This is a genomic window from Comamonas sp. SCN 65-56 (genome assembly GCF_001724135.1).
GTDB lineage: Bacteria > Pseudomonadota > Gammaproteobacteria > Burkholderiales > Burkholderiaceae_C > Comamonas_C.
In genome coordinates this window covers 55,981-112,052 of record NZ_MEDS01000012.1, presented here as the reverse complement: position 1 = coordinate 112,052, position 56,072 = coordinate 55,981, and the positions used below count along the sequence as shown (strand labels likewise).

The window sequence follows — 56,072 nt, the reverse complement described above, 5'->3', positions numbered from 1 at the left end:
TCGTTCCTTGGTTCGAAGCCGCCCTGCTACCTCTGGCGAGCCATCCGGGGGCGGCATGAAAGACCGGTGACCGTCGCACGCATTATCCCTACTGCCCTCCTGCGTTTTCTTGATTTAGAACAAAACTTCACATTCGCTGTCTCGTAAGTGATAACCCTAGGTTTTCTCTCGTACGATCCTAGGTACATCAACGCTATCCAAGTTCGCGACCAGTTGACTTGTTTCTTCATGTTTCAATCATTTTTTACCTCTCGATGGCTGCCCCGTTGGCGCCCGCTGCCCCTTTGCGCCCTGCTCGCCTGCCTGCCACCGGCCCATGCGCAACCTGCCGCCCAGCTGCCGCCGATGGTGGTCAGCGGCTCGATGCAGGAGCAGTCGGCGGATGACTTGCCCCAGTCCATAGACACCATTGGCGCCGAGCAACTCGAAGAGCAGCAAAGCCAGACCTTGCGCGATGCGCTGCAGGATCTGCCCAATACCTCGGTGCGCACCGCGCCTGCGCGCCTGGCGGTCAGCGCCGCCTCAACGGCTTTCGCACGCGACGGCAACACCGGCATCAACATCCGCGGCATCGGCGGCAATCGCGTCCTGATGACGGTGGACGGCATCCGCATGCCGCGCAGCTATGTCTCGCGTTCGGCCATCTTCGACCGCGAGTACCTCTCGCTGGAACTGGTCAAACGCGTCGAGCTGCTGCGCGGGCCGGCCTCGGCGCTCTACAGCTCGGACGCCCTGGCCGGGGTGGTCAATTTCGTCACCTACAACCCCGAGGATTTTCTGCGCGCTGGCGACGCCGGTGAGCCGAAAACGCTGGGCGGGCGCGCCGCCGTGCAGTGGGCCGGCGAGAACGACGGCAAGACCCTGGCCGCCACCGTGGCGGGCCGGGCCGGCGATGTGGCGCAGTGGATGCTCACCGCCAGCGCCAGCCGCTCGCACGCCACCGAGACCATGGGCAGCAACAACGCCCCCAATGCCGACCGCACCACGGCCAACCCGGAACACGATCGCGACCAGGCGCTGCTGGCCAAGCTGGTGCTGCACCCCGGCAGCGGCCAGCGCCATACCCTGACGCTGGAGCATGTGCAGCGCCACGCGAACACCGAGCTACTCTCCAGCCGCACCGTGCGGCCGAGCAGGCCCGGCGACGTGCTGCGCGAGAGCTCGCGCTACGCCGCCGGACGCGACCGCCTGGCATGGGATGCGCATTACCGCGTCGACAGCGCCTGGGCCGACCAGCTGCGCACCGTGCTGGCGCTGCAGCGCGGTGATTCGCGGCGCGTGGGTGAGAACGATCTCAACAGCGGCGTGCACCGCGTGCGTGACAACCACTACGACGAGCGCATCTGGCAACTCGATCTGCAGGCAGAAAAAATCCTGCGCTCAGGCGCCTGGACGCACCGCATCGCCTACGGCGCTCAGGCGACACGCAGCAGCATCACCAATCTGTACGACGGCCTGAACCCGCTGCCGCCGGACGTGTTCCCGCTCAAGCGTTTTCCCGACACGCGCGAAACCGGTCTTGCGGCCTATGTGCAGGATGAATCCGTCTGGGGCGACTGGACCGTCACGCCGGGCCTGCGCATCGAGCGCACGGCGGTGGACGTGACCAGCCAGGCGGGCTTTTATCCACCCTCGCCGCAACCCGGGCAGTCGCTCACCGCATCGGCAGTGCTGCCCAAGCTCGGCGTTCTCTGGCGCGCGACGCCCGCGTGGAGCCTTTTCGGCCAGTATTCACAGGGCTTTCGCACGCCAGAACCCGGACAGCTCAATGACCGCTACGAAGCCATCGTGCCCGGCACGCATGTGCTCATCATCCCCAACCCGAATCTCAAACCCGAGCGCAGCCGCGGCCTCGAGCTCGGTGCGCGCGCCCGTTTCGAGCGGCTGCAGCTGGATTTCACCGCCTTCGTCAACCAGTATTCCAACCTGATCGTCGATGCCGAGCTGGTCAGGGACACGCCCACCGAGCGGCTGTTCCAGACCGTCAACGTCGGCCGTGCGCGCATCCACGGCTTCGAATTCAAGGGCCGCTACGACTGGGGCACGGTGGCCGGCGGGCGCCTTGCCGGCACCTTTGCCTGGGGCATGGCGCGCGGACGCAATCTGGACAGCGGCAAACCATTGAATTCGGTCGATCCGGCACAGCTTGCTCTGGGCCTGCGCTACGACACCGCGCCCTGGTCGCTCTGGGCCACGGCGCGCCACCGGCTGGCAAAGAAGCCGGGAGATATCGACAGTGGCAGCATCTTCAATTCGCGGCCCGAGGTGCAGTTTGCCCCGCCGGCCTACACCACGCTGGACCTGGGCGCGCAATGGCGGCCCGCCAGGGACACGCGCATCAACATCGCCATCCACAACCTCACCAACCGCAAGTACTGGCTCTGGCCTGACGTCTACGGGCAGACTGCCAACGCGCCGGTACTCGATGCCTACTCGCAGCCCGGGCGCAGCCTGCGGATCTCGCTGGTCAAGGATTTTTGATCAAAAATGGCTGTAGCGCATACCCAGCATGCGTAAGCAGCTATGGTTTTGATAAGTCACGCGCTGCCGACGCGCGCCAGCGTCTGCTCCACACCTCGGTTGGCCAGGGCGTCTGCGCGCTCGTTGCCGGGGTGGCCGGCATGGCCCTTGACCCAATGCCAGCGGATGCTGTGTCCGGCGCCGTGGGCCAGTGCATCCAGCTGCTGCCACAGTTCCACGTTCTTCACCGGCTGGCCGGCGGCCGTGCGCCATTGCTGCTTCTTCCAGCCGTGGATCCATTCGGTGATGCCCTGGCGCACATACTGGCTGTCCAGGTACAGATCGACCTCGCAGGGGCGCTTGAGGGCGCTCAAGCCCTCGATCACGGCGCGCAGTTCCATGCGGTTGTTGGTCGTCAGCAGTTCGCCACCGCACAGCTCTCTCTCGACATCGCCGCGGCGCAGCAGCGCGCCCCAGCCGCCCGGGCCGGGGTTGCCCTTGCAGGCGCCATCGGTAAATAACTCGACACGGTTCACACTCGCTTGCTCCATTGCTTTGTGCCCATGCGCACGGTTTCGGCCGGTTCGCGGCGCGCCACCGGCAGCGCCGCACCGCGCGCCGCGCGCCGATTGCGCCAGGCCGGCTCCAGCAGCCGCATGCCCAGCACCCGCTTGACGGCCACCAGCACATAGCCCGCGCCCAGCACCGGCCAGCCATGCGGCCCGACACGGTCCATCCAGCCCATGCGGTCCAGCCACAGGGCATTGCGGCTGGCCGGGCCGAAACAGCCCAGGCTCACGCTCTCCATCTCCAGATCCAGCAGGCGCAGCCAGTCACGCAAGCGCCAGGGCGAAAAAAATTCCTCCGCCTGCGGAATGAACAAGGGGCCGCGCGCGCCCAGGCGCGCATACCACTGCATGCGCCGCTGGCGCAGGCCCCACAGGCTCCACGGGTTCACGCCACAGATCACCAGGCGTCCTTCAGGCACCAGCACGCGTGCCGCCTCGCGCAGCGCCGCATGCGGGCTGACGCTGAGCTCCAGCGTATGCGGCATCAACACCAGGTCAAGGCTTGCGGGGCCGAAGGGCAATTGCACCGCGTCGGCCCACAGCGCCGCACGCGCGGCCTCTTCAGGCAGCTCTGGCAGCGGCGCATTGACCGCCAGCCAGCGCTGCTGCATGCGATTGGCGCGCAGACCCTGCAGCTGCGGCAAACCCAGCTGCAACGCGTGATAGCCGAAGATGTCGGCCACCAGCTCGTCGCAGCGCTCCTGCTCCCATTGCAGCAGATAGCGCCCCGGCGGCGATTGCAGCCAGCCGTCGAAACTTATAATTTTGGCGCTCATGAAATTACTGCCACTGCCCGCTTTCTCCGACAACTACCTCTGGCTGATGCACGACGGGCAGAGCGCCCTCGTGGTGGATCCTGGCGATGCGACGCCGGTACGTGAAGCGTTGCAGAGCGCGCAACTGACCCTGCGCGCGATTCTAGTGACGCACCACCACCCGGACCATGTCGGTGGCGTTGCCGAGCTGGTGCAAACCACGGACGCCACGGTCTGGGGCCCGGCACTGGAAAAAATGCCGGTGCCGGTCACGCCTTTGCGCGGCGGCGACCAGTTCCAGGCGCTGGGCCTGCGGTTCGAAGTGCTGGACGTGCCCGGACACACCGCCGGCCACATCGCGTTTTACTGCGCCGATATGAATGGTGCGCCGCTGCTTTTTTGCGGCGATACGCTGTTTTCCGGCGGCTGCGGGCGGCTTTTTGAAGGCACGCCGGCGCAGATGCATGCCTCACTGTCGCGCCTGGCAGCCTTGCCGGGCGCCACGCGCGTGTGCTGCGCCCATGAGTACACCCTCTCCAATCTCGCCTTTGCGCAGGCGGTGGAACCGGGCAACGCGGCCCTGGCGCACTACCTCGCCACCTGCCGGCAGTTGCGCGCAGCCGGGCAGCCGACGCTGCCCTCCACCATCGCCACGGAGCAGGCCATCAACCCTTTTCTGCGCACGGCCGAAGCCGCCGTGGCGCACGCGGCCCGGGCGCACGAAGCGAACACGGATGTCGGCGATCCCGTCAGCGTTCTGGCCAGCCTCAGACAATGGAAAAACACCTTTCGATGAAATGGCTGCACCTGCTGGCACTGGCCAGCCTGTTGTGGCTTGCAGGATGTGCCAACACGCCGGGCAACGGCCCTGCCGCCACCGATAGCCCCACCAACTCCCATGCGCCCGATGTCCCGACGCAGCCCCTGAGCACCATCGCGGCAGGCGGCGGCGCGCGCGCCAGCGGCGTGGCGGTGGTGAGCGTGCCAGTGGACCTCTGGGAGCGCATCCGCCGCGGTTTTGCCATGCCCGATCTCGACAGCCAGCTGGTACGCGGGCAAGAGCAGTGGTATGCCACGCGCCCGGACTACATGCAGCGCATGACCGAGCGATCGAGCAAATACCTGTTTCACATCGTCGAGGAACTGGAGTTGCGCGGCATGCCAACCGAGCTCGCCCTGCTGCCCTACATCGAGAGCGCATTCAACCCGCAAGCGGTCTCCAGCGCCAAGGCGGCCGGCATGTGGCAATTCATGCCGGCCACCGGCAGTTACTTCGACCTCAAGCAGAACGCCTTTCGCGACGATCGGCGCGACGTGCTGGCCTCGACCCGCGCGGCGCTCGATTACCTGCAAAAGCTCTACGGCATGTTCGGCGACTGGCATCTGGCGCTGGCGGCATACAACTGGGGCGAGGGCAATGTCGCGCGCGCCATCGCCCGCAACGAAAAAGCCGGGCTGGCTACCGGCTACGAAGACATCACCATGCCGAACGAAACCCGGCTTTACGTGCCCAAGCTGCAGGCGGTGAAAAACATCGTGGCGCACCCCGAACGCTTCCAGGCATCGCTGCCGGCCATCGGCAACCACCCCTACTTTGACACCGTGGACATCACGCGCGACATCGACGTCGCACTGGTGGCCAGAATGGCCGGCATCAGCGAGGCAGATTTTCGCGAGCTCAACCCCTCGCTGCATCGCCCGGTGATTCTGGCGGCCGGCATGCCGCAGGTTCTGCTGCCCTGGGAGAGCGCGCAGAGCTTTCGGCGCAACATGCTGACCTACAACGAGGGGCGCCTGGCCAGCTGGACGGTCTGGACCGTGCCCGCGAACATGACCGTCAGCGCCGCCGCCCAGCGCAGCGGCATGAGCGAGGCCGAACTGCGCACGCTCAACGGCATCCCGCCGCGCATGATGATCAAGGCCGGCTCGGCGCTCATGGTGCCGCGCGCCGCAGGCAGCGGCAAGGATGTACCCGGAAACATCGCCGACAACGGGCAGATCGCCTTCACCCCCGAGGTCGTCGTGCGCCGCAGCACAGTCCGCGCAGGCAAGCACGACACGGTGGCCAGCATCGCCAGGCGTTACAAGGTCAGGGCGGACGACGTCGCCGACTGGAACGACCTCAAGACCGGCAGCCGCTTCAAACCCGGTGAGCCCATCGTGCTCTACCTGGCCACGCGCAACACGCCAGCCACGCACGGCGCCAACCCGGGCAAACGGCCCGCCAGCGCCCGCAAGACGGCGTCCACCGTCAAGCGCGCCAGTCAGGCCAAGCCGGCCCCAACCCACAAGAGAGCCGCCCCCGCCAAAAAGCGCGCCACACGCTGAAGCGCCGCGCATTGCAACGCGGGCCGGCTCCAGACTTCGCCACCATGAGCACCATCGTCTTTTCGCACGCCAACAGCTTCCCCGCCAGCACCTACCGCATCCTGTTCCGGCTGCTGCAGGAACGAGGCTTTCGCGTGAGCGCGGTCGAGCGCTTCGGTCACGACACGCGCTACCCGGTCACCAGCAACTGGCCCCATCTGGTGCAGCAGTTGGCCGACCACGCCCGTGAACAGCAACAGCGCAGCGGAGAACGCGCCTTTTTCGTCGGCCACTCGCTGGGCGGCTATCTGAGCCTGATGGCGGCCGCCATGCACCCCGACCTGGCGCGCGGCGTGGTACTGATCGATTCCCCCCTGGTAAGCGGCTGGAAGGCCGGCGCCGTCGGCATGGCCAAGCAGGTGCAGGTGATCGGCTCGCTCACGCCCGGGCGCATCAGCCGCGCCCGGCGCAACACCTGGCCCAGCCGCGAAGAGGCACTGGAGCACTTTCGCCGCAAAAAGGCCTTTGCGCGCTGGGATGCAGCCGTGCTGCAGGACTACATCTCCAGCGGCCTTGTGCCGCGCGACGACGGGCAGTTCACCCTGGCCTTTGATCGTGCCGTCGAGACCCAGATCTACAACACCCTGCCGCACAACCTCGCGCAACTGCTGCGCCGCCAGCCGCTGCAATGCCCGGCGGCGTTTCTCGGCGGCCGCGCATCGCACGAAATGGCGCAGGTGGGCATGGCATTCACCCAGCGCATCACGCAGGGGCGCACCATGATGCTGGACGGCAGCCACCTGTTTCCCATGGAGCAGCCACGCGCCACCGCAGCAGCAATCGAGGCGGCGCTGCTGAATCTGCAGACGCAGGAGGCACCCCAGAGGCAGCCGCAGCGCTAGCGCCCCCGGGATTTCACGCCGTCAGCAGGGCGCTGATGTCGTCAATCATCCGGTCCGGTTGGCTCTGCACCACCGGCTCGCCCATGTTGTAGCCATAGGGCAGCGCCCAGACGGCAATCCCGGCGTTGCGCGCCGTCGCAATATCGATGCGCGAATCACCCACGAAGAGCGCTCGCGCGGGTGCCACGCCCCACTGCTGCAGGCACTGCACGATGCCCGCCGGGTCTGGCTTCTTCGTTGGCAGGCTGTCGCCGCTGATGACGGCGTCCAGCAAGGCTTGCAGCCCGTGCGCCGCAAGCACGCGCTCGGTGTGGCGGCCCTCCTTGTTGGTCACCACGCCCACGCGCGTGCCCTGGCTGCGCAGTTGCTGCAGGGTTTCGATCACCTGCGGGTAGAGGCGGCTGTGCGTGCCGCAGCGGCGGTGGTAGTGGCGGTCAAACTGCGCGGCGATGGTGGGCATGGCCTCGTCGGTGCGCACTGCTTCCCGCGACAACTGGCGCACATGGGCCAACGCCTGCACCAGCAGCTCGCGCGTGCCGTGGCCTATCCAGGCATCCACCTGCTGCTGCGTGACAGGCGGCAGGCCCAGTTCACGCAGCAGATCGTTGGTGGCGTCGGCGATTTCGGGCGCGGTTTGCACCAGCGTGCCGTCCAGATCGAACAGCACGGCATCAAAGCGACGCGTGCTCATGCCGCGCCCAGCACACGCTTGCGCCGCTCCAGCATGCGCCAGACGAAAGGGGTGAAGATCAGCTGCATGGCCAGCTCCATCTTGCCGCCGGGCACCACGATGGTGTTGGCACGGCTCATCCAGGAATCATGGATCATGCCCAGAAGGTAGGGAAAGTCGATGCCCTTGGGGTTGGCGAAGCGGATCACCACCATGCTCTCGTCGGCGCTCGGGATGTCGCGCGCGATGAAGGGGTCGCTGGTATCGACCATGGGCACGCGCTGGAAGTTGACATGCGTCTGCGCGAACTGAGGCACGATGTAGTGCACGTAGTCGGGCATGCGCCGCAGGATGGTGTCGGTCACGGCCTCGGTGCTGTACCCTCTCTGGTGCTGATCGCGCCAGAGCTTCTGTATCCACTCCAGGTTGATGACCGGCACCACGCCGATGCGCAGATCGACATGGCGCGCAATGTCGTGCTCGGGCGTGACCACCGCGCCATGCAGGCCTTCGTAGAACAGCAGGTCGGTATCGCCGGGCAGCGCCTCCCATGCGGTGAAAGTGCCCGGCGCTTGCTGGTACGGCGCGGCTTCCTGCTCGTTGTGCAGGTATTTGCGCGCCTGGCCCTGGCCGGTTTCGCCGTAACTGCGAAACAGGGCTTCCAGCTCGCCAAAGAGGTTGTTGTCCGGCCCGAAGTGGCTGAAATGCTTGTTGCCCGCTTTTTCGGCCTCGGCCTGGCGGGTGCGCATCTCGGCACGATCGTAGCGATGGAAGCTGTCGCCCTCGATGACGGCGGCCTTCACGCCTTCGCGCCTGAAGATGGCGGCAAAGGTACGCGTCACCGTGGAGGTGCCGGCCCCGCTGGAGCCGGTGATGGCGATGATGGGATGGCGGTCAGACATGTTCGGTGTTCTCAGGCAGTTTCACGAAACAGGCTGCGGGCATGAAACAGCGGAATCTCGCCCTCCAGCGCCGCCTGCGGTTCGGCGTGGTAGCGCTCGATGCGCTCCACCTCGTTCCTGGAACCGAAGACCAGGCCAATGCGCTGGTGCAGGCTGTCAGGCTGCACTTTCAACAGCGGCTCGCGCCCGGTGCTCACGCGCCCGCCGGCCTGCTCTATCAGATAGCCGATGGGATTGGCTTCGTACAGCAGACGCAGACGCCCCGGCTTGCTGGCGTCCCTGGTATCGCGCGGGTACAGGAAGACACCGCCGCGCGTGAGAATGCGATGCGTCTCGGCCACCAGCGAGGCAATCCAGCGCATGTTGAAGTCCTTGCCGCGCACCCCCGTGCGCCCGGCCAGGCATTCGTCCACATATCGGCGCACCGGTGCCTCCCAGAAGCGGCTGTTGGAAGCATTGATGGCAAATTCCTGCGTGTCCTCGGGAATTCGCATGTCCGGGTGCGTCAGCAAAAACTCCCCCAGATCCGGCGACAGCGTGAAGCCATGCACGCCATTGCCCACCGACAGCACCAGTAGCGTGCTCGGGCCATAGAGCGCGTAGCCCGCGGCCACCTGCTCACAGCCGGGCTGCAGGAAATCGGCCGCGCTCACCTCGCGTTCGCTGGCCATCACCTGCGGCGGCGCGCGCAGCACGGAAAAAATGCTGCCTATGGAGACATTCGCATCGATGTTGCTGGAGCCATCGAGCGGATCAAACGCCAGCAGGTACTTGCCGCGCGGCAGCCCTGCGGGAATCGCGTAAGGCAGCTCCATCTCCTCGGACGCCATGCCCGCAAGGTTGCCACCCCACTCGCACAGGCGAATGAACCAGTCGTTGCTCAGCACATCCAGCGGTTTTTGCTGCTCGCCCTGCACGTTCATGGCGCCCGCGGCCGGCACCTCATGGCCCGCAAGGCGGCCCAGCGCAGCGGTTCGCGTAATCGCCTTGCAGGCGAGCGACGCCGCCAGAATCAGGCCGTTGAAATCGCCGCGCGCGCCGGGATGGCGCCTGCGCTGTTCAATCAGGAACTGCGTCAGCGTGGTGTGGTGGGGCTGGAGCATGTGTCACCTTGTTCTGCAGGGTTCAGGCCGCTGCGCGCCAGGCGCGCAGCGTGTCCACCCCCACGCCATCCAGACTCGGCAATACGCGCAGCGCGCCGGCAAAATCATGGTGCGCCGTGAAGTGCGTGGGGGTAATGATGCTTGCCAGCCCCGCGGCCAGCGCCGATTGCAGGCCATTGGCCGAATCCTCGAACGCCAGGCAGGCAGTGGCCGGCAGACCCAGCTGCGCCAGTGTCTGCTGGTACACCATGGGGTGGGGCTTCTTCAGCGGGGCGCTGCTCGCATCCTGCACGGCGACAAAGCGTGAACGCCAGTCGCTGCCCATGGCACGGCGCAACAGCGCAGCAATGTTCACCGGCGAGGTGGTGGTAGCGATCGCCAGCCGCAGGCCGGCGGCGAATGCTTCTTCGATCAACGCCAGTACACCGGGGCGCAACCGGACCGCGCCATCATTCACCGCCGCCTCATAGTGGGCGGTCTTGATTTCATGGATGCGCGCAATCGTCTGCTCCACCGCCATCGCATCGATCGCGCGCATGTCGGGGCGCATCTGCTGCCAGTAGTGCTGCATGCGCTCCTTGCCGCCCGAGACTTCCAGCAGCCGGGTGTAGAGCGCCTCATCCCAGTGCCAATCCATGCCCAGATCGGCAAACGCCTGGTTGAAGGCGGCCAGATGCACGGTTTCGGTGTCGGCCAAGGTGCCGTCGACATCGAAAATCAGGCCTTGGAGTGCAGCAGATGTCATGGGGCTAAGGCAGGTGCGTTGGGTTGAAAAATCCGGCTGGCGAGCAGGTCGGCGCCGGTGATGGTTGTCAGGTCTTCAGCCGTGAGCACACGGTTTCGATCGGCAAAAAGACGACTGGCCTGGCGCAGACGGGCGCGATCCAGGGCATTGCGCACGCTGCGCGCGTTGGCAAAGTGCGGCTGCTGCATGCGCAGCTGCAGGTAACGCTCGAACGCGTCGCCAGCCTGTGCATCGAAACGGTAGTTCTGCTGCGCCAGCATGCAAAGCCCGATCTGCTGCAATTCAGGCACGCTGTAATCCGGAAAATCAATGTGGTGCGCGATGCGCGAGGACATGCCGGGATTGGACTGGAAAAACGTGTCCATGCGGTTTTTGTATCCGGCAAGGATGACGACCAGGTCGTCGCGCTGGTTCTCCATCACCTGCAGCAGAATTTCTATCGCTTCCTGGCCGTAGTCGCGTTCGTTCTCGGGGCGGTAGAGGTAATACGCCTCGTCAATGAAAAGCACGCCACCCATGGCCTTCTTGAGCACTTCCTTGGTCTTGGGTGCCGTGTGGCCGATGTACTGGCCCACCAGATCATCGCGCGTGACCGCGACCATGTGCCCTTTGCGCACATAACCCAGGCGCTGCAGGATCTGCGCCATGCGCATCGCCACCGTGGTCTTGCCGGTGCCAGGGTTGCCGGTAAAGCACATGTGCAGGCTGGGCGCCTGGCTTTCCAGGCCGAGGTTGGCGCGCAGCGTGTCTATCACCAGCAGCGCGGCAATGTCGCGAATGCGGGCCTTGACGGGCGCCAGGCCCACCAGCTCGCTGTCGAGCTCCGCCAGCACCTGCTCCACCTGCGCCTGCGCCAGCACCTCGGCCACGCTGCGCGCGCTGCCGCGTGCAGGGGCTTCAGCCGCGAGGGCGCTGGCCGGTGCTGCGGTGCTGCCGGGAATCACGTACTGAGGCGCATGCATGGTGCGGGCTTGTTTCGGTTCAGGGACCGCAGCTTCAGCCGCGCTCGTTCTCGGGCCTGCCGGTGGCGTAGCTGCGCGTACGGTAGCGCATCATCCGTCCGCCCTCTTCCGAGCGCTCGAGCTGAAAACCGGGCTCGTACTTGGGCCGATTGACGATGAAGCTCATCGCCACCGACTCCACACCCCGCGTCGAATCAAACGCCATCATGCGGATGTAATGGTTGGGGAAGGTCTTGCGGCAATGGTTGACTTCCATCAGCACGCCAGCCGGATCGCGCAGATCGAACATGGGCATGCCGAACATGTCCCAGTACTGATTGCGCGGGTGCGGATCGTCGGTGTACTCCACGCTCCAGGCGTAGCCCTTGTCCAGGCCGTACTGAATCTGGGCGCTGATTTCAGCATCCGTCAGATCGGGCAGAAAACTGAACTGGCCTTGCGTCAGGCGCTGCGTCGGGTTGGTCATCATGGCGGTGTTCTCCTTGGTGGTGCGCTTCAGGCCACGGCCTGGGTGACGGCGTAGTCGCTGCTGTCGGTGGATTCGAAATTGAAGGTGACATCGCCCCAGGTGTCCAGGGCCTGCTTGAGCGGGGTGCAAAAGCGCGCCGCGTCCTGCAGGATCTGCGGGCCTTCGGCCAGGATGTCGCGGCCTTCGTTGCGTGCCTTGACCATGGCCTCCAGCGCCACGCGATTGGCCGTCGCGCCCGCCTGTATGCCTTGCGGGTGGCCTATGGTGCCGCCGCCAAATTGCAGGATCACGTCGTCGCCGAACAGGTGCAGCAACTGGTGCATCTGCCCGGCGTGGATGCCGCCGGAAGCGACCGGCATGACCTTCTTGGTATCGGCCCAGTTCATGTCGAAGAACAGGCCGCGCGGCAGGTCCCTTTTGGTATGGCTGTCGCGGCAGACGTTGTAGTAACCCTGCACGGTCAGCGGGTCGCCCTCGAGCTTGCCCACCGCCGTGCCGGTGTGCAGATGGTCCACCCCCGCCAGCCGGCACCACTTGGCGATCACGCGAAAGCTCACCCCGTGCGACTTCTGGCGCGTATAGGTGCTGTGGCCGGCGCGGTGCATGTGCATGACCATGTCGTTCCTGCGGCACCACTTGGCCATGGATTGGATCGCGGTCCAGCCGATCACCAGGTCCACCATCACCACCACGCTGCCCAGCGCCTTGGCAAATTCGGCGCGCTCGTACATGTCTTCCATGGTGGCGGCGGTGACGTTCAGGTAGCTGCCCTTGATCTCGCCGGTCACGGCCTGCGCCTTGTTCACCGCATCCATCACGTTCAGGAAGCGATCGCGCCAGTGCATGAAAGGCTGGGAGTTGATGTTCTCGTCGTCCTTCATGAAATCCAGCCCGCCCTTGAGGCCTTCGTAGATCACGCGGCCATAGTTGCGCCCCGAAAGACCGAGTTTGGGCTTGGTGGTGGCGCCCAGCAGCGGGCGGCCGTATTTGTCCAGGCGCTCGCGCTCGACGATCAGGCCGGTGGGCGGGCCGTCGAAGGTCTTGATATAAGCCTCGGGGATGAACATGTCTTCCAGCCGCAGCGCCTTGAGCGGCTTGAAGCCGAAGACATTGCCAATCAGGCTGGCCGTCAAGTTGGCGATCGAGCCGGGTTCGAACAAGGTCAGGTCGTACGCAATCCAGGCAAACCACTGCTGCGGATTGTTGGGCACCTGCTCCACCTGGTAGGCCTTGCCGCGGTAGTCGTCGCAGGCGGTGAGACGGTCGGTCCAGACCACCGTCCAGGTGGCGCACGAGGATTCACCCGCCACGCCAGCGGCGGCCTCTTCCGGCTCCACGCCTTCCTGCGGCGTGATGCGGAACAAACAGATGATGTCGGTCGCCTTGGGCTGATAGTCAGGGCGCCAGTAGCCCATCTCGCGGTACTTGAGAACGCCGGCCTTGTAGCGCTTCCTGGCATCGATGATTTCGGTGACTTCGCTGCTCATGCTTGGCTCCTTCGATAGTGCGGCTTGCAATGGGACTGCACTCTAGAAAGAAAAATGGATAAGGTAAATTCATTGTTTTTTCATCGTCAATTCAGGATTTACTGAATGAAAAACGCCACCTTCCGCCAATTGCGCGTGTTCAGCGAGGTCGCGCGTCACCTGAGCTTTCGCAAGGCGGCCGACGCGCTGCATCTCACGCCACCAGCCGTGACCATGCAGGTGAAGGAGCTGGAAGGACAGATCGGCCTGCCGCTGTTTGAGCGCGAAGGCCGCCAGGTGCACCTCACCACCGTGGGCGAGTACATGCTGGTCTATGCGCGCAAGATCCTCGCCACGCTCAAGGACGCGGAAGACGCCGCTGCGCGCCTCAAGGGTCTGCAGGTCGGGCGCCTGACGATAGGCATGGTGAGCACGGCGCAGTACTTTCTGCCGCGGCTGCTGGCGCAGTTCCAGCACGAGCACGAAGGCATCGAGGTGCAACTGGCCATGGGCAACCGCGCCCAGCTTTACGCAATGCTGCAGGCCAACGAGGTGGACATTGCCATCATGGGCCGGGCACCCCGGGAGCTTGCCACGCGCGCCGAGCCGTTTGCCGCGCACCCGCATGTCTTCGTCGCTCCTGCCGGCCACCCCCTGCTGGCGCGCGGCAGCGTTCCTCTCAGCGCGCTGCAGCCCTGGGGCTTCTTGATGCGCGAAAGCGGCTCAGGCACGCGCGCGGCGCTGCAAGCCTTCTTCGATCAACACCGCGCCGTTCCCGTAATCCGCATGGAGATGGCCAGCAACGAAGCGCTCAAGCAGGCGGTGATCGCCGGCCTCGGCCTGTCCTTCCTCTCGCTGCACACGCTGGGGCTGGAGCTGGAGCATGGGCTGCTGGGCATCATCGACGTGCAGGGCGGCCCGGTGCTGCGTTCATGGAACGTGGTGCACACCCACGCCAAGCTGCTGTCGCCCGCCGCGGAGCGCTTTCGCTACTCCATCCTTGAACAAGGAGAGGCCTTTCTGGCGCGGCAATTCGGCCAGCACTTGTCCCTGGCGCCTTTCGAAAGATCAAAGTCAAAGCATAGCTGCTGACACATGACAGACAAGCGTCAGAGCCGCTTTTGTTGGGAATTTTCAATGCATCCGGGATGGCTTGTTTGACAATGTTCCACCGTAGACATCCGAGGCAAACCCTAAACTGCGCGGTTTGATTTTTCCGAGGGTCCACTCCCATGAACACGCAGGACATCTGGCACTTCATCAGCACCCAGGGTGCGGATTTCGGCATCAAGCTGATTACCGCCATCGCCGCCTGGATCGTCGGCCGCTGGCTCATCGGTCTGGCCGTGGGGCTGATGGGCAAGCTGATCGCACGCGGCGGCAAGATAGACGCGACGCTCTCCAAATACCTGCAGTCGGTGATTGCCGTGCTGCTCAACGTCGTTCTGATCCTGGCGATCCTGGACATCTTCGGCGTCAAGACCACCTCGTTTGCTGCCTTGCTGGCGGGTGCTGGTCTGGCCATTGGCGCCGCCTGGAGCGGCATGCTGGGCAACTTCGCCGCGGGCGTGTTCATGCAGGTGCTGCGGCCCTACAAGGTGGGCGATTTCATCAGCGCCGGCGGCAGCGTTGGCACGGTCAAGGAACTGGGGCTGTTTGCCACCACCATCGTCACGCCCGACAACGTCGTCACCGTCGTCGGCAACGGCAAGGTGTTTGGCGACAACATCCAGAACTACAGCGCCCTGCCGGTGCGCCGCGTGGACTGCGTGGCCAAGGTGGCCAATGGCGTGAACCCGCTCGAAGCCATCGAGCGCCTGCGCCCGGCCATCGCCGCCATCGCCAACGTCGCCACCGATCCGGCGCCAGACATCGAAATCCTGGAATTCACGCCCGAAGGCCCCAAGCTCTGCGTGCGCCCCTACACCCACACCGACCACTACTGGCAGGTGTACTTCGACACGCACAAGGCCATCGTGCGCGTTTTCACCGACGCCGGCTATCCGGTGCCCGAGACGCCGATGGCCTACCGCAACGCCCCCATGCACTAAACCCTACTGCACGATGCCGCGGCTGCGCAGCGCGGCAATCTGCGCCGGCGTGAGGCCCAGTTCGACCAGCACCGCGTCGGTGTCCTCGCCCAGATGCGGCGCGCTCGAGCGCACGCGGCCCGGCGTGGCAGAGAGCTTGGGCACGATGCCCGGCACCTTGACGCTGTAGCCGTCGCGCGTGGGCTGATCCAGCAGCATGGCGCGCGCCGCGTAGTGCGGGTCTTCGGCAATGTCGCGCGCGGTATAGACCTTGCCCGCCGGCACGCGCGCCCCGGACATGGCCCGCACCACGGCATCCACCTTCCGCCCGCGCGTCCAGTCGGCGATGGCGCCGTCGATCTCGGCCACGCGCGCCACGCGTCCGGCGTTGTGCGCCAAATCGGGGGCATCGCCCAGGTCGGCGCGGCCAATCGCCGCCATCAGGCGCTTGAAGATGCTGTCCCCATTGCCCGCCACCAGCACCCAGCCGTCGCTGCACGGGTAGGCGTTGGAGGGCGCAATGCCGGGCAGCGCGCTACCACCGGGCTCGCGCACCACGCCAAAGGCGTCGTACTCGGGGATCAGGCTTTCCATGCAATTGAACACCGCCTCGTACAGCGCCACGTCAATTACCTGCCCCTTGCCGCCGCGCGCGTCGCGGTGGTAGAGCGCCATCAGCACACCGAGCGCGCCATGCAGCGCGGCCAGCGTGTCACCGATCGAGACGCCAACGCGCACCGGCACGCGCCCGGGCTCGGCCGTGAGGTGGCGCAGGCCGCCCATGGCCTCGCCGATCAGGCCGAAGCCCGGCAGATCGCGGTAGGGCCCGCTTTGCCCGTAGCCCGAGATACGCAAAATGATGAGGCGCGGATTGAGCGCCTGCAGTTGCTCGGGCGCCATGCCCCAGCCCTCCAGCGTACCGGGGCGAAAATTCTCCACCAGCACATCGGCCTCGGCCAGCAGCCTGCGGGCAATGTCCTGCGCCTCGGCCTGGCGCAAGTCGAGCGCGATGGATTGCTTGTTGCGCGATTGCACCTGCCACCAGACGGAGGTGCCCTCCTTGATGAGGCGCCAGTTGCGCAACGGATCCCCGGCGCCGGTGGCTTCGATCTTGACCACGTCGGCGCCGAAATCCCCCAGCGTCTTGGCGCAAAACGGCCCGGCAATCAACTGCCCCATCTCGATCACGCGCACACCCGCCAGCGGCAGGGGCGCCTCGCGCTCACTCACTTGCATCGGCTCCTCCAGTGTCGTCCGCACCTTACCATCGCGCCCATGCAATTGCGCTGGGACATCTTTTGCCGCGTGGTGGACAACTGGGGCGACATCGGCGTCTGCTGGCGCCTGGCCGCTGAACTGGCCGCGCGCGGCGAGCAGGCGCGACTGTGGACGGACGACGCCAGCGCCCTCGCCTGGATGGCGCCGGATGGACACGCGGGCGTGCAGGTGCTGCCCTGGCCCGATGCCGCGCCCGCCGACGGCCTGGGCGATGTGCTGCTCGAAACCTTTGGCTGCGAACTGCCACCCGCGATCGTTGCCGCCTGCGCGCAGGCGGTGCGCCCTCCGCTGTGGATCAACCTCGAATACCTGAGCGCCGAGCGCTATGTGGAGCGCAGCCACCGCCTGCCCTCGCCCATCCAGAGCGGCGCGGGGCGCGGGCTCACGCGCTGGTACTTCTACCCCGGCTTCACCGAGCGCACCGGCGGCCTGCTGCGCGAGCACGATCTGGCCGCCCGCCAGGCCGCGTTTGACCGGAGCGCCTGGCGCGCACGCCACGGCATCGCGCCCGAGGCGCTGGCGATTGCGCTGTTCTGCTACGAGCCGCCCGCGCTACCCACCTGGCTGGATGCGCTGGCGCAGCGCGGCGCGGTGCACCTGCTCGTCACACCCGGGCGCGCCGCGGCTGCGGTACAAGCGTGGGAGCAAAAAAATATCAATCAAATTGCCGTTGAGCGCTTGCCAGACAAGCGCAACAAGCTACAAATAACATATCTATCGCCCTGCACCCAGACCGAGTTCGATCACCTGCTGCTGGCCAGCGATTTCAACTGCGTGCGCGGCGAAGACTCGCTGGTGCGCGCCCTGTGGGCCGGCGCGCCGCTGCTCTGGCAGATCTACCCGCAGCACGATGACGCGCACCACGCCAAACTCGATGCGTTTCTGGGCTGGCTGCAGGCACCGACCGGGCTGCGGCAATTGCACCTCGCCTGGAACGCTCTGCCGCAGGCCGGCGCCCCGCTGGTGCCGGACACTGCCGAGCTGCGCGCCTGGGGGGCCTGCGTGCAAGCGGCACGCACCCGGTTGCTGGCGCAAGACGACCTCGTCACGCAGCTTTTGGGATTCGTCTCGGCTTCGCATGGGCCACTGGCACAATGCTCGCGTCCACAGACCAGGCAACCAGGCTGCAACCCTTGAAACTGCCATCGTTCGGATACTTTCCCGGCCTCTGCCGCGCCCCGCTGCAGTGCATGCTCTACCTGCTGGCGATCACCTTGCCTCTGCTGTTGATCGGCGCCTGGGGCAAGTCAGCCTACGAAAGCGCGCGGCAAGAGCGCATCGTGGGCAGCGTCGAGCGATCCGTGGAGGCCGCCAGCGCGACCCTGGCCGGGGAAGTCGAGCAGCAGATTTCCCTGATGTCCTTGCTGTCCTTGTCCTCGGTCACCAAGGCGTACTTGCAAGACCCGGCCAAAACCACCCAGGCTGCGGTGGAAAACAGCTTTTTCCAGATCGCCGATGTGCTGGGCACTTTTGATCAGCTGCGCTTGCTTGATACGTCCGGCCGGGAACTGGTGCGCATCAATCACCGTCAGGGACGTACCACGGTAACGCCAAGGCAGGCTCTGCAAGACAAATCGGGCCGCGACTACGTTCAGCAGGGGCTCAAGCTGCGGGCGGGTGAATTGCTTGCATCGCGCGTCGATCTCAACATCGAGCATGGCCAGGTGGAAGTACCGCATGTGCCAACGTTGCGCATGGTGGCCCCGGTGATCGGGCCGGGCGGCGAGCGGCTGGGGCTGATGGTGGCCAATTACCGCGCTGAACTGATGCTCGGTGAGTACCGGCGCATGGTCCAGACCGTCCCCGGTTTCCGTGGCATGCTGCTCAACAACGAGGGCTATTGGCTCATCAACCACGACCGGAGCAACGAATGGGGCTGGGTGCTGGGCCACCCCGAGCGCACCGCCCAAAAGCAGCTGCCCCCGCTGTGGCAACACATGCAAACGACGCCCACGGGCGTGTTTGAAACCGCGCAGTCGCTCTATGTCTTTGCCCGCATGGCGCCGTTTGATCGCCCGCCCGCGCAAGGTACCGACGCCAGGGGCTCGAAGCGGTTGCGGGTGGCGGACCACTCGGACCCTTCTCGCCAGTGGTATGCGCTGATCGAGATCCCGAAGGCCGTCTTGCAAGAGCGCTCTTTCTTTCATTCGACGCTGGGCCAGTGGCTGACGGCGCTGTATGTTGTCCTCAGCGTGGTGCTGGCACTCGTCGTGGCACAGTTGCAGGCACAACGACGTGCACTCAAGGACGCGGCAGCGCGGGAGCTGACCCTGTTTCAGGACCTCTACGACCGGGCACCGTTCGGCTATTGCAGCCTGGACCAGAGCGGGCTGATCCGGCGCATCAACCAAACCCTGCTGACCTGGCTCAAACGCGAACGCGATACCGTGGTCGATCGATTGCGCCTGCACGACGTGGTGGCCAATGAGGCACATCCGCAATTGGCCCAATTGCTGGCGGACAGCCTGAGCACGGGGCAGCCGGCACGGCTGGAGGCACGGCTGCAGGTGTCCGAAGGCGATGGTTTGCCAGTGCAGCTGGCCATCCACCCCATTCAACGCACCCAAAGCAAAGGCCGCGAAGACGTGCGGGTGCGCGTGGCGGTGGAAGACATGGCGGCACAGCACAAGCTGCGCGAAACCCTGCATCTCATGGCCGTCACGGACCCTCTCACCGGCCTGCGAAACCGCAGGGGCTGGCAGGACCTGATGCAGCAAGAGCTGCGCCGCGCCCGGCGCTCGGGCCAGCCGCTGGCCGTGATGATGCTGGATATCGACCACTTCAAGCGCATCAACGATACGCATGGGCACGACGTGGGCGACCTCGCGCTCAAGGCCATGGCCGAGGTGCTGCAGCAATCGGTGCGCGACGTGGATGTGGTGGCGCGCTTGGGCGGCGAGGAATTTGTCGTGCTGGCGGCAGACACCCCCAGTGAACGCGCGCTGGAAATGGCCCACCGGTTGCGCGAGCGGGTTGCGGCCATCGCCCTGCCGCTGGCAGGCACCGGCGAAGTGCTTCGCTTCACCGTCTCCGTCGGGGTCGCCTGCGCGACGGCGAGCCATATCGATCCGGAAGCCTTGCTGAAACAAGCCGATGAACAACTGTACGCGGCCAAGCACGGTGGCCGAAACTGCGTACGCTTGGCCGTGATGGATGCTGCGGCAGGCGAAAAGTGACCGCCTGGGCTGCCAATGCGATGGCACTCGCGCACCACCCGCCACGCATGGGCGTCGGCACGGAAAATCCACCTGAAAGACGCTGTCGCCAAGTCCCTTTTCGCCTCGGGCAAGAAAAAAGCTAAAATCGCGGTCTTTGCGTTTGACTGGCACAAGAGTAGTGCCGCACAAGCGCCCCCGCCGGTTCTTCAGCCTCGGGGTCGGACGGCTTCACCGACCAGCCCACCCGCCCCGACACCAGGAGCGGCACCACACCAGGACCCAAGGCAAGCCATGAAAATCGCTCAAGAAATCCGCGCCGGCAACGTGATCATGCAGGGCAAGGACCCGATGATCGTTCTCAAGACCGAATACGCCCGCGGCGGGCGCGGCGCCGCCACCGTGCGCATGAAGCTCAAGGGCTTGCTCAACAACATGGGCACCGAAGTCGTGTTCCGCGCCGACGACAAGATGGACAACGTCATCCTCGAGAAGAAGGATTGCACCTACTCCTACTTCGCCGATCCGATGTATGTCTGGATGGATGCCGAGTACAACCAGTACGACATCGAGTCCAGCAACATGGGCGACGCCATCAACTACCTGGAAGACGGCATGGCCGCCGAAGTCGTTTTCTACGAAGGCAAGGCGATTTCGGTGGAACTGCCCACCAGCGTCGAGCGCGAAATCACCTGGACCGAGCCGGCCGTCAAGGGCGACACCTCGGGCAAGGTGCTCAAACCCGCCAAGATCGGCACCGGCTTTGAAGTCGCCGTACCCCTGTTCGTGGATCAAGGCGACAAGATCGAAATCGACACCCGTACCGGCGAATACCGCAAGCGGGTCTGATCGCCTGACCTCGCTCAACCCGAGAAGGCTTCTGTTGCAGGAAGCCTTTTTTCATTGCACCGACGGATTCGGCCGGCACCCGCCGACCGGCAAGATTCACGATTGCTGCGGCTCTGCCGGCGGACGATGCAGGCGCTGCACCAGCTCCGGCGCCTCATCCGGCAACACGTCAGCGCGCTTGAGCTCCACGCGAGCAACGAGGCCGCCACCCGTCGCGGCGTCGGCATTGGTCAGGGAAAATGCCCCGCCCATGCGCTGCACGGTTTTGTCCACGATAGACAGACCCAGACCCGCGCCAGCGGCGGCGGTGCGCGCCGCATCGCCGCGAAAGAAGGGCTGCGTCAGCCGCGCAAGCTGCTCGGGTGCCACGCCAGTGCCGTGGTCGCGCAGCTCCAGCCAGACCCAGGCACCGCTGCTGCCGGCGGAAATTTCCACCTGCGTGATTTCCTGCTCCGGCGTCTTGCCGTAGCGGCGCGCATTCTCCAGCAGGTTGGAGATCACGCGCGCAAGCTCGATCTCGTCGGCCATGACATACAGACCGCGCGCCACCTCCGACGTGACCTGCATCTGCGGATCGTTGCGTACCGCATAGACGCAGGTGGAAACGACGGCCTCCAGGCTCAGCGGCGACAGCGCCACCGAATCGGGGCGGGCGTAATCCAGGAATTTGTCTATCGTGGCATCGAGCTGCACGATGTCGGCCACCATGTGCTCGCGTGCTTCCTCATCCTGCACGCTCATCTCGGTTTCCAGCCGCAGGCGGGCCAGCGGCGTGCGCAGATCGTGCGAGATGCCGGCCAGCATCACCGCCCGGTCCTGGTCCAGCTTGGCCAGCATCTGTGCCATGCGATTGAAGCCGATGTTGACCTCGCGGATTTCACTGGTCACCGCCTCCTCGTCCAGCGTGCTGGCGGCAAAATCGCCACGCCGCACGCGGTTGGTGGCCTGCGACAGCTGCTTGAGCGGCAGATTGATGAGCCGCGCCAGCGCCGCCGCGCCCGTCAGCGAGAGCACCACCGCCGTCATCAGCCAGATCAGCCAGGTGCCGCCCCCTGCCACCGCCAAGCGCGAGGCATCGAGCAGCAGCCAATTCGGATCACCATTGATGGTGAAGCCCACCCACAGCCCGGACTCGCCATTGACCCGGCTGGCCACGACGGTGCCCGGCCCCAGGCGCTGGCCGAGCTCCAGCGACAGGCGCTGGCCCAGCGGCGAAGGCGGCAGCGGCTCGAACCGATCCGAAGGCTCGCGTGGCACCAGGCGCACGCCTTCCTGCTCGGCCATCGCCTTGATCAGCGCCACGCGGGCAATCGCATCGGAATGCGTGAGCGCCGCGCGGCTCAGATTGACCAGCGAGGCGATTTGCTGCGCCGTCTGCACGGTGCGCGGCTCGAGCTCCAGCGCGCGCAGCGTCTGTAGCCACACCAGAATGCTGCCCACCAGCAGCAGCAGCAGCAGGAAGAACGTGCGCCAGAACAGGTTCAGGCCAACGCGTCGGCGCGGCTTGCGCCGGCGGTCCACCCCGCCTGCCAGCGCAGCATCGCTGTGCAGAAACGAGGAATCCGCGTCGTCGCCCATGCCGCTGCAGTGCTGCGCGCTCAATTGGTGCCATCAGGCACAAAGACGTAGCCCACACCCCAGACGGTCTGAATGAAGCGCGGCGAGGCAGCATCGAGCTCCACCAGCTTGCGCAGCCGCGAAACCTGCACATCCAGGCTGCGATCGAAGGGCTCGAACTCCCTGCCGCGTGCCAGCAGCGCCAGCTTTTCGCGCGACAGCGGCTGGCGCGGATGCCGCACCAGCGCCTTGAGCATGGCGAACTCTCCGGTCGTCAGCGGCAGCTCTTCACCATTCTTCTGCAGCGCGCGCGTGCCCAGGTCGAACGTGAACGGGCCGAAGTTGACCACCTCGTTCTCGCCCGAGGGCGCGCCCGGCGCTTCCTGCGGCGGGCGCCGGCGCAGCACGGCGTGGATGCGCGCCAGCAGCTCGCGCGGGTTGAAGGGCTTGCCCAGGTAGTCGTCTGCGCCCACTTCCAGGCCGACGATGCGGTCCACATCCTCGCCCTTGGCCGTCAGCATGATGATGGGCGTGCGATCGTGCGCGGCGCGCAGGCGCCGACAGATCGACAGGCCGTCCTCGCCCGGCATCATCAGATCGAGCACGATCAGGTCGGCCGTCTCGCGCAGCATCAGGCGGTTGAGTGCCTTGCCATCCTCGGCCACCATGACCTCGAAGCCTTCCTGCGTCAGGTAGCGGCGCAGCAGGTCGCGGATGCGGGCATCGTCGTCGACGATGAGGATCTTGTCGGTACGGGTTGCAGCGCCTGGTGTCATGTCAACGGCCTCCAGCGAATTTGTAACAGTCGCGATTCTGGCCCCGGAATCCGCAAAAATGCCCTGCGGACCCGGTGTGCTGACCCACTGTTACAGGTTTTTCGTGTAGCGGCAATGCGCGGCTATTGCGCCGTCCAGCCACCATCCATGTTCCAGGCCGCACCGCGCACGTTGTTGCCCGCTGCAGAGCAGAAAAACACTGCAAGCTCGCCCAGCTCATCGGGCGTGGTGAACTGCATCGAAGGCTCCTTCTCACCCAGCAGCAGCTTCTTGGCTTCTTCATTGGAAACGCCCGCCTCTTTGGCCTTGGCATCGACCTGCTTTTGCACCAGCGGCGTGAGCACCCAGCCCGGGCAGATGGCATTGCAAGTCACGCCGGTGTGCGCGGTTTCCAGCGCCGTCACCTTCGTCAGGCCAATGATGCCGTGCTTGGCCGCGACGTAGGCCGACTTTTGCGCCGACGCCACCAGACCATGCACCGACGCGATGTTGATGATGCGCCCCCATTGGTTCTTGAGCATGCCGGGCAGCGCCAGGCGCGAGGTGTGAAAGGCGCTGGAGAGGTTGATGGCGATGATCGCGTCCCAGCGCTCGACCGGAAAATCCTGCACCGTGCTCACGTGCTGGATACCGGCGTTGTTCACCAGAATGTCCACGCACCCGAATTCCCTGGCGGCGTACTCCATCATGGCTTCGATCTCGGCCGGGCGGCTCATGTCCGCGCCGTGGTAGCCGGTGCGCACACCATGCGCCTTGCCCGCCTGCTCGATCTCGCCACGCGGGCCATCGACATCGCCAAAGCCGTTCATCACGATGTTCGCGCCCTGGCGCGCGAGCGCCTTGGCAATGCCCAGACCAATCCCGCTGGTGGAGCCTGTGACCAATGCGGTTTTACCTTGCAACATGAATAAATCTCCGAATGAATTAGGATGCAACACAGCCATTATTGATCGCTGCGTTGCACCATGAATACTCCGCTTGCACCCACCCTGCACCACGTCACCTGTCCCGGTGCTGTCGCCCAAGGCAGAACCGAAGGCCATCGCATGGCGTACTGGGAATGGAACGCCACCGGCCATCCGGCACACCCGCATGTCATCGTCTGCGCACATGGCCTGTCGCGCCAGGGGCGGGATTTCGACACGCTGGCGCGCGCGCTGGCGCCGCATGCCCGCGTCATCTGCCCCGACGTGATCGGTCGCGGCGAAAGCGACTGGCTGCAAGATCCGCAGGGCTACCAGATTCCGCTCTACGGCGGCGACATGCTGGCCATGCTGGCCCAGGTACAGCAGCAGGGCAGCATTGCGGCACTGGACTGGGTGGGCACCAGCATGGGCGGCTTGATCGGCATGGGGCTGGCAGGGCAACCCGGTCTGCCGCTGCCGGCGCCGATACGCCGACTGGTGCTCAACGACGTGGGCCCTTCGCTCAACTGGGAGGCCTTGCAACGCATAGGCCAATACCTGGGCGCTCCGGTGCGCTTTGCCAGCGAACAACAGGGCGCCGACGCGCTTTGGGCGATCTCGGACACCTTCGGCCCGCACACGCCCGAACAGTGGCTGGCGCTCAGCCGCCCGATGCTGCGCCCCGCAGCGGAAGGCGGCTTCAAGCTGCACTACGACCCGGCCATCGCCGTTCCATTCAAAAGCCTCACGCCACAAATGGCCAAGGACGGCGAAGCCATGATGTGGCAGCTCTACGACCAGATCACGGCCCGGACCCTGCTGCTGCGCGGCGCGGTATCCGACCTGCTGACGCCTGAAACGGCGGCGCAGATGCTGCAGCGCGGTCCGCGCCCGCGCATGCTGGAGTTTGCCGGCATTGGTCATGCCCCGACGCTGGTGGCCGCCGACCAGGTGGCCGCCGTCACCCAATTCCTGCTCGCGCCGGAGGCAACGCACAACGCATGAAGAGCAACACGCTCCCGTCGACGACAGCCGCTGCGACTTCCGTGCGCGACGAGGCACGGCACGCGGAACCACTGCCGCACCTGATCGCCGCCACCACCCAGGCGGTCGCGGACCTGGACCTGCACCCGCAGGAAGCGCTGCAGCGCGCGCGCGCCTTCGCCGAGCCGCTGCTCGCGGGCGAAACGCTGGATTCCGGCGAAAACACGCTGGCACACGCCGACGCCGTCGCGCAAATCCTGCGCCAGCTCGGCAGCTCGGAGACCATGCAGGCCGCCATCTACCTGGTGCACACCTGTGCCCACCTGACGCGCCCCGAAGAGATCATTGCCAAGGCCTTCAGTCCGAATTTCGCGCAACTGGCGGTGGAAACCACCAAGCTCATGCATGTGCAGCGCGTGGCGCGCGAAGCGCACAGCACGCGCATGCCGATGGACAGCACGCAGCTGCAAACCGAGAACGTGCGCAAGATGCTGCTGGCGTTCTCGCGCGACCTGCGCGTGGTGCTGCTGCGCCTGGCATCGCGCCTGCAGACCATGCGCTACTACGCATCGGTCAAAAAGCCCGTTTCGCCCGCCATGGCCAGCGAGACACTGCAGGTTTTCGCGCCGCTGGCCAACCGCCTGGGCATCTGGCAGCTCAAGTGGGAGCTGGAAGACCTGGCGTTTCGCGGCCTCGAGCCCGACACCTACCGCGACGTGGCGCGGCTGCTCGATGAAAAGCGCACCGAGCGCGAGGCCTATGTCGAACAGCTGCGCACGCGACTGGAGCGCGATCTGCGCGACCAGGGCATACAGGCCAAGGTCTCGGGCCGGCCCAAGCATATCTACAGCATCGTCAAGAAGATGCGCGGCAAATCGCTGAGCTTCGACCAGGTCTACGACCTGCACGCGCTGCGCGTCATCGTGCCGAGCGTGAAGGCGTGTTACGCCACGTTGAGCTGGGTGCACAGCCACTACCAATCGATCGAATCCGAATTCGACGATTACATTGCCAAGCCCAAGCCCAATGGCTACCAGTCGCTGCACACCGTGGTGCGCGACGCGGACGGCAAGGCGATCGAGATCCAGATCCGCACCCAGGCCATGCACGACCATGCCGAAAGCGGCGTGGCCGCCCACTGGGCCTACAAGGAAGCCGGCACCAAAGGTTATGCCGGCGTGAGTGCCGCCAGCGACTACGACGCCAAGATCGCCGTGCTGCGCCAGCTGCTGGCGTGGGAGCGCGATCTTGCCGGCAGCGCCAGCCACAGCACGCTGTTTGAAGACCGCATCTACGTGCTCACGCCCGACGCCGCGGTGATCGAGCTGCCGCAGGGCGCAACGCCGGTGGACTTTGCCTATGCGGTGCACACCAGCGTCGGCCACCGCTGCCGCGGCGCCAAGGTGGACGGCAGCATGGTGCCGCTGAACACCGCGCTGCAAAACGGTCAGACGGTCGAGATCACTACCGCCAAGGAAGGACGCCCCTCGCGCGACTGGCTCAACCCGGAGCTGGGCTACCTGACCAGCCCGCGCGCCAAGGCCAAGGTACGCGCCTGGTTCAACGCCGAGCAGTTGGAGCACACCATCGCCCGCGGACGCGAGCTGGTGGAAAAACTCTTGCAGCGCGAAGGCAAAACCGCCTTGCGGCACGATGACCTGGCTGGGCAACTCGGATTCAAGACCGCAGAGGCTCTGTTCGAGGTCGTGGGCAAGGACGAGCTCTCGCTGCGCTCGATCGAGCAACTGCTGCGCCCGCCGCCCGCAGATGCGCCAGTGGCGCCAGAGCCCGCCTCTCGCAGAAAGGCCCGCAGCAGCGCCAGCGGCAAAGGCGCCGTGCTGGTCGTCGGCATAGGCTCGCTGATGACGCAACTGGCCAAGTGCTGCAAGCCCGCACCGCCCGACGACATCCGCGGCTTTGTCACGCGTGGCAAGGGCGTGAGCGTGCACCGCGCCGATTGCAGCAACTTCCGCGAGCTCGCCGCGCGCCACGAAGAGCGGGTGATCGACGTCGCCTGGGGCAGTGACGCGCGCCCCGAGCGTGAGGTCTACCCCATGGACGTGGCCATCGAAGCCACCGACCGCCAGGGTCTGCTGCGCGACATCTCCGACGTCTTCACGCGCGAGAAGACCAACGTCATCGGCGTGCAGACGCAATCCGTCAAGGGCAGCGCCTGGATGGTCTTCACGGTGGAAGTGCCCGACACCGAACGGCTGAACAAGGTGCTCGCCATCGTCGCCGCCGTGCCTGGCGTGCGCACGGCCCGCAGGCGCTGAAATCCGGCGAACCTGCGGTTTTTCTTGCTAGAATCGCACGCTTCGGTAGAACAGGCGCGTAGCTCAGCTGGTTAGAGCACCACCTTGACATGGTGGGGGTCGTTGGTTCGAGTCCAATCGCGCCTACCAATGAAATCAAGCACTTGGCTTAAAAACCAGGTGCTTTTTTGTTGGCGGTACGGAGAAAGTGTGAAAACCGGGGGAACCACGGCCGGTGGTATGTTCCAGCCACCACCATCACCGGAGCCTGCCTTGCCGCCCAGCCTGCCACCGATTGCCGACAAGCACCTGCCTGCGCTGCTGGCCGCCATGCCCAAGGCGGTGCTGCATATCCACGTTGAAGGTTCGCTTGAGCCTGAAATGATCTTCCAGTTGGCGCAGCGCAATGACATCCCCCTGCCCTACGCCAGCGTGCAGGAACTGCGCAGTGCCTATGCCTTCACGAATTTGCAAAGCTTTCTGGATCTGTACTACCAGGGTGCAGGCGTACTGCAAAAAGAAGAGGATTTTTACGATCTGGCGCTTGCCTACCTTGCGCGAGCAGCTATGGATAACGTAGTCCATGTGGAGATGTTTTTCGACCCGCAGACGCACACTGCGCGCGGCGTGGCGATGGAAACCGTGGTGCACGGCCTCGCGCGCGCCTGCCGGGATGCACAGGCCATGCACGGCATCAGCGCCAGCTTGATTCTGAGCTTTCTGCGCCATCTCTCCGAACGTGAAGCCTTCGAGACGCTGGAGCAGGCGCTGCCGCTGCGCGAGCATTTCATCGGCGTGGGGCTGGATTCGAGCGAGCTGGGCCATCCACCGGAAAAATTCGAACGCGTTTTTGCACGCTGCGGCGAACTGGGCTTGCACCGCGTGGCGCACGCCGGCGAAGAAGGCCCTCCCGCCTACATCTGGCAGGCGCTGGACTTGCTGCACGCCGAGCGCATAGACCACGGCGTGCAGGCGGTGCACGACGCGGCGCTGATGGAGCGCCTGGCGCGCGAACGCATCCCGCTCACGGTCTGCCCGCTCTCCAACCAGAAGCTGCAGGTCTTTCCCGATCTGCGCGATCACAACCTCAAGGCGCTGCTGGATGCCGGCCTGGTAGCGACGGTCAATTCTGACGACCCGGCCTATTTCGGCGGCTACACGAACGAGAACCTGCGCCAGGTCTTCGCCGCCACCGGCATGCACGCCGGTCACGCCTGGCAGCTGGCCGCCAACAGCTTCGACGCCAGCTTTGCACCGGCAGCCGACAAGGCGCGCTGGCACGCGCAACTGGGCGCCGTGTTCGAGCGCTTTGCCACCCGATAATCGCCACATGACACGTACCGAAGCACCGCGCGAGATCGCGCCTGGCCTCACCGTGCAGGGCATTGCCGCGCCACTGCGCCTGGGGGACTTCAAACTGCTGGCCTGCGACATGGATTCGACGCTCATCAGCATCGAATGCGTGGACGAAATTGCCGCCGCCGTCGGCAAGAAGGCCGAGGTCTCGGCCATCACCGAGGCCGCCATGCAGGGGCATATTGCCGATTACAAGGAGAGCCTGCGCCAGCGCGTCGCACTGCTCGAAGGCGTGACGCTGGCGCAGCTGGAAGCCATCTACACCGAGCGCCTGCGCATCAACCCCGGTGCCGAGGCGCTGATGCAGGCGGCGCAGGCGACGGGCATCGCCACACTGCTGGTGTCCGGCGGGTTCACGTTTTTCTCTGACCGGGTCAAGGCGCGGCTCGGCATCCAGTTTGCACGCTCCAACGTGCTTGAATTCGCCCACGGTCGCCTCACCGGTCGCATGGTCGATCAGAGCTGGGGCGACATCTGCGACGGCGCGGAAAAGCGCCGCGCGCTGCTGGAACTCGCTTCCTTCATGGGCATCGCACCGCAGCAGACGATTGCGATGGGCGACGGCGCCAACGACCTTTTGATGATGGGCGCTGCCGGCCTCTCCGTGGCCTACCACGCCAAGCCCGCGGTGCGCGCACAGGCCAAGGTGGCGATCAATGCGGGCGGACTGGACCGCCTGCTGCAGGTGTTCGAAGAAAAATCACGATGAAACGGGCGCGGCAACCGGCATGCCGCGCACCACCATGAGAAAGGGAGACCGATGCCAGCCGACCCCCCCCCCCTCCCCCCCGCACAACTGACTCTGCTCAGTGACCGGCGCGCGGTGGCCGACGCGCAGACCGTCTACCGCCTGGGCGACGCGCATGTGCTGAAGGTATCGCCATCCGCCTTTCCCGACGCCAGCGCCGAGGAAGTGGAGCGCATGCATGTGCTCAAGCAGCGCCTGGGCGAATCTGCGGGCCGCGTCGTGCTCGACGTGTTGGGCCAGGGGCGCGTGCAGGGGCGCTCCTTTTTCATCGTGCCACACTGCCGACCGCTCGCCACCGGCCGCATACGCTGGCGGCTGGCGCGCTGGGGCGTGCGCGGTGAACTGCTGGGCTGGCTGCGCGAGGTATGCCTGGTGGCCGACGCACCTGACGCAGACACGCAGGCCGAATTCCTCACCTCACTGGCGGCGCTGGAGCAACTCGATGCCCTGCCGCACGATCTGCGCGAGGCGGCGCGGCATATGGCACAGCGCCTGCACGCGGGCACGCTGCAGGCGCGCCACGTACCCATGCACGGCGACCTGTGGACCGCCAACATGATGCGCCAGCGCGACGGGCGCCTGGCGCTGATCGACTGGGGCGGGGCCACCCCGCGCGGCTACGCCATCTATGGGCTGATCCGGGCTGCGGACTCGCTGGGCATTCCCCGGCGCACGCTCGCACGCGAGCTGCGCTGGCATGGCGAGCGGCTGGGCGACGCGCGCGAGGCCCCGATGCTGCACCTGCTCGGCGCGCTCGGCCACTACGCACGCCACCTTGGTGAATTTCCGCTGGAGCGTTTCGTGCAGATGGCGCAGCGCTGCCACCACATGCTGCGGGCGGCCCAATGAGCGGAGCAGCCAGCTCGCCCGCCTGTGCTGCGCCATCATCGGGCACGCCGCGGACCGGCGTGCTGATCATCTCGCCGATTGCGGTGGCACGCGGTGATGGCGGCTGGCACACGCTGGATCTGTGGGCGCGTGATATCAACGCGCAGGCGGCGCTGGTCCCGGTCACCCTGGTCTGCCCCATCCAGTCCACGATCGAGGGCAACATCGGCACACTCGCACCATCCATCACCGTGCTGAGCAGTGATGCCCAAACGTTGGCAGCCGCCGTCGCGCGTGCCCGTTGCATCCAGCTGCCCGGCAACGCCGGCTGGCGCGGCGCCCGCCTGGCGCGTCAGGTGCTCGCGCTGGCACGACGCCACGGCACACCGGTATTCCTTGGCATTTCCAGCAACCGCGCCCGCACCGCGCTGCTCAACAGCCGCCACCAAGGGCTGGCGCGCCGTGCGCGTGCGCTGGTGCACTACGTGGACATCCGCTTCACCCAGCGCTGGCTGGCACGCCGCTGCACCGGTGTTTTCATCGTCGGTGAAGGGCTGCGGTCCCTGGTACACGGCGTCAACACCAATCTGCATGTCGGCATCGCCAGCTGGATCAGCGAAAAAGACATCCGCACCGACCGCCCGGCACCAGGATCGGCTGCGCTGCGTGTATGCATGGCGGGGCGGTTGGAGTCGATGAAGGGCTTTCACATCGGACTGGACGCACTGGCCTTGCTGCGCCCGCAACTCACGCCACAGATCACGCTGATCGGCGCCGGGCCTGAAAAGGCCGCGCTCAAGGCGCAGGTCGAACGCCTGGCACTCGAGCATTTCACGCTGCTCGAACCGGTCGCCTACCCCGGACCTTTCTTCACCCTGCTCGACACGCAAGACCTGGTGCTGCTGACCAACCTGAACGACGAACAGCCACGCCTGGTCTTTGACGCGCTGTGCCGCGGGGCCCTGCCCGTATGCCCCGACGCCGCGGCTTATGTCGCACTCGGCCTCGACCAGCGCCTGCTGTATCGACAGGGCGATCCACAGGCGCTGGCACAATGCGTTCGAGGTCTTGAAGATCCCGAGGTACGCGCCGAATTGCGTGCGCTGTCGGCTCCACTGCTGCAACGCCATACTCTTGATGCCATGCATGCCGATCGCCTCGCCTGGATGCAGGCATCAGCCACACCATCACCTTCATAGCAGCCAGCTCCTGACCCACACAGCGCCATGCCCGCCAACTTGCCCACGATCATTGCCATCTGCCTCGGGGCCAGCGCGGGGGCCCTGTCACGCTGGACCCTGGGCCTGTGGCTCAACGCCCCTGGTGCCTTCCTGCCTTGGGGCACGCTCGCGGCCAACCTGATCGGCAGCTACCTGATCGGGCTGGCGATTGGCGCCTTCGAAGCCTGGCCGCAGATCGACCCTGTCTGGCGGCTGGCACTGGTCACCGGTTTTCTGGGTGCGCTCACCACGTTTTCGACGTTCTCGGCCGAGGTCGTGGGCTTGCTTACCCAGGGGCGGCTGGGGCACGCGCTGGTGGTCGCCATGCTGCACCTGGCAGGCTCGCTGACCATGACATGGCTTGGCCTGCAAACACTCGCGCCGCTCATGGTTCACGCAAAGTCTGGGGTGTAACGCTATTTTTAGTGAAGCGTCCAGCGCAGCACAGACGCGCGATATGGCCATTTTTCTATAGAATTTCAGCATGGAATCCAACACCGAACTGCAAGATGCCCGCCTCACGGAAATGTGGGGCGAGCTGCACCGCAACACCACCAACGGCGATCCGTTCAAGCCCAACGCCTACCGCCTTGCATTCATCGACCCCGAGTTCCTGCAGCGGCGCGAAACCCGCGGCATCCGCTTTCAGCTGGAGCTGCTGAAGCCGGACTTGAACCTGATGGAGCAGGGCATAGAAAGCACCGTCGTCGTCTACGGCAGTGCGCGCACCCTGGCGCCCAACGAGGCGCAGCAGCAGCTGGCCCAGGCACGTGCCAGCCAAGACGCCGAGCGCATCCGGCTGGCCGAGCGCGCCGTGAAGAACAGCCACTACTACGCCCAGGCCAGGCGCTTTGCGCAACTGGTGGCCGAATACAGCCAGAGTCGCCCGCCGGCTGAACGCCTGACGATTTGCACCGGCGGCGGACCCGGCATCATGGAGGCAGCCAACCGCGGCGCGCACGACGTGGGTGCACCCAACATCGGCCTGAACATCACGCTGCCGCACGAGCAAAGCGGCAACCGCTTCATCACGCCGTCGCTGTCGTTCAAGTTCCACTACTTTGCGCTGCGCAAGATGCACTTCATGATGCGCGCCAAGGCGCTGGTGGTGTTTCCCGGCGGTTTCGGCACGCTGGACGAACTCTTCGAGGTACTCACGCTGGTGCAAACGCGCAAGGCCAAGCCGGTGCCCATCGTGCTCTTTGGCCGCAGCTTCTGGCAGCGGGTGCTGCATCCGGAGGTGATGGTCGAGGAAGGCACGATCTCCGCCGAGGACCTCGAACTCTTTCACCTGACCGACGACCCGCAGGAGGCCTGGGAGCTGATCCGCAATTTTTACGGCCTGCCGTAAGCCCATCCGCCTGCGCGAGCAAAAGCCTCGCGCATTCATCGTCAATTCGGGGGTAAACCCTCGGTCGTGCCAGCGACGCACGACCCTAAGATACATAAGGCAGCACTGAAACTGGCTGTGATTGGAACAGCCCGTTTCAAAGCTGCCACAGTCATCACTGATTTCCCGCCCCCCACTGTCCAAAGGAGGACGCCAAACCATGAACCGAGCACTCGCTCTCGTCTTGACTGCTGCGCTGGCGAGCGCAGCCTCCCTCTCCCAGGCCCAGACTTCAGCTACACAGGTCAAAAGCTGGGCCGCGGGCTGCGCCAACTGCCATGGCACCAACGGCCAGGCCGAAAAAGGCATGCCGCCGCTGGCCGGCAAGAATGCCGCCGACATGACGGAAAAACTGCTCGCCTACAAGAGCGGCGCGGCACCTTCCACCATCATGACGCAGCTCGCCAAGGGCTATACCGACGATCAGCTCAAGGCGATCGCCGGCTATTTCGCAGTGCAGAAGAAGTGAGGAGCAGCACCATGGATCGTCGTCAATTCATTCGTGCGGGTTCTGCCGCTTCTGCCGTTTCCGTGCTGGGCATCACCGCCGGCTGTGCTTCCGTTGGTGGCAGCGCGGGCGGCAAGGTCGTCGTCGTCGGTGGCGGCTATGGTGGCGCCACGGCTGCCAAATACATACGCATGTGGTCCGAAGGCAAGGTTGAAGTCACGCTGGTGGAACCCAACGCCGCCTTCGTCTCCTGCCCGATTTCCAACCTGGTGCTCGGCGGCACCAAGACCATGGCCGACATCACCACGCCTTACGACAACCTCAAGGCGCGCCACGGGGTGAAGGTCGTTGCCGACCGCGTGAGCGGCATCGACATGGACAAGCGCCAGGTCCGCCTTGCGAGCGGCGGCACCCTGCCCTATGACCGCCTGATCCTCTCGCCCGGCGTGGATTTCATGTGGGAAAGCCTGCCCGGCATGAACAAGCCCGGCGCGCAAGAGAAGATCATGCACGCTTGGAAAGCCGGTCCGCAAACCGTCACGCTGCGCCAGCAGCTCGAGGCCATGCCCGACGGCGGCGTGTTCGCCATGGCCATCCCGCTGGCACCCTACCGCTGCCCGCCCGGCCCGTATGAGCGCGCCTGCCAGGTCGCAAGCTACTTCCAGAAGGCCAAGCCCAAGTCCAAGGTGCTGGTCCTGGACGCCAACGACGATGTCACCTCCAAGGGGCCGCTGTTCAAGAAGGCCTGGGCCGACCGCTACAAGGGCGTGATCGAATACATGCCCAAGCACCGTCTGGTCGATGTCGATGCCGCCACCCACACCCTGAAGTTCGATTTCAACGACGACGTGAAGGCAGCGGTGCTCAACGTCATTCCGCCCATGCGTGCGAGCGATGTGGTGGCCAAGGCCGGTCTTGCCACCTCCAACAACCGCTGGAGCGAGGTGGACTGGCTCACCATGGAGCATGCCAAGGCCAGGGGCGTGCACATTCTGGGCGACTGCACGCTGAGCGCGCCGCAAATGCCCAAGTCCGGCCACATGGCCAACCAGCACGGCAAGGTGGCAGCCGCCGCCGTGGTTGCCATGCTCTCGGGCCGTGCTCCCGACCAGCTCCCGATCTACAACAATACCTGCTACAGCTTCGTCAGCGCCACCGACGTGGTACACGTGGCCAGCGTGCACCGCTACGACGCCGAGAAAAAGACCATGCTCCCGGTACAGGGCTCGGGCGGCGTTTCCGGTGTTGCCAGCGAGCTGGAAGGCAAGTTCGCGCTCGCCTGGGCGCGCAACATCTGGGCCGATTCTCTGGCTTGATGGCTTTGCCTTGACTGCACAAGGGGCGCCTGGCGCCCCTTTTTAATGCGGGCTCAGGCGCTTGCCTGCTCCCGTGGCAGCTCGGCAGGTGGCGCGCCATCGGGCGCCGGCAATTCCTGCACGTCGCGCAGCTTGCGCTGAATGGCGCGGGTGCGTACGTCCACCTGTTCAAACTTCTTCGCTGCCGCGTCGATCGACTTGCGCGTGGCATCGACTGCCTCGCCGAACTTGGCGAATTCGGTCTTGACCTGGCCGAGCACGCCCCAGACTTCGGACGAACGCTTCTCGATCGCCAGCGTCTTGAAGCCCATTTGCAGGCTGGAGAGCATCGCGGCGAAATTGGCCGGCCCGGTGATCATCACGCGCGCCTCGTTCTGCACCGCTTCCACCAGACCCGGGCGGCGCATGACCTCGGCGAACAGGCCTTCGGTCGGCAGGTAGAGCACGGCAAAGTCGGTGGTGTGCGGCGGCGAAACATACTTGGCGTAAATCTTCTTCGCCTCGGCGCGGATCGAGGTCTCAAACGCATTGCCCGCCGACTGGATCGCCCCCTTGTCGGCCGCTTCCTGCGCGTCGATCAAGCGCTGATAGTGCTCAACCGGGTACTTGGAATCGACCGGCAGCCACACCGGCGCTTCGTCGCTCTTGCCCGGCAGGCGGATGGCGAACTCCACCAGTTCATCGCTGCCCGGCACGGTCTTGACGTTGCGCGCGTACTGATCGGCCGTCAGCACGTTGTCGATCAGCGCCGCCAGTTGCATCTCGCCCCAGGTGCCGCGCGTCTTGACGTTGGTCATCACGCGCTTCAAGTCGCCGACGCTGCCCGCCAGCGTCTGCATCTCGCCCAGGCCTTTGTGCACCTGCTCCAGCCGCTCGCTCACCAGCTTGAAGGATTCGCCCAGGCGCTGCTCCAGCGTCGCGTGCAGCTTTTCATCGACGGTGCGGCGCATCTCGTCGAGCTTGGCGGCGTTATCCTGCTGGATCGCCGCCAGGCGCTCGTTGAGCGCATTGCGCAGCGCCTCGCCGCCCTGCTGGTGGCTGGCGACCAGGCCGGTGAGCTGGCGCGTGAGCTCCTCGGTCGTCAGGCCCAGCTGCTGGCGCAACGCAGCCGACATGGTGGCGAGCTGCCCCTGGATATCGCCCTTGAGCGAATCCAGCGTGCCGCGCGTGACCTGCCCCAGCGCATCAAAGCGTTCCTGGATCTGCTGACCCATCGCCTGGGTGCTGGCCGCCATGCCTTCGCGCGATTGCGCACTGTCGCCAGCCAGCTGCTGCGCAGTACCCGTCAGTTCCGCGCGGAAGGCGGTCAAGGCCTGGGTCTGCTCGCCGCGCGACTGCACCAACAGCTGCTCCAGGCGCGTTTGCAACGCACCAAAGGCCGATTGCAACTCGCCACGGCTGGCGCGAGCATCGCTTGCCGCCTGCGCCAGACGCTCATCCAGCACCTCGCGCGTGACCTGGGTGAAGGCGCGCAATTGCTCGCCCATGCTGGCCAGCGCGCCGTCGTTGCGCGCCACCGCCAGCTGCGTGGCCTGCGTGGCGGCTTCCAGTGCCTGCAGCCGCTCGGGCCATTCGGCTGGCAAGGCCACGCGCGGGCGGCGCAGCAGCAGCACGAGGAGCAGCAGCACGACCAGCGCCAGCATGCCCAGCGCTACCAGCCACTCCAGAGGCAAATTACTACTCATTTAATAGCTTGTAGCACTTGCCGGGTATGCGCGAACGCCGGTTTTCACTCAATTGACTGGCGTGAGCGCGCCACGCCCATCGAAAAAGGCAATCAGGTTGTCCGCCGCCAGCCGCGCCATCGCCAGGCGCGTGGGCACGGTGGCACTGGCAATGTGCGGCGTCAGCACCACGTTGGGCAGCTCCAGCAGCGCCGGGTTCACATGCGGCTCGCCCTCGAACACATCCAGGCCCGCCGCGGCCAATCGCCCTGCCTTGAGCGCTGCCGCCAGTGCGTCTTCATCCACCAGCCCGCCGCGCCCGATGTTCACCAGCGTCGCCGTCGGCTTCATGCGCGCCAATTCGGGGGCGCCGATGATGTGGTGCACCTTTGGGGTGTAGGGCAGCACCAGCACGAGGTGGTCAGACTGCTCGAGCAGCGCGTCCATGCCCACATGGCGCGCCTTGCACAGGTTCTCGGTGTGCACATCGAGCCGGCTGCGGTTGTGGTAGATCACCTCCATGCCAAAGCCGTAGGCGCCGCGCTGGGCAATCCCCTGCCCTATGCGCCCCATGCCCAGAATGCCGAGCGTGCTGCCATGCACCTCGCAGCCGGCAAACATGTCGTAGCGCCAGCGCTTCCACTCCCCGGCGCGCAGGAATTTCTCGGACTCGAGCATGCGTCGCGCCGCCGCCATCAGTAGCGCAAAACCGAAGTCGGCCGTGGTCTCGGTCAGCACATCGGGCGTGTTGCTGCCGACCACGCCTGTCGCGCTCATCGCGGCCACGTCGAAATTGTTGTAGCCCACCGCCATGTTGGCCACGATCTTCAGCTGCGGGCACACGGCCAGCAGCGCTGCATCGATGCGGTGCCCGCCGGTGATGTAGGCGCCCTGCTTGTCGGCCAGACGCCGCGCAAATTCATCCTGGTGCCAGACCTCACCCTCAGCGATGGCCTCGACCTCGAAATGCTGCCTGAGCTTGTCCAGCACCTCGGGGAAAACAACACAGGCCACCAGCACGCGCGGTTTGGGCACGACAAACTCCTCAGAAGAACAGCCAGGTGATGACGATGAACAGCGGAATCAGAATGCCGCCCGACCACAGCATGTAGCCGAAGAACCCCGGCATCTTCACCCCGCGGTCCTCGGCGATCGCCTTCACCATCAGATTGGGGGCATTGCCAATATAGGTATTGGCACCCATGAAGACCGAACCGGCCGAAATCGCCGCCAGCGTCGCCGCGTGCGTGGTCATCAGGGTCGCGGCGTCGCCGCCGGCGGTATTGAAGAACACCAGATAGGTGGGCGCGTTGTCCAGCACCGACGACAGCAGTCCCGTGGCCCAGAAGTACATGGCCGGCAGCGGTTCGCCGTCGGCGCCGGTCACGGCCGCGACGATGGGGCCGAACGCTCCGTCGACGCCGGCGCGCAGCATCGCAATCACCGGAATGATGGTGAGAAAGATGCCCGCGAACAGCTTGGCCACCTCCTGCATCGGCCCCCAGCTGAACTGGTTGGCCTCATGCACCGCGCGCGGCGTGAGCGCCAGCGAGATCAGCGTGATGGCAACCATCCCGGCGTCGCGCACCAGCCCCGGCAGGCCGACAGCGGTGCCCGCCAGCTCCCACTGCACCGGCGATTGCCACAGGCCGCTCATCAGCACCAAACCGACGATGGCCAGCAGCAGCACGAAGTTGATCTTGCCGTCAAAGCCCAGCGCGTCCTGCGACGAATCGGGCGTGGGGTCTGCCTGGTTGCGCTCGCCCTGCTGGCGAAAGTACCAGGAATCCAGCGCGAAGAACAAGGCCAGCAGCACGCCCACGAGCAACAGCGTCTCGAAGACGATGTGATCCACGGTCCAGAAAAACGTCACACCCTTCAGGAAGCCAAGGAACAGCGGCGGATCGCCCAGTGGGGTCAACGAGCCGCCCGCGTTGGAGACGATGAAGATGAAGAAAACCACCACGTGCGCCACATGCTTGCGGTTGTCATTGGCGCGAATCAAGGGGCGAATCAAGAGCATCGAAGCCCCCGTCGTCCCCATGAAGCTCGCCAGCACCGCGCCTATGGCCAGAATGCCCGCGTTGAGCAGCGGCGTGCCGCGCAGGTTGCCACGGATATAGATGCCGCCGGCCACGGTGAACAGCGCCGTCAGCAGGATGACGAACGGCAGGTATTCGGCCACCAGCGCATGCACCAGGCCCTGGCCTGCGGCGCCCCAGCCGAACACCAGCGCAAAGGGGATGAAGAAAGCCAGCGCCCAGGCCGCCGTGACCTTGCCAAAGTGGTGGTGCCAGAAGATCGGTGCCAGCATGGGCAGCAGCGCGATCGAAAGCAGCACGCCGGCGAACGGCACACCCCACCAGCCGGCCAGCTGGCTGCCATCGATCTCGCTGGCTGCCGCCAGCATCGGCAGCAGACCCAGGCTGGCCAGCAGCCAGCAACGCAGTGACTTCACCGGGAAATTCCTTGGACAGAGGTTACGCAGGACTCGGAATATCGAACACCTGGCGCAGGTAGGCCAAATATTTTTCATCGTTGCACATGTTCTTGCCGGGCGCATCCGAGAGTTTGGCGACCGGCTGGCCGTTGCACCGCGTCATCTTGATGACGATTTGCAGCGGCTCGTAGCCCAGATCATTGGTCAGGTTGGTGCCTATGCCGAAGGCCAGCAGGCAGCGGCCATGAAACCGCTGGTAGAGCTCGATGATGCGCGGCACCGTCAGCCCGTCGCTGAAGATCAGCACCTTGGTCAGCGGATCGACCCGGTTGTCGCGGTAGTGCTGCAGCATGCGCTCGCCCCAGGCGAAGGGGTCGCCGCTGTCGTGGCGCGCGCCGTCAAACAGCTTGCAGAAGTACAGATCAAAATCGCGCAGGAAGGCCGACATGCCGTACACGTCCGACAGCGCAATGCCCAGGTCGCCGCGGTACTCCTTGGCCCAGACTTCAAAACCATAGATCTGCGTGTCGCGCAGGCGCGGACCCAGCGACTGGCAGGCCTGCAGGTACTCATGCGCCATCGTGCCCAGCGGTGTCAGGCCCAGCTTCATCGCATACAGCACGTTGCTGGTGCCGGCGAATTTGCCACTCAAGCCGCGACGCTTGTCTTCCACGCCCAGCCGCCCCGCCAGGGTGCGCAGCAGCTCTGCGTGCCAGTCACGCGAAAAGCGCCGGCGCGTGCCGTAATCGGCAATCTTCAGCTCCGTCAGACCGGCGCCATGCAGCTGATCGATCTTGACCCCCAGGCGTTTTCTGCCTTCCTCGTAATCCGGCCGGGGATGCTGGTTGCGAAAGTACACCTCATTGACGATGGACAGCACCGGTATCTCGAACAGGATGGTGTGCAGCCACGGGCCGACGATGACAATGTCGATCTCGCCGCTTGGCAGAGGCGTCACCCGGATGTACTTCTCATTGAGTCGAAACAGCCCGAGGAAATCAACGAAATCGCTCTTGATGAAGCGCATCGAGCCCAGGTAGGCCAGCTCCTGCTCGCTGAGCTGCAGCTGACACAGCGCGCGGATTTCCTCGCGGATTTCATCGACGTAAGGCGCAAGCGCCACACCGGGCGTGCGGCACTTGAAGCGGTACTCCACCTGGGCACCGGGGAAGTGATGCAGCACCACCTGCATCATGGTGAATTTGTACAGATCGGTGTCGAGCAGGCTCTGGATAATCATGAAAAGGCGATCAACGGGGTATCAACAGACCTTGCAGCGCCTGCCTCAACGTATCGGGCAGCGGCCTTGGACGACGGTCTTCGCGCCCGACATACACATGCACAAAATGCCCGCAGGCCGCCGCCAGCGCCTCGCCCCGCGCAAACAGACCGACTTCGTAGCGCACGCTGCTTTTGCCCAGATGGGCCACGCGCAGCCCGGCCTCCACCGTCTGCGGGAAGGCCAGCGGGGCGAAATAATTGCACTGCGTCTCTATCACCAGGCCAATGGTGTCGCCGTGGTGGATATCCAGCGCACCCTGCTCGATCAACCAGGCGTTGACGGCGGTATCAAACCAGCTGTAATAGACCACGTTGTTGACGTGACCGTAGACATCGTTGTCCATCCAGCGCGTGCCGATGGGTCGAAAGACGCGATAGGCCTCTCTCGCGGGAGGCGCCAAACGGGGACCAGGCGAAGGGGACGCAGGGGAAGCAGCAGACATGATTGGGCCATTGTGCCAGCAGCCCCGAGCACGCTGGCCGCAGAGGGTTGCCGCTGCGGCAGCCGATGAAAACACACTTGGCAACAAATAAATGCTGCAGCGCAACAAAAACCGCTTGCAATCCCGTGAAGCACCCCTATAATTCGATCCATGCTGCACTGCAACATAAGTTGATCAGAGCAGTCCCATGAATCGCGCCAACTGGCGTACTGTCAACTTAGGAGTTCCATCATGTCGTTGCCCCAAGAACAATTCCTGGCCGCCCAGAAGGCCAACCTCGAAACCCTGTTCGGCCTGACCAGCAAGGCCTTCGAAGGCGTCGAGAAGCTCGTCGAACTGAACGTGACCGCCTCGCGCGCCGCGCTGTCGGAAGCCAACGCCCACGCCCAGGCCGTGCTGTCCGCCAAGGATGCGCAAGAGCTGCTGACGCTGCAAGCCAGCCTGTTCCAACCCCTGGCCGAAAAGACCCTGGCCTACAGCCGTCACGTGTACGACATCGCGTCCAACACCAGCACTGAGTTCGGCAAGGCGTTCGAAGTCAAGGCTGCCGATGCACAGCGCACCTTCTCCGAATTTGTCGAGAACACCGCCAAGAACGCTCCCGCCGGTACCGAAACCACCGTCGCCGTGTTCAAGAGCGCCGTCTCGGCCGCCAACAACGCGTTTGAATCGGTGCAAAAGGCTGTCAAGCAAGCCACCGACATGGCTGAAGCCAACTTCAACGCCGCGACCGCCAGCGCCACCAAGGTTGCTGCCGCTGGCCGCAAGCGCTGATCGCAGAAATACAACAGGGCGCTTGAACCGATAAAGGGTTTTCCCTTATACTGGCGCCACGTGACTTCGGTCACCTGTTTCGGTTGTCTCCTTGGATCCTCACGAAATGTCAATTTCTGGATCCCTTCAAGCCCGGTCTCGTACCGGGCTTTTTTTTGCCCGCATCGCGTCCGCGTCTCTCGGCCATAATTGACGTTCACGTCAACTCATCGAGGTTTCCATGGACATCAAGGGCAAGGTATTCATTGTCACCGGGGGCGCATCCGGTCTGGGCGAAGGCACGGCGCGCATGCTGGCCGCAGCCGGCGCCACCGTGGTGATCGCCGACATGCAGGCAGAACGTGGCGAAGCCGTGGCGCGCGAAATCAACGGCCAGTTCGTACGCTGCGATGTCAGCAGCGAGGCAGATGCCCAGGCCGCCGTGGACAAGGCGGTATCGCTGGGCAAGCTGATGGGGCTGGTGAACTGCGCCGGCATCGCTCCGGCAGAAAAGACGGTGGGCAAGAAAGGCGCGCACCCACTGGCGACATTCAGCAAGACCGTCACCGTGAACCTCATCGGCACCTTCAACATGATCCGCCTGGCCGCCGAGGCCATGAGCAAGAATGAGCCCGAAGCCACGGGCGAGCGCGGCGCAATCGTCTCGACCGCCAGCGTCGCCGCCTACGATGGCCAGATCGGCCAGGCCGCATACGCAGCATCCAAGGGTGGCGTCGTCGGCATGACATTGCCGATCGCGCGCGACCTGGCGCGCAGCGGCATCCGCAACATGACGATTGCCCCGGGCATCTTCGGCACCCCGATGCTGTTCGGCATGCCGCAGGAAGTGCAAAACGTACTCGCCGCCAGCGTCCCCTTCCCCAGCCGGCTGGGAACACCCCAGGATTACGCCAAGCTGGTGCACCACATCTTCGAGAACGACATGCTCAATGGCGAGGTAATCCGCCTCGACGGCGCGATTCGCATGGCACCGAAATGACACATGGCCCCTCGGGGCCATGCTGCACGGGGCGCGAAAAAGGCAGGGTCAGCCGTTGGACGCAAAGCCGCTGGCTGCCGTCGGGCCGCCCAGGCGCGAGCTGCGCTGCACCCAGGAGCGCACGCGTTCGGCGTCGGCAATCCGGCTGAACTTGCCGGCGGAATCCAGGAACACCATGATGAGCTTGCGCCCGGCAATTTCCGCCTGCATCACCAGGCAGCGGCCGGCTTCGGAGATATAGCCCGTCTTCTGCAGGCCGATATCCCAGGCCGGGCTCTTCACGAGGCGATTGGTGTTGTTGAACTGCAGCGTGCGGCTGCCCACTTCGACCTCATAGCCCGGGGATGTGGTGAGCTCGCGCAGCAAAGGATCGTGGTAGGCCACACCCACCAGGCGCGCAAGGTCACGCGCACTGGACCGGTTCTGGCTCGACAGGCCCGTAGGCTCCACGTAGCGGGTGTCGTGCATGCCCAGCAACTGGGCCTTGGCATTCATGCGCTCGACGAACATCGGCATGCCGCCCGGGTAGGTGCGTCCCAGCGCATGCGCGGCGCGGTTCTCGCTGGCCATCAGCGCCAGGTGCAAAAGCTCGCCGCGCGTCAGCGTCGCGCCCACGACGAGGCGGGAGCGGCTGTGTTTTTCGGTATCCACATCGTCCTGGGTGATCGTGATCGGCGTATCCATGGGCAGATGCGCTTCGGAGATCAAGAGACCCGTCATCAGCTTGGTGATGGAAGCGATCGGCAGGACCGCCTCATCGTTCTTGCTGAGCAACACCTCGTGCGTATCCTGATCCATCACCAGCGCCACGCTGGAGGCCAGGTCCAGTGGATCCGAGGCCGAGTGCAAGCCCATCTTCTGCCCCACCGACAACACCGCCGGTGCCGCTGCCACATGCGCTCGCACCCGGCTGCGCCTGGTCGTTGCGGTCTTGCGCTTGGCAGTCACCGCCCTGGCAGTCTTGGTGGGCGTGTGCTTGGCCTGGCTGGCAGCCACCGCTTTCTTGGGCTGGTGCTTCTTGCCAGCCGCTTGCACCCCCGGGCTTGCCAGCGCTATCGCCATCGCCAGCAACGAGACCCAGCGCAGCCAACGAGAACCAAGGGAAAGGGTGATGCGCATTCGAGACTCCAGCACAGGCGAAAAAGTGTGCGCAAGTGTACAGATTCAAAAAAAGCCGCGCAAGAACAATATCTTGCGCGGCATACCTAAAAATGACTTGAAGCTCGTTCAGCCCTGCGCCGCTATCCGGTCGCTGCCATGGTGCAAGCGGTTGAGCGCGCTCAGATACGCCTTGGCGGAGGCGACGATGATGTCCGGATCGGCCCCGGAACCGTTGACCACATGCCCACCGCTGGCAAGGCGCACCGTCACCTCCCCCTGCGCATCGGTCGAGCCGTTGATGGCGTTGACCGAGTACAGCGTCATCTCCGCGCCGCTCTTGACATAGGATTCGATCGCCTTGAGCGAGGCATCCACCGGTCCATTGCCCTCGGCCTCGCTGCGCACCTCCTTGCCGCTGACCGTGAACACGATGTTCGCCTTCGGGCGTTCGCCGGTCTCGCTGTGCTGCGACAGCGATACAAAACCGTACTGCTCCTGCCCCTGGGCATGCGCTCCGTCGCTCACCAGCGCCAGAATGTCCTCGTCGAAGATCTCGCTCTTGCGGTCCGCCAGCTCCTTGAAACGCGCGAATGCCGCCAGGATTTCCGCTTCGGACTCAAGCTCCACGCCCAAATCCTGCAAGCGCTGCTTGAAGGCATTGCGCCCCGAAAGCTTGCCCAGCACGATCTTGTTGGTGCTCCAGCCCACATCCTCGGCGCGCATGATCTCGTAGGTATCGCGCGCCTTGAGCACGCCGTCCTGGTGGATGCCGCTGGCATGCGCGAAGGCGTTCGCCCCCACCACCGCCTTGTTCGGCTGCACGACAAAGCCGGTGGTCGAGCTCACCAGCTTGCTCGCGGCCAGAATTTGCGAGGTATCGATGCCCACCTGCAGGCCGAAATAGTCCTTGCGGGTTTTCACCGCCATCACCACCTCTTCGAGCGAGCAGTTGCCCGCGCGCTCGCCCAGGCCATTGATGGTGCATTCCACCTGACGCGCGCCGCCGATCTTCACACCCGCCAGGCTGTTGGCCACGGCCATGCCCAAGTCGTTGTGGCAATGCACGCTCCAGATCGCCCTGTCGCTGTTGGGCACTTTTTCACGCAGGGTTTTGATGAAATTGCCGTAGAGCTCGGGAATGCCGTAGCCGACGGTGTCGGGGATATTGATGGTGGTCGCGCCTTCCTGGATGACGGCCTCGCAGACACGGGCGAGAAAATCGATCTCGCTGCGGTAGCCGTCCTCGGCGCTGAATTCGATGTCGTCGCGCAAATTGCGCGCAAAACGCACCGCCAGCTTGGCTTGCTCGAACACCTCGTCGGGCGTCATGCGCAGCTTCTTTTCCATGTGCAGCGGGCTGGTGGCGATGAACAGGTGGATGCGCGCATTGCTCGAATCCTTGAGCGCCTCGGCCGAGCGCGCGATATCGCGGTCGTTGGCGCGCGCCAGCGAGCAGATGGTGGAATCCTTGATGGTGCGCGCAATCGCCTGCACGCACTCGAAGTCGCCATTGCTGCTGGCGGCAAAGCCGGCCTCGATCACGTCCACCTTCAGGCGTTCAAGCTGGCGCGCGATGCGCAGCTTTTCGTCGCGGGTCATCGAGGCGCCGGGCGATTGCTCGCCGTCACGCAAGGTGGTGTCGAAGATGATGAGTTTGTCGGTCATGGTTTTTGCTCCTTGCCACCAGCAACGCGAATGAAAACGGCCCGCTGCTGGAGCATGCGGGCCGTTGGGTATTCGAATCGTTGAAAAAAGAGTGAACGCGCCAGCCCGCTACCTATGGCAGTAGCGCCAGTAGAGCCAGCAGCAGCGACGCCGCGGGTGCGGTGGCGCGAAGGTGCATGGTGGCGAGGGCGTTCATGCGCGCAAATGTAGCACAGCCGCCGTCACACAGTGCGCCGGATCGCCGCGCGCGCCAGCATCGCGATCAGCACCAGCGCAAAGAGCGTGAAGCAGATGAAGGACCAGTTGGCGATCGAGCCGCCGAGAAAGCGCCAATCGACCACCGTGCAATCGCCCGAGCCGCGAAAGATCATCGGGATGGCGCGGCTCAAGGCGTAGTTTTCGATGATGCCGTAGAAATCGCGCCCGCAGGTGGCGATCTCGGGCGGGTACCACTGCAGCCAGCTCTGGCGCGCGGCGACGAAGGCGCCAAAACCGGCGCTGGCCAGAGCCAGCAGGCTCCAGAGCACGCGCCACAGCGCCCTGCCCCGGCTCGCGCCGATACCCGTGAAGACCGCCACGGCGATCAGCGCGTAGCGCTGCACGATGCACATCGGGCAGGGCTCCAGCCCCTGGTCGTACTGCAGGTACAGGCCGAAGGCCAGCATCGCGATGCAGGCGCCGCTGATCAGCGCCAGCAGGCGGCGCGGGGTTTGAAGGAGGGACACAAGCAACACGTTTTTTCTTTCTTGGCAATGCACGAGTCGGGATTTTCGCCGCTGGCGCCGTCGCCTTGGTTATGCTGCGGCGGGCAGCGGCATGTGGCATGTGGCATGTGGCATGTGGCATGTAGAGAGCACGGCGCCGCGCAAGAGTTCAACCGCCACGCAAGGAAAGGGGCATACCATGTACCAGCGCATTCTGATCGCCACCGACGGCTCGCCGCTCTCGCGCAAGGCCACCGCCCACGGGCTGGCGCTGGCCGCGCTGGCGCGAGCGAGGGTGATCGCGATAAAGGTGGTGCCGCGCTACCCCAAGCGCTTTCTGGATGGCGCCCTGCCCTTGAGCACGCTGGAAATCAAGCGCGTCGAGGACGAGTGGGCGGCGCAGGCGCAGGCACTGATGCGCGAGGTGAAGGACGAGGGTACGGACGCGGGCGTGCTGGTCAAGACCCTGGTCGTGAAAGCCGATCTGGTGGCCGAGGCCATCATCGCCGCCGCGAAAAAGCACGATTGTGATCTGATCGTGATGGCATCGCATGGGCGCAAAGGCGTCAAGCGCGTGCTGCTGGGCAGTGAGACGCAAAACGTGCTGACGCACTCGGATGTGCCAGTGCTGGTCTTGCGCTGATTTTCAAGCCGAATCGGGCCGTTGCGCTTGCTGGGCAAGCGCGAGCAGCTATTTTTTCAGGAACAAATCACGGTACTGCTCGCGCAGCAGGTTCTTCTGCACCTTGCCCATGCTGTTGCGTGGCAGTGCCGGGGCGATGAAGCAGCGCTTGGGCACCTTGAAGTGCGCAAGTTGCTCGCGCAGCTTCTTGACGATGGCCTCGGCATCGGGCCGGGCCCCGGCGCGGGGCACGACGACGGCGACGCCGACCTCGCCGAAGTCGGCATGCGGCACGCCGACGACGGCGCTCTCCATCACGCCGGGCAGCTCGTTGATGAAGCTCTCGACCTCGGCCGGGTAGACGTTGAAGCCGCCGCTGATGATCAGGTCCTTGCTGCGCCCGACGATGGTGACGTAGCCGCGCGCATCTTGCTGGCCGACGTCGCCGGTCTTGAACCAGCCGCCTTCGGCAAATTCCTGCGCGGTCTTTTCGGGCATCTGCCAATAGCCCTTGAAAACGTTGGGGCCGCGCACCTGGATGGCGCCAATCTCGCCCGCGGGCAAGGCCGCGCCCGCATCGTCCACCACGCGCAGCTCAACGCCCGGGAGCGGGAAGCCCACGGTGCCGCCCCGGCGCTCGCCCTGCCCGCCGTGACGCGCGTCACGCGCATAGGGGTTGGAGCAAAGCATCACCGTCTCGCTCATGCCGTAGCGCTCGAGGATGGTGTGACCGGTGCGCTGCTGCCACGCGGCAAAGGTGTCGACCAGCAGCGGCGCCGAGCCAGAGATGAAGAGCCGCATGTGCGCCGCCGCCTCGCGCGTGAGCGCGGGCTCGGCCAGCATGCGCACGTAGAGCGTGGGCACGCCCATGAAGACGCTGGCGCGCGGCATGGCGGCGATCACCGCCCGCGCATCGAAGCGGTTGAACCAGATCATGGGGCTGCCATTGATGAGCGCGCCGTGCACGCCCACGAACAGGCCGTGCGCGTGGTAGATCGGCAGCGCGTGGATCAGCACGTCGCCGCCTTGCTCAGGCGTTCTCCAGCTCCAGTAGTCCTTGAGCACCAGCGCGTTGGACAGCAGGTTGCCGTGCGTGAGCATCGCGCCCTTGCTGCGCCCCGTGGTGCCGCTGGTATAGAGGATGCAGGCGAGATCGTCTTTGGTGCGCCTGACGGGCGTGTGCGCATCACTGCAGTGCGCGGCGCGCTCCAGCAGGCTGCCGTTGCGCTCCTGCCCCAGCGTGAAGACATGGCGCGTGCCCGCCTTGAAGGCGATCTTGGAAACCCAGCCGAAATGCTCGGGCGTGCAAACGACGACGGCGGGCGTCGCATCGCCGATGAAGTAGTCGATCTCGGCCTGCTGGTAGGCGGTGTTGAGCGGCAGGAAGATGAAACCGCAACGCAGCGTCGCCAGGTACAGCAGCAAGGCTTCTACGGATTTTTCCACCTGCACCGCGACGCGACTGCCCTCGGGCAAATCCAGCGACAGCAGCAGGTTGGCGATGCAGGCGCTCGCGCGATCCAGGTCACGCCAGGAGTAGTTCAGCGGCCTGCCATCGCACGCGCTGGCGTAAACCGCCGTCTGGTCCAGATCCGCAGGGAAGGCCGCGCGCAAGGCACTGTACAGATTTTGCGAAGGGAACTGCATCCGGGTCACCTCAAGGCAATCAAAACCGTGGCCTGCGCTTGTCGAGAAAGGCGGCGATGCCCTCGCGGTGCTCGGCGCTGTCGGCGTAGGCGTACGGGTCAGAGCTATCAACATTCATAGCTGCTCGCGCTTGTCCAGAGGTCGTTTCAGTCACTTTTGACTCAAAAACGCCACGCAGCGTCTGCTTGGTCAGGCGCGCCGCCTGCGGCGCCAGCCGCGCGATGCGATCGGCCGTGGCCTGCGCCTCGTCCATCAGCACGTCGGCTGTTACCACACGGCTCAGGAACCCTCGCGCCAGCATCTGCGGCGCATCGAGCACGGCCGCCTCCAGAAGCATCTGCCGCGCCGTTGCGTCGCCCACGCGGCTGGCCACCAGCGCCGCTTCGCGCGGCGCCATGGGAAAGCCCAGGCGCGCGATCGGCGCGCCAAAGCGCGCGTGCGTTTCCGCGACGCGGATGTCGCAGCAGCTCGCGATCTCCACGCCCGCGCCCATGCAGGCGCCGCGGATCACCGCGACGATGGGCACGTCGCACGCGAGCATGGCCGAGAGGCCACCCCAGACCTCGTTTTCATGGAAGTCGCGCAGCCGCGCCGCGTCGAAACGAAATGCCGGGTATTCGGAAATATCGCCCCCGGCGCAGAAGGCCGCGCCCTCGCCTTCGAGCAGCACGCAGCGCGCCGCCGCGTCGGCCTGAATGCGTTCGAACACGGCGCGCAGCTCGCGCCACATGGCGCGCGTCATCGCGTTCAGGCGCCCGTCATGGCGCAGGGTGACGCGCACGATGCCCGCGTCATCCGCCGGCCGCAGCAGCACGCTAGCGGACATGCCCTGCCTCGGCACGCCGCACCCAGAACCACAAGGCCACGCCCGCCGCGATCATTGGCAGGCACAGCCACTGGCCCATGCTCATGCCCAGCGATAGGATGCCCAGAAAATCGTCGGGCTCGCGGAAGAACTCGGCGATGAAGCGAAGTACACCGTAGCCCATGAGGAAGGCCGCCGTCACCTCGCCGCGCCGGCGCGGGCGGCGCGCGTACAGCCACAGCAGCACGAAGAGCAGCAGGCCTTCAAGCAGGAATTGGTAGATCTGCGACGGGTGGCGCGGCAGCATCGAGCCGCTTTGCGGAAACACCATGGCCCAGGGCAGATCGGGCGAGGCGAAGCGCCCCCACAGCTCGCCATTGATGAAGTTGCCGATGCGCCCCGCGGCCAGGCCCGTAGGCACGCACGGCGCAATGAAATCGACCACCTGCAGCCAGGGCCGATGGCGCGAATGGGCATACCAGATCATCGCCACGGCCACGCCCAGCATGCCGCCATGAAAGCTCATGCCGCCGTGCCAGACCTGCAGGATTTCCAGCGGGTGCGTGGCGTAGTACCCGGGCTTGTAAAACAGGCAATAGCCGAGCCGCCCCCCCAGAATCACGCCGAGCACGCCGAGAAACAGAATGTCCTCCACGTCCTTGCGCGACCACGCCTGCTCGCCCCTGAGCGAGGCGTAGGGCTGGTGCTTCAGGCGCAGCGTCCCCAGCCCCATGAACAGCGCAAAACCGGCCAGATAGGTCAGGCCATACCAGTGGATCGCCAGCGGCCCGATCTGCAGCGCCACCGGATCGATATGGGGGTACATCAGCATGACGGCGATTGTGCAGCAGCCGCATGGCGGGAAAACGCGGCTGCACCCGGCACCCGCACCCCGTTGAGCATGCGCACCGCCCGGGCAGGGTTCACCAGTCCGGGCGTTTTCCTTCCTCAGGCCCCTTCCCTGACAAACGCCATGGTGGCCTGCATCAGCGCCACCACCTTGTGGTCGCCGCCCTCGCCGGTGAACGCGCGCACCTCGCCGGTGCACACGCCCATGGTCTTGCCGGCATTCACTACGCGGCCCGCGGCCAGGAAGCGCTGTCCGATCGCGGGGCGCAGGAAGTTCACCTTGAACTCCACGGTCACCACGCCGCAGCCGACGGGCGCGCGAGTCAGCGCCGCATAGCCGCAGGCGCTGTCGACGATGCTGGTGATCGAGCCGGCATGCGCATAGCCGTGCTGCTGCGACAGCGCGCCACCGAACGGCATGTCGATGTCCACTTCGCCATCGGCCACCCTTGCCAGGCGCGCACCCAGGGTCTTCATCAGCCCCTGCCGCTCGAAGCTCGCGCTCACGCGCGCATGCCGTTCATCCATGTCCAGTCCTTCCAAAAGCCTCTGCGACCCACCGCGCCGCCATTCCCACCCCCTCGGCGAGCCGCGTTGGCCGCACTACACTTGGCAGAGTCTCCTTCAACCCGTGGCCGACACGCCACCCCTGCTTCGCCATGACCGATCCCAAAGCCATCAACCACCGCTCCGCCCATATTACCGAAGGCAAGGCCCGCGCACCCAACCGCTCGATACGGCATGGGCTACAAGGAGGGTGACTTCAAGAAACCCATGGTCGGCGTGGCCAACGGCCACAGCACCATCACGCCGTGCAACAGCGGCCTGCAGCGCTTGGCGGACGCCGCCATCGAGGGCATTCAGCTGGCCGGAGGCAATGCGCAGGTGTTCGGCACGCCGACCATCAGCGACGGCATGGCCATGGGCACCGAAGGCATGAAGTATTCGCTCGTGAGCCGCGAGGTCATCAGCGACTGCGTCGAGACCTGCGTGCAGCAGTGGATGGACGGCTGCGTCGTCATCGGCGGCTGCGACAAGAACATGCCCGGCGGCATGATGGGCATGCTGCGCGCCAACGTGCCCAGTATCTACGTGTACGGCGGCACCATTCTGCCCGGCTGCGTGAACGGCTGCGACCTGAACATCGTCAGCGTCTTCGAAGCCGTGGGCGAGAACGCCGCGGGCAAGATCAGCGACGGACAGCTCAAGGAGATCGAGCAGCACGCGATTCCCGGCACCGGCTCGTGCGGCGGGATGTACACCGCCAACACCATGAGCAGCGCCTTCGAGGCCATGGGCATGAGCCTGCCCTACTCGTCCACCATGGCCAACCCGCACTCCGAGAAAGTGGATTCGGCGCGCGAATCGGCCAAGGTGCTGATCGAGGCGATCAGGAAGGACCTGAAGCCGCGCGACATCGTCACGAAAAAAGCCATCGAGAACGCGGTGGCGGTGATCATGGCCGTCGGCGGCTCGACTAATGCGGTGCTGCACTTCCTCGCGATCGCGCACGCGGCCGGGGTGGAGTGGAGCATTGACGACTTCGAGCGCATCCGCAAGAAGGTGCCGGTGTTCTGCGACTTGAAGCCCAGCGGCCAGTACCTGGCCGTCGACCTGCACAAGGCCGGCGGCATTCCGCAGGTAATGAAGATGCTGCTGAACGCCGGGCTGCTGCACGGCGAGTGCATGACGATCACCGGCAAGACGATCGCCGAAACGCTCAAGGACGTGCCCGATCAGCCGCGTGCGAACCAGAAGGTGATTCACCCCATCGACAAACCGCTGTACGCACAAGGACACCTGGCCATCCTGCGCGGCAACCTCAGCACCGAGGGCTGCGTCGCCAAGATCACCGGCCTCAAAAACCCGGTGATGACCGGCCCGGCACGCGTGTTCGACGACGAGCAATCGGCGCTTGCCGCGATCCTGGGCCACAAGATCCAGGCCGGCGACGTGATGGTGCTGCGCTACCTCGGCCCCAAGGGCGGCCCGGGCATGCCCGAGATGCTGGCACCCACCGGCGCCCTGATCGGCGAAGGCCTGGGCGAGAGCGTGGGGTTGATCACCGACGGGCGTTTTTCGGGTGGCACCTGGGGCATGGTGGTCGGTCATGTGGCGCCCGAGGCGTTCGCGGGCGGCACGATTGCGCTGGTGCACGAGGGCGATTCGATCACCATCGACGCGCACCAACTGGTGCTGCAACTGAACGTGCCCGAGGAGGAAATCGCACGCCGGCGCGCCGCCTGGAAGGCCCCTGCGCCACGCTACACCCGCGGCGTGCTGGCCAAGTTCGCACGCAATGCATCGACGGCCAGCCGCGGCGCGGTGCTCGATGCATTTGACTGAGGTACGGGCGCCCGCCTGGCGCCACAACGCGGCGGCTCCAGGCACACAGGCCGAGTAACCCTGCCGGCGTTGCGCGCATTGCCTCGGCGCGCGCGGCGGGCGATATCCTTTGCCGGCCTGCGCGGCGGGCGCGGCCCGCGCGCCACACGGCGCGTGCTCTCTTTCTGACGTCGAGCGACCACGCCGCACGCGCGTGGTCGCAGGCACCACCAGAAGGAGACACGATGACCATAGATTTCACCCCCAGCGCGGCACAGAGAGAGCTGCAGGCGGGCGCACGCGAGATTGCCTCCCGCGTGCTCACGGGCGTCCCCTCGACCATTGCCGGATTGCAGCACCCGCACGAGCGTTTCGCCGCCACGCGACCGTTCTTTCTTGAGCTGACCCGTGCCGGACTGCTGGCCGGTTTCATCCCGCGAGAGTACGGTGGCGGCGGCCTGTCGGTGCTGGACCTCGGGATCGCTGGCGAGGAGCTCACCGCCGTTGACATCAACGTTCCCACCTCGCTGATAGGCACCGGTCTGGGCCTGCAAGCGATCATCCAGTTCGGCAGCGATGCGCAAAAGCGCCGCTTCCTGCCCGATTTCGTCGAATCAGGCACCGACAAGCTCGCGTCGTTTGCCTTCACCGAAGTCACCGGCGGCGCCAATTTCGACTGCGCCGACCCCGATGCCGGAGTACGGACCTTCGCCGAACGCGATGGCGACGCATGGGTCATCAACGGCGAGAAGCACTGGACGCCCAACGGCAGCGGCTGGGACAACCAGGGCGCGCATGTCTACACGCTGGTTTGCCGCATCGGCCGCGGCAGGCCGGCAAGCGAATCGCTCGCGGTCATCGTGGTGCCGCGTTCGGCCGGCGGCATTGAAGTCGTTGGCCACATCAACGCAATGGGCCACCGCGCGGTCGACTTGCCGCGCATCCGTTTCAACAACGTGCGCGTGCCGCTGGACAACCTGCTCGGGCAGCCGGGCGACGGCATCAGGATTTGCTCAAGCGTGTTCGCATGGACCGGCGCCCTGGTCGGTGCCGAATGCACGGGCGCGATGCGCCGCGCCTTCGACATCGCCTGGCAGTTCGCCAAGACCGACAAGCGCTCGGGCAGCGTGCCCGTGATCGAGCACCCGACCGTCGGCTACCAGCTCGCCGACATCAAGATGCGCATCGAAGCCTGCCGCTACCTGATGTGGAAGGCATGCCACTACCTGGACAGCACCAACGGCGCATCCGAGGAAATGGCGATCATGAGCAAAGTCTTCTGCACCGAGACCGCGGTGCAGACGATCTACGACACCATGCGCCTCGTCGGCATGGACAGCTACGCGCTCGACATGACGCCATTGGCCGCGCTGATGCAGGACGCGCTCGCCTTCCCACTGTTCGATGGCGGCAACATGGGCGTGCGACGCCGCCAGTTGCACCAGATGCTGAAGACGCCTGGCTACGACCCCATGGCTGCCGCCGAGGGGCGGCCTCAGCCAGCCTGACGCGCCGCCGCACCGGGCTGGCGCGTCAGCGCGGCCGGCGCGGCGCCAGCCCCAGCGTTTCCTTCTGTCTGTCGATGCGCTCTTTTTTGCGCTCTTCCATCTTTTCCATCGCCTTGCGCTTGGTGTAGCCCGTCATGTCCGCCCAGGCCCACCACAGCAGCGTGACGGCAAAGGGCGACAACACCCACCACCACGACCACTGCGCCACCGGGCCGATTTCCAGGTATTTCAGCGCCACCAGCAAGATGCCCAGAATCAAGGTGTACACAAGCTGCTCCAAGGTAAATAATGGTGCACCGACCGGTCCGGTCAACGCCAGTTACTAGAATAGCGTTATACAGACCGTATTTCCAGCCAACCGTAAAGGAGTCACCATGAAAGCTGCTTTGATTGCCATGACCTTGGCATTTGCCGCGTCCTCACCCGCCTTCGCCAACGAAGCGCTGGCCAAGTCCAAGAACTGCATGGCCTGCCACAGCGTCGACAAAAAGGTCGTGGGCCCGGCCTACAAGGACGTGGCCAAGAAGTTCGCCGGCCAGAAAGATGCCGAAGCGCAGCTGATCAAGGCCGTTCTCAAGGGCAGCTCCGGCGTCTGGGGCCCGATTCCCATGCCGGCCAATGCCAATGTCAACGAAGCAGAGGCCAAACAGCTGGTCGACTGGATTCTGTCGCTCAAGTAAACCGACTGCGCCCTGCGGCGCAGCCTCCAGAAAAGCCGCATGAATTTTCTTGCGGCTTTTTTGTGCGTCAAAGGCACGAAACTGCATGCAGGGCAGGGTTTTTCGCCAATGCCCATTCAATGAAAACAGGAAATACTTTAGAACTGGATATTCGCAACACACCAACAAGGAGACCCGCGCGATGAAACTGCCGTACGACGCCTTGGAAACCCGATTGGCTCTGTCTCCGGTCCCCATGCGCATACAGCTGCCGGGCGGAGACAGCGTGGGCCCGGCCCATGCTTCGCTCACGCTGAAGCTGCACGATCAGACGGCGATCGCCGCGCTTGCCACCGGCGCCATCGGCACGGTGGGCGCCGACATCGTCGAGGGACGCGTCGAGTTCGAAGGCAGCGTGCGCGATCTGATGGCTGCGGCGCAAGCGCTTTTGAGCACCGATCCGGCGCAGGACGAGCACACCAGCTGGTGGCGCCAGACACTGGCCTGGTATGTCTCCAAGGCCAGGCACACCACGGCCAAGGATGCGAAGAACATCCAGTTCCATTACGACATTTCCGACGATTTCTACGCCTTGTGGCTCGATCCTTACCGGGTCTATTCCTGCGCCTACTACCGCACGCCCGAGATGACCCTGGCGCAGGCACAGGAGGCCAAGCTTGATCACATCTGCCGCAAGCTGCAGCTCAAGCCCGGCGAGCGGCTGCTGGACATCGGCGCCGGCTGGGGCGGCATGCTGCTGTGGGCCGCCGAGCATTACGGCATCGATGGCACCGGCATCACGCTGTCGAAGAACCAGTACGCCTATGTGCAACGGCAGATCGAGGAGCGGGGCCTCACGGGCCGCGTGCGCGTGCTGCTGCAGGATTACCGCGAGCTGCAAGTGGATCAGCCCTTCGACAAGATTTCCTCCATCGGCATGTTCGAACATGTGGGCCGCGCGCAGATGCCGTCCTACTTCGCTACCGTGCGCCGCCTGCTCAAGCCCGGGGGCCTGGCAATGAACCACGGCATCACCGCTGGCGGCGTCGACAACGATGAACTGGGCGCCGGGATGGGCGAGTTCATCGATCGCTACATCTTCCCCGGTGGCGAGCTGCTGCACGTAAGCGTGGCACTGCATGAGATCGCCAGGGCGGGCCTTGAGATGGTGGATACCGAAAACATCCGCCCGCACTACGCCAAAACCCTCTGGGCTTGGTCGGACGCTCTGGAGGCACAGCTGCCCGGCGCGCGCGCCATCCTGGTGGCCCAGCACGGCCAGGAGCAGGGTGAGCAGGCGCTGCGGGCCTATCGCCTCTATCTTGCGGGCTGCGCGCTGGGCTTTGAGCAGGGCTGGGTGGCGCTGCACCAGATCTTGATGACCCATCCCGATGGACGGCAGGAGACAGGCACAATGCGCGGCGCGCAATCGTGCTACCCCTTCAACCGCGAGTACATCTACGCGCCGCCACAGGCTGGCGCCACCCCCAGGAGAAAGCCATGACCGAACGCTACCCCGCCCCCACCCTGGACAGCCTGCCCGAGGACATCCGCACTCGCATCCTGGAAGTGCAGGAGAAAGCCGGCTTCATCCCCAATGTGTTCCTCGGCTTTGCCCGCCGCCCGGCCGAGTGGCGCGCGTTCTTTGCCTACCACGATGCGCTGATGCTCAAAGAGGAAGGCAGTCTCTCCAAGGGCGACCGCGAAATGATCGTGGTCGCCACCAGTGCGGCCAACCAGTGCCTGTACTGCGTCGTCGCGCATGGGGCCATTCTGCGCATCTACGAAAAAAAGCCGCTGGTCACCGACCAGGTGGCGGTGAACTACCGCAAGGCGGACATCACGCCGCGCCAGCGCGCCATGCTGGACTTCGCGCTCAAGGTTTGCGAGCAGTCCAGCGCCATCGAGGATGCGGACTTCGAGCGGCTGCATGCGCACGGTTTTGACGATGAGGACATCTGGGACATCGCCGCCATCACCGCGTTCTTCGGCCTGTCCAATCGCATGGCGAGCTTCTCCGGCATGATGCCCAACCCGGAGTTCTATCTGATGGGGCGTCAGCCGCGCGAAAAGAAGTAAAAACGATAGCTGCTGACGCTTTGCAGTCAAGCGCTAGAGCCTGAAAATTCTTGAATTTCCTGGCAGTTATCACTACGCCAGCGCCGGCCCGCTGGCCAGCTGGTTTGCCAGGCGCAGCTCCA

53 protein-coding genes, 1 tRNA gene and 1 pseudogene (1 of these 55 running past the window's edge) are annotated in these 56,072 nt (G+C 65.2%); 28 read left to right on the top strand and 27 right to left on the bottom strand.

Annotation, left to right across the window (positions count from 1 at the left end; genetic code table 11):
• Positions 1 to 228 precede the first annotated feature (228 nt).
• Positions 229 to 2,481, top strand: coding sequence for a TonB-dependent hemoglobin/transferrin/lactoferrin family receptor (locus ABS45_RS08705; RefSeq protein WP_291555007.1), 2,253 nt, complete (start codon positions 229 to 231; stop codon positions 2,479 to 2,481).
• A gap of 56 nt (positions 2,482 to 2,537) precedes the next feature.
• On the opposite strand, the gene rnhA is transcribed toward ABS45_RS08705, so the two are convergent.
• Complete coding sequence (rnhA, locus tag ABS45_RS08700; protein ID WP_291555211.1) at positions 2,538 to 2,996, bottom strand: ribonuclease HI; 459 nt, start codon at positions 2,994 to 2,996, stop codon at positions 2,538 to 2,540.
• A complete protein-coding gene (locus ABS45_RS08695; protein WP_291555005.1) occupies positions 2,993 to 3,805 on the bottom strand; it encodes a methyltransferase domain-containing protein in 813 nt (270 codons plus the stop codon). Before ABS45_RS08695 ends, rnhA begins: the two co-directional genes overlap by 4 nt.
• On the opposite strand from ABS45_RS08695, the gene gloB reads away from it, so the two are divergent.
• The 3 genes from gloB to ABS45_RS08680 are packed head-to-tail and all read left to right on the top strand — an operon-like array spanning position 3,804 to position 6,993.
• The gene (gene gloB / locus ABS45_RS08690) at positions 3,804 to 4,580 is read left to right on the top strand and encodes a hydroxyacylglutathione hydrolase (RefSeq protein WP_291555003.1); all 777 of its coding nucleotides are present in this window, start codon (positions 3,804 to 3,806) and stop codon (positions 4,578 to 4,580) included. The genes ABS45_RS08695 and gloB overlap by 2 nt on opposite strands.
• Entirely contained in the window at positions 4,577 to 6,112 is a 1,536-nt protein-coding gene (locus tag ABS45_RS08685; RefSeq protein ID WP_291555002.1) for a transglycosylase SLT domain-containing protein, read from the top strand. The genes gloB and ABS45_RS08685 overlap by 4 nt, the downstream gene beginning before the upstream one ends.
• A 44-nt stretch (positions 6,113 to 6,156) precedes the next feature.
• Entirely contained in the window at positions 6,157 to 6,993 is an 837-nt protein-coding gene (locus ABS45_RS08680; RefSeq protein ID WP_291555000.1) for an alpha/beta hydrolase, read from the top strand.
• A 13-nt stretch (positions 6,994 to 7,006) separates the two neighbouring features.
• On the opposite strand, the gene ABS45_RS08675 is transcribed toward ABS45_RS08680, so the two are convergent.
• The 7 genes from ABS45_RS08675 to ABS45_RS08645 are packed head-to-tail and all read right to left on the bottom strand — an operon-like array spanning position 7,007 to position 13,331.
• Complete coding sequence (locus ABS45_RS08675; protein ID WP_291554998.1) at positions 7,007 to 7,684, bottom strand: phosphoglycolate phosphatase; 678 nt, start codon at positions 7,682 to 7,684, stop codon at positions 7,007 to 7,009.
• The gene (locus ABS45_RS08670; protein WP_291554996.1) at positions 7,681 to 8,565 is read right to left on the bottom strand and encodes a phosphoribulokinase; all 885 of its coding nucleotides are present in this window, start codon (positions 8,563 to 8,565) and stop codon (positions 7,681 to 7,683) included. Before ABS45_RS08670 ends, ABS45_RS08675 begins: the two co-directional genes overlap by 4 nt.
• Before the next feature lie 11 nt (positions 8,566 to 8,576).
• Positions 8,577 to 9,668 (bottom strand): class 1 fructose-bisphosphatase, encoded by a 1,092-nt coding sequence (locus ABS45_RS08665; RefSeq protein ID WP_291554995.1) that lies wholly within the window; start codon positions 9,666 to 9,668, stop codon positions 8,577 to 8,579.
• Positions 9,669 to 9,690: 22 nt separating this feature from the next.
• On the bottom strand, positions 9,691 to 10,413 hold the full coding sequence (locus ABS45_RS08660; RefSeq protein WP_291554993.1) for an HAD-IA family hydrolase: 723 nt from the start codon (positions 10,411 to 10,413) through the stop codon (positions 9,691 to 9,693).
• Entirely contained in the window at positions 10,410 to 11,375 is a 966-nt protein-coding gene (gene cbbX, locus ABS45_RS08655) for a CbbX protein (RefSeq protein WP_291554991.1), read from the bottom strand. The genes ABS45_RS08660 and cbbX overlap by 4 nt, the downstream gene beginning before the upstream one ends.
• A 34-nt stretch (positions 11,376 to 11,409) precedes the next feature.
• Positions 11,410 to 11,844: a ribulose bisphosphate carboxylase small subunit gene (locus tag ABS45_RS08650; RefSeq protein ID WP_291554990.1), complete on the bottom strand. Its 435-nt coding sequence runs from the start codon at positions 11,842 to 11,844 to the stop codon at positions 11,410 to 11,412.
• Positions 11,845 to 11,870: 26 nt separating this feature from the next.
• Positions 11,871 to 13,331, bottom strand: coding sequence for a form I ribulose bisphosphate carboxylase large subunit (locus ABS45_RS08645; protein ID WP_291554988.1), 1,461 nt, complete (start codon positions 13,329 to 13,331; stop codon positions 11,871 to 11,873).
• Between the two features lie 105 nt (positions 13,332 to 13,436).
• Between ABS45_RS08645 and ABS45_RS08640 the strand changes: the two genes are divergently transcribed.
• Together ABS45_RS08640 and ABS45_RS08635 are read left to right on the top strand one after the other, a co-directional pair.
• Positions 13,437 to 14,402, top strand: a complete 966-nt coding sequence (locus ABS45_RS08640) for a LysR family transcriptional regulator (protein WP_291554986.1) — start codon at positions 13,437 to 13,439, stop codon at positions 14,400 to 14,402.
• 140 nt (positions 14,403 to 14,542) lie between these two features.
• On the top strand, positions 14,543 to 15,361 hold the full coding sequence (locus ABS45_RS08635) for a mechanosensitive ion channel family protein (protein ID WP_291554984.1): 819 nt from the start codon (positions 14,543 to 14,545) through the stop codon (positions 15,359 to 15,361).
• 3 nt (positions 15,362 to 15,364) lie between these two features.
• On the opposite strand, the gene ABS45_RS08630 is transcribed toward ABS45_RS08635, so the two are convergent.
• Positions 15,365 to 16,576: a CoA transferase gene (locus tag ABS45_RS08630; RefSeq protein WP_291554983.1), complete on the bottom strand. Its 1,212-nt coding sequence runs from the start codon at positions 16,574 to 16,576 to the stop codon at positions 15,365 to 15,367.
• A gap of 39 nt (positions 16,577 to 16,615) precedes the next feature.
• Between ABS45_RS08630 and earP the strand changes: the two genes are divergently transcribed.
• From earP to efp, 3 genes are all read left to right on the top strand, one after another.
• Positions 16,616 to 17,755 (top strand): elongation factor P maturation arginine rhamnosyltransferase EarP, encoded by a 1,140-nt coding sequence (gene earP / locus ABS45_RS08625; protein ID WP_291554981.1) that lies wholly within the window; start codon positions 16,616 to 16,618, stop codon positions 17,753 to 17,755.
• Positions 17,752 to 19,794: a diguanylate cyclase gene (locus ABS45_RS08620; protein ID WP_291554979.1), complete on the top strand. Its 2,043-nt coding sequence runs from the start codon at positions 17,752 to 17,754 to the stop codon at positions 19,792 to 19,794. Before earP ends, ABS45_RS08620 begins: the two co-directional genes overlap by 4 nt.
• 273 nt (positions 19,795 to 20,067) lie before the next feature.
• Entirely contained in the window at positions 20,068 to 20,622 is a 555-nt protein-coding gene (efp, locus tag ABS45_RS08615; RefSeq protein WP_291554977.1) for an elongation factor P, read from the top strand.
• 96 nt (positions 20,623 to 20,718) lie between these two features.
• On the opposite strand, the gene ABS45_RS08610 is transcribed toward efp, so the two are convergent.
• The 3 genes from ABS45_RS08610 to ABS45_RS08600 all read right to left on the bottom strand — a co-directional run bounded on the left by ABS45_RS08610 (position 20,719) and on the right by ABS45_RS08600 (position 23,860).
• Entirely contained in the window at positions 20,719 to 22,200 is a 1,482-nt protein-coding gene (locus ABS45_RS08610; RefSeq protein WP_291554975.1) for a sensor histidine kinase, read from the bottom strand.
• 20 nt (positions 22,201 to 22,220) lie between these two features.
• Positions 22,221 to 22,955: a two-component system response regulator OmpR gene (ompR, locus tag ABS45_RS08605; protein WP_291554974.1), complete on the bottom strand. Its 735-nt coding sequence runs from the start codon at positions 22,953 to 22,955 to the stop codon at positions 22,221 to 22,223.
• A gap of 122 nt (positions 22,956 to 23,077) precedes the next feature.
• On the bottom strand, positions 23,078 to 23,860 hold the full coding sequence (locus tag ABS45_RS08600; protein WP_291554973.1) for a 3-hydroxybutyrate dehydrogenase: 783 nt from the start codon (positions 23,858 to 23,860) through the stop codon (positions 23,078 to 23,080).
• Between the two features lie 60 nt (positions 23,861 to 23,920).
• Between ABS45_RS08600 and ABS45_RS08595 the strand changes: the two genes are divergently transcribed.
• The 11 genes from ABS45_RS08595 to ABS45_RS08545 all read left to right on the top strand — a co-directional run bounded on the left by ABS45_RS08595 (position 23,921) and on the right by ABS45_RS08545 (position 34,405).
• Positions 23,921 to 24,865: an alpha/beta hydrolase gene (locus ABS45_RS08595; protein ID WP_291554971.1), complete on the top strand. Its 945-nt coding sequence runs from the start codon at positions 23,921 to 23,923 to the stop codon at positions 24,863 to 24,865.
• The gene (locus ABS45_RS08590; protein WP_291554970.1) at positions 24,862 to 27,120 is read left to right on the top strand and encodes a bifunctional (p)ppGpp synthetase/guanosine-3',5'-bis(diphosphate) 3'-pyrophosphohydrolase; all 2,259 of its coding nucleotides are present in this window, start codon (positions 24,862 to 24,864) and stop codon (positions 27,118 to 27,120) included. Before ABS45_RS08595 ends, ABS45_RS08590 begins: the two co-directional genes overlap by 4 nt.
• Before the next feature lie 52 nt (positions 27,121 to 27,172).
• Positions 27,173 to 27,249 (top strand) — tRNA-Val (locus ABS45_RS08585).
• 123 nt (positions 27,250 to 27,372) lie between these two features.
• Positions 27,373 to 28,422, top strand: a complete 1,050-nt coding sequence (locus ABS45_RS08580; protein WP_291554969.1) for an adenosine deaminase — start codon at positions 27,373 to 27,375, stop codon at positions 28,420 to 28,422.
• Positions 28,423 to 28,429: 7 nt separating this feature from the next.
• Positions 28,430 to 29,164 (top strand): phosphoserine phosphatase SerB, encoded by a 735-nt coding sequence (serB, locus tag ABS45_RS08575; RefSeq protein ID WP_291554968.1) that lies wholly within the window; start codon positions 28,430 to 28,432, stop codon positions 29,162 to 29,164.
• Between the two features lie 51 nt (positions 29,165 to 29,215).
• A complete protein-coding gene (locus tag ABS45_RS08570; RefSeq protein WP_291554967.1) occupies positions 29,216 to 30,052 on the top strand; it encodes a phosphotransferase in 837 nt (278 codons plus the stop codon).
• Complete coding sequence (locus ABS45_RS08565; protein ID WP_291554966.1) at positions 30,049 to 31,230, top strand: glycosyltransferase; 1,182 nt, start codon at positions 30,049 to 30,051, stop codon at positions 31,228 to 31,230. Before ABS45_RS08570 ends, ABS45_RS08565 begins: the two co-directional genes overlap by 4 nt.
• 39 nt (positions 31,231 to 31,269) lie before the next feature.
• Positions 31,270 to 31,665: a fluoride efflux transporter CrcB gene (crcB, locus tag ABS45_RS08560; RefSeq protein WP_291555210.1), complete on the top strand. Its 396-nt coding sequence runs from the start codon at positions 31,270 to 31,272 to the stop codon at positions 31,663 to 31,665.
• 70 nt (positions 31,666 to 31,735) lie between these two features.
• Positions 31,736 to 32,602, top strand: a complete 867-nt coding sequence (locus ABS45_RS08555; RefSeq protein ID WP_291554964.1) for a TIGR00730 family Rossman fold protein — start codon at positions 31,736 to 31,738, stop codon at positions 32,600 to 32,602.
• A gap of 199 nt (positions 32,603 to 32,801) precedes the next feature.
• The gene (locus ABS45_RS08550) at positions 32,802 to 33,110 is read left to right on the top strand and encodes a c-type cytochrome (RefSeq protein WP_291554962.1); all 309 of its coding nucleotides are present in this window, start codon (positions 32,802 to 32,804) and stop codon (positions 33,108 to 33,110) included.
• Positions 33,111 to 33,121: 11 nt separating this feature from the next.
• The gene (locus ABS45_RS08545; protein ID WP_291554960.1) at positions 33,122 to 34,405 is read left to right on the top strand and encodes an NAD(P)/FAD-dependent oxidoreductase; all 1,284 of its coding nucleotides are present in this window, start codon (positions 33,122 to 33,124) and stop codon (positions 34,403 to 34,405) included.
• A gap of 53 nt (positions 34,406 to 34,458) precedes the next feature.
• On the opposite strand, the gene rmuC is transcribed toward ABS45_RS08545, so the two are convergent.
• The 5 genes from rmuC to ABS45_RS08520 all read right to left on the bottom strand — a co-directional run bounded on the left by rmuC (position 34,459) and on the right by ABS45_RS08520 (position 40,233).
• Entirely contained in the window at positions 34,459 to 36,090 is a 1,632-nt protein-coding gene (gene rmuC, locus ABS45_RS08540; protein ID WP_291554958.1) for a DNA recombination protein RmuC, read from the bottom strand.
• 48 nt (positions 36,091 to 36,138) lie between these two features.
• Entirely contained in the window at positions 36,139 to 37,104 is a 966-nt protein-coding gene (locus tag ABS45_RS08535; protein ID WP_029695687.1) for a D-glycerate dehydrogenase, read from the bottom strand.
• A 10-nt stretch (positions 37,105 to 37,114) separates the two neighbouring features.
• Complete coding sequence (locus ABS45_RS08530) at positions 37,115 to 38,479, bottom strand: sodium:proton antiporter (RefSeq protein ID WP_291555209.1); 1,365 nt, start codon at positions 38,477 to 38,479, stop codon at positions 37,115 to 37,117.
• A 70-nt stretch (positions 38,480 to 38,549) separates the two neighbouring features.
• A complete protein-coding gene (gene pncB / locus ABS45_RS08525) occupies positions 38,550 to 39,749 on the bottom strand; it encodes a nicotinate phosphoribosyltransferase (RefSeq protein WP_024537054.1) in 1,200 nt (399 codons plus the stop codon).
• Positions 39,750 to 39,759: 10 nt separating this feature from the next.
• On the bottom strand, positions 39,760 to 40,233 hold the full coding sequence (locus ABS45_RS08520; protein WP_291554955.1) for a thioesterase family protein: 474 nt from the start codon (positions 40,231 to 40,233) through the stop codon (positions 39,760 to 39,762).
• Positions 40,234 to 40,464: 231 nt separating this feature from the next.
• Here ABS45_RS08520 and ABS45_RS08515 point away from each other — a divergent pair, with 231 nt between their 5' ends.
• Together ABS45_RS08515 and ABS45_RS08510 are read left to right on the top strand one after the other, a co-directional pair.
• The gene (locus ABS45_RS08515) at positions 40,465 to 41,007 is read left to right on the top strand and encodes a phasin family protein (RefSeq protein WP_024537056.1); all 543 of its coding nucleotides are present in this window, start codon (positions 40,465 to 40,467) and stop codon (positions 41,005 to 41,007) included.
• A gap of 220 nt (positions 41,008 to 41,227) precedes the next feature.
• Positions 41,228 to 41,986 (top strand): 3-hydroxyacyl-CoA dehydrogenase, encoded by a 759-nt coding sequence (locus ABS45_RS08510; protein WP_291554952.1) that lies wholly within the window; start codon positions 41,228 to 41,230, stop codon positions 41,984 to 41,986.
• 48 nt (positions 41,987 to 42,034) lie between these two features.
• On the opposite strand, the gene ABS45_RS08505 is transcribed toward ABS45_RS08510, so the two are convergent.
• From ABS45_RS08505 to ABS45_RS08495, 3 genes are all read right to left on the bottom strand, one after another.
• On the bottom strand, positions 42,035 to 43,105 hold the full coding sequence (locus tag ABS45_RS08505; protein ID WP_291554950.1) for a serine hydrolase: 1,071 nt from the start codon (positions 43,103 to 43,105) through the stop codon (positions 42,035 to 42,037).
• Positions 43,106 to 43,213: 108 nt separating this feature from the next.
• On the bottom strand, positions 43,214 to 44,752 hold the full coding sequence (locus tag ABS45_RS08500; RefSeq protein WP_024537059.1) for a 2-isopropylmalate synthase: 1,539 nt from the start codon (positions 44,750 to 44,752) through the stop codon (positions 43,214 to 43,216).
• Between the two features lie 221 nt (positions 44,753 to 44,973).
• Positions 44,974 to 45,486: a disulfide bond formation protein B gene (locus tag ABS45_RS08495; protein ID WP_291554949.1), complete on the bottom strand. Its 513-nt coding sequence runs from the start codon at positions 45,484 to 45,486 to the stop codon at positions 44,974 to 44,976.
• Between the two features lie 169 nt (positions 45,487 to 45,655).
• Between ABS45_RS08495 and ABS45_RS08490 the strand changes: the two genes are divergently transcribed.
• Positions 45,656 to 46,099, top strand: a complete 444-nt coding sequence (locus ABS45_RS08490; RefSeq protein WP_291554948.1) for a universal stress protein — start codon at positions 45,656 to 45,658, stop codon at positions 46,097 to 46,099.
• Between the two features lie 48 nt (positions 46,100 to 46,147).
• Here ABS45_RS08490 and ABS45_RS08485 read toward each other — a convergent pair whose 3' ends face one another.
• The 4 genes from ABS45_RS08485 to ABS45_RS08470 all read right to left on the bottom strand — a co-directional run bounded on the left by ABS45_RS08485 (position 46,148) and on the right by ABS45_RS08470 (position 49,907).
• The gene (locus ABS45_RS08485; RefSeq protein ID WP_291554946.1) at positions 46,148 to 47,725 is read right to left on the bottom strand and encodes a malonyl-CoA synthase; all 1,578 of its coding nucleotides are present in this window, start codon (positions 47,723 to 47,725) and stop codon (positions 46,148 to 46,150) included.
• Between the two features lie 19 nt (positions 47,726 to 47,744).
• Positions 47,745 to 48,551, bottom strand: a complete 807-nt coding sequence (locus ABS45_RS08480; RefSeq protein ID WP_291554944.1) for an enoyl-CoA hydratase/isomerase family protein — start codon at positions 48,549 to 48,551, stop codon at positions 47,745 to 47,747.
• Positions 48,541 to 49,362 (bottom strand): prolipoprotein diacylglyceryl transferase, encoded by an 822-nt coding sequence (lgt, locus tag ABS45_RS08475; RefSeq protein ID WP_291554942.1) that lies wholly within the window; start codon positions 49,360 to 49,362, stop codon positions 48,541 to 48,543. The genes ABS45_RS08480 and lgt overlap by 11 nt, the downstream gene beginning before the upstream one ends.
• 116 nt (positions 49,363 to 49,478) lie before the next feature.
• Positions 49,479 to 49,907 (bottom strand): PaaI family thioesterase, encoded by a 429-nt coding sequence (locus ABS45_RS08470; protein ID WP_291554940.1) that lies wholly within the window; start codon positions 49,905 to 49,907, stop codon positions 49,479 to 49,481.
• 131 nt (positions 49,908 to 50,038) lie between these two features.
• Between ABS45_RS08470 and ilvD the strand changes: the two are divergent.
• Positions 50,039 to 51,725: pseudogene (gene ilvD / locus ABS45_RS08465) on the top strand (dihydroxy-acid dehydratase).
• 224 nt (positions 51,726 to 51,949) lie between these two features.
• Positions 51,950 to 53,212, top strand: a complete 1,263-nt coding sequence (locus ABS45_RS08460; protein ID WP_291554938.1) for an acyl-CoA dehydrogenase family protein — start codon at positions 51,950 to 51,952, stop codon at positions 53,210 to 53,212.
• A 25-nt stretch (positions 53,213 to 53,237) separates the two neighbouring features.
• Here the strand turns inward: ABS45_RS08460 and ABS45_RS08455 are convergent, their stop codons facing one another.
• Positions 53,238 to 53,480, bottom strand: coding sequence for a TIGR04438 family Trp-rich protein (locus tag ABS45_RS08455; RefSeq protein ID WP_291554936.1), 243 nt, complete (start codon positions 53,478 to 53,480; stop codon positions 53,238 to 53,240).
• A gap of 106 nt (positions 53,481 to 53,586) precedes the next feature.
• On the opposite strand from ABS45_RS08455, the gene ABS45_RS08450 reads away from it, so the two are divergent.
• The 3 genes from ABS45_RS08450 (at position 53,587) to ABS45_RS08440 (ending at position 55,950) form a co-directional block, all read left to right on the top strand.
• Entirely contained in the window at positions 53,587 to 53,892 is a 306-nt protein-coding gene (locus tag ABS45_RS08450; RefSeq protein ID WP_291554934.1) for a c-type cytochrome, read from the top strand.
• Positions 53,893 to 54,073: 181 nt separating this feature from the next.
• Positions 54,074 to 55,375, top strand: coding sequence for a class I SAM-dependent methyltransferase (locus ABS45_RS08445; protein ID WP_291554933.1), 1,302 nt, complete (start codon positions 54,074 to 54,076; stop codon positions 55,373 to 55,375).
• Complete coding sequence (locus tag ABS45_RS08440) at positions 55,372 to 55,950, top strand: peroxidase-related enzyme (RefSeq protein ID WP_291554931.1); 579 nt, start codon at positions 55,372 to 55,374, stop codon at positions 55,948 to 55,950. The genes ABS45_RS08445 and ABS45_RS08440 overlap by 4 nt, the downstream gene beginning before the upstream one ends.
• A 72-nt stretch (positions 55,951 to 56,022) precedes the next feature.
• Here ABS45_RS08440 and ABS45_RS08435 read toward each other — a convergent pair whose 3' ends face one another.
• On the bottom strand, positions 56,023 to 56,072 hold the end of the coding sequence (locus ABS45_RS08435; RefSeq protein ID WP_291554929.1) for a GTPase/DUF3482 domain-containing protein. It continues 1,369 nt past the right edge of the window; the window shows 50 of its 1,419 coding nt (coding positions 1,370-1,419); the start codon falls outside the window, past its right edge; its stop codon occupies positions 56,023 to 56,025.

Bases quoted from the DNA above. Each gene is read 5' to 3' on its own strand.
- ABS45_RS08705 (WP_291555007.1), top strand. From the start codon at position 229: ATGTTTCAATCATTTTTTACCTCTCGATGGCTGCCCCGTTGGCGCCCG.
- gloB (WP_291555003.1), top strand. From the start codon at position 3,804: ATGAAATTACTGCCACTGCCCGCTTTCTCCGACAACTACCTCTGGCTG.
- ABS45_RS08695 (WP_291555005.1), bottom strand. From the start codon at position 3,805: ATGAGCGCCAAAATTATAAGTTTCGACGGCTGGCTGCAATCGCCGCCG.
- ABS45_RS08685 (WP_291555002.1), top strand. From the start codon at position 4,577: ATGAAATGGCTGCACCTGCTGGCACTGGCCAGCCTGTTGTGGCTTGCA.
- ABS45_RS08680 (WP_291555000.1), top strand. From the start codon at position 6,157: ATGAGCACCATCGTCTTTTCGCACGCCAACAGCTTCCCCGCCAGCACC.
- ABS45_RS08675 (WP_291554998.1), bottom strand. From the start codon at position 7,684: ATGAGCACGCGTCGCTTTGATGCCGTGCTGTTCGATCTGGACGGCACG.
- ABS45_RS08670 (WP_291554996.1), bottom strand. From the start codon at position 8,565: ATGTCTGACCGCCATCCCATCATCGCCATCACCGGCTCCAGCGGGGCC.
- ABS45_RS08665 (WP_291554995.1), bottom strand. From the start codon at position 9,668: ATGCTCCAGCCCCACCACACCACGCTGACGCAGTTCCTGATTGAACAG.
- ABS45_RS08660 (WP_291554993.1), bottom strand. From the start codon at position 10,413: ATGACATCTGCTGCACTCCAAGGCCTGATTTTCGATGTCGACGGCACC.
- cbbX (WP_291554991.1), bottom strand. From the start codon at position 11,375: ATGCATGCGCCTCAGTACGTGATTCCCGGCAGCACCGCAGCACCGGCC.
- ABS45_RS08650 (WP_291554990.1), bottom strand. From the start codon at position 11,844: ATGATGACCAACCCGACGCAGCGCCTGACGCAAGGCCAGTTCAGTTTT.
- ABS45_RS08645 (WP_291554988.1), bottom strand. From the start codon at position 13,331: ATGAGCAGCGAAGTCACCGAAATCATCGATGCCAGGAAGCGCTACAAG.
- ABS45_RS08640 (WP_291554986.1), top strand. From the start codon at position 13,437: ATGAAAAACGCCACCTTCCGCCAATTGCGCGTGTTCAGCGAGGTCGCG.
- ABS45_RS08635 (WP_291554984.1), top strand. From the start codon at position 14,543: ATGAACACGCAGGACATCTGGCACTTCATCAGCACCCAGGGTGCGGAT.
- ABS45_RS08630 (WP_291554983.1), bottom strand. From the start codon at position 16,576: ATGCAAGTGAGTGAGCGCGAGGCGCCCCTGCCGCTGGCGGGTGTGCGC.
- earP (WP_291554981.1), top strand. From the start codon at position 16,616: ATGCAATTGCGCTGGGACATCTTTTGCCGCGTGGTGGACAACTGGGGC.
- efp (WP_291554977.1), top strand. From the start codon at position 20,068: ATGAAAATCGCTCAAGAAATCCGCGCCGGCAACGTGATCATGCAGGGC.
- ABS45_RS08610 (WP_291554975.1), bottom strand. From the start codon at position 22,200: ATGGGCGACGACGCGGATTCCTCGTTTCTGCACAGCGATGCTGCGCTG.
- ompR (WP_291554974.1), bottom strand. From the start codon at position 22,955: ATGACACCAGGCGCTGCAACCCGTACCGACAAGATCCTCATCGTCGAC.
- ABS45_RS08600 (WP_291554973.1), bottom strand. From the start codon at position 23,860: ATGTTGCAAGGTAAAACCGCATTGGTCACAGGCTCCACCAGCGGGATT.
- ABS45_RS08595 (WP_291554971.1), top strand. From the start codon at position 23,921: ATGAATACTCCGCTTGCACCCACCCTGCACCACGTCACCTGTCCCGGT.
- ABS45_RS08590 (WP_291554970.1), top strand. From the start codon at position 24,862: ATGAAGAGCAACACGCTCCCGTCGACGACAGCCGCTGCGACTTCCGTG.
- serB (WP_291554968.1), top strand. From the start codon at position 28,430: ATGACACGTACCGAAGCACCGCGCGAGATCGCGCCTGGCCTCACCGTG.
- ABS45_RS08570 (WP_291554967.1), top strand. From the start codon at position 29,216: ATGCCAGCCGACCCCCCCCCCCTCCCCCCCGCACAACTGACTCTGCTC.
- ABS45_RS08565 (WP_291554966.1), top strand. From the start codon at position 30,049: ATGAGCGGAGCAGCCAGCTCGCCCGCCTGTGCTGCGCCATCATCGGGC.
- ABS45_RS08555 (WP_291554964.1), top strand. From the start codon at position 31,736: ATGGAATCCAACACCGAACTGCAAGATGCCCGCCTCACGGAAATGTGG.
- ABS45_RS08550 (WP_291554962.1), top strand. From the start codon at position 32,802: ATGAACCGAGCACTCGCTCTCGTCTTGACTGCTGCGCTGGCGAGCGCA.
- ABS45_RS08545 (WP_291554960.1), top strand. From the start codon at position 33,122: ATGGATCGTCGTCAATTCATTCGTGCGGGTTCTGCCGCTTCTGCCGTT.
- rmuC (WP_291554958.1), bottom strand. From the start codon at position 36,090: ATGAGTAGTAATTTGCCTCTGGAGTGGCTGGTAGCGCTGGGCATGCTG.
- ABS45_RS08530 (WP_291555209.1), bottom strand. From the start codon at position 38,479: ATGCTGGCGGCAGCCAGCGAGATCGATGGCAGCCAGCTGGCCGGCTGG.
- pncB (WP_024537054.1), bottom strand. From the start codon at position 39,749: ATGATTATCCAGAGCCTGCTCGACACCGATCTGTACAAATTCACCATG.
- ABS45_RS08520 (WP_291554955.1), bottom strand. From the start codon at position 40,233: ATGTCTGCTGCTTCCCCTGCGTCCCCTTCGCCTGGTCCCCGTTTGGCG.
- ABS45_RS08515 (WP_024537056.1), top strand. From the start codon at position 40,465: ATGTCGTTGCCCCAAGAACAATTCCTGGCCGCCCAGAAGGCCAACCTC.
- ABS45_RS08510 (WP_291554952.1), top strand. From the start codon at position 41,228: ATGGACATCAAGGGCAAGGTATTCATTGTCACCGGGGGCGCATCCGGT.
- ABS45_RS08505 (WP_291554950.1), bottom strand. From the start codon at position 43,105: ATGCGCATCACCCTTTCCCTTGGTTCTCGTTGGCTGCGCTGGGTCTCG.
- ABS45_RS08500 (WP_024537059.1), bottom strand. From the start codon at position 44,752: ATGACCGACAAACTCATCATCTTCGACACCACCTTGCGTGACGGCGAG.
- ABS45_RS08490 (WP_291554948.1), top strand. From the start codon at position 45,656: ATGTACCAGCGCATTCTGATCGCCACCGACGGCTCGCCGCTCTCGCGC.
- ABS45_RS08485 (WP_291554946.1), bottom strand. From the start codon at position 47,725: ATGCAGTTCCCTTCGCAAAATCTGTACAGTGCCTTGCGCGCGGCCTTC.
- ABS45_RS08480 (WP_291554944.1), bottom strand. From the start codon at position 48,551: ATGTCCGCTAGCGTGCTGCTGCGGCCGGCGGATGACGCGGGCATCGTG.
- lgt (WP_291554942.1), bottom strand. From the start codon at position 49,362: ATGCTGATGTACCCCCATATCGATCCGGTGGCGCTGCAGATCGGGCCG.
- ABS45_RS08470 (WP_291554940.1), bottom strand. From the start codon at position 49,907: ATGGATGAACGGCATGCGCGCGTGAGCGCGAGCTTCGAGCGGCAGGGG.
- ABS45_RS08460 (WP_291554938.1), top strand. From the start codon at position 51,950: ATGACCATAGATTTCACCCCCAGCGCGGCACAGAGAGAGCTGCAGGCG.
- ABS45_RS08450 (WP_291554934.1), top strand. From the start codon at position 53,587: ATGAAAGCTGCTTTGATTGCCATGACCTTGGCATTTGCCGCGTCCTCA.
- ABS45_RS08445 (WP_291554933.1), top strand. From the start codon at position 54,074: ATGAAACTGCCGTACGACGCCTTGGAAACCCGATTGGCTCTGTCTCCG.
- ABS45_RS08440 (WP_291554931.1), top strand. From the start codon at position 55,372: ATGACCGAACGCTACCCCGCCCCCACCCTGGACAGCCTGCCCGAGGAC.